This is a genomic window from Methyloceanibacter sp. (genome assembly GCF_035650995.1).
GTDB lineage: Bacteria > Pseudomonadota > Alphaproteobacteria > Rhizobiales > Methyloligellaceae > Methyloceanibacter.
Genome location: NZ_DASRGO010000031.1, coordinates 1 through 55,282 on the forward strand (window position 1 = coordinate 1; position 55,282 = coordinate 55,282).

The 55,282-nt window shown below is 64.7% G+C and carries 56 protein-coding genes (1 of these 56 cut by a window edge); 25 read left to right on the forward strand and 31 right to left on the reverse strand.

The genetic code is table 11. The features are described 5' to 3' along the window. Positions 1–1,126: ABC transporter substrate-binding protein (locus VFB18_RS02080; protein ID WP_324970618.1), on the forward strand; the 1,126-nt coding region annotated here is incomplete at its 5' end. A gap of 8 nt (positions 1,127–1,134) precedes the next feature. After that, positions 1,135–2,109, forward strand: coding sequence for a YVTN family beta-propeller repeat protein (locus tag VFB18_RS02085; RefSeq protein ID WP_324970619.1), 975 nt, complete (start codon positions 1,135–1,137; stop codon positions 2,107–2,109). Between the two features lie 71 nt (positions 2,110–2,180). On the opposite strand, the gene VFB18_RS02090 is transcribed toward VFB18_RS02085, so the two are convergent. The 6 genes from VFB18_RS02090 to VFB18_RS02115 all read right to left on the reverse strand — a co-directional run bounded on the left by VFB18_RS02090 (position 2,181) and on the right by VFB18_RS02115 (position 9,791). Further along, complete coding sequence (locus VFB18_RS02090) at positions 2,181–2,378, reverse strand: hypothetical protein (RefSeq protein ID WP_324970620.1); 198 nt, start codon at positions 2,376–2,378, stop codon at positions 2,181–2,183. Between the two features lie 195 nt (positions 2,379–2,573). Next, a complete protein-coding gene (locus tag VFB18_RS02095) occupies positions 2,574–3,530 on the reverse strand; it encodes an NAD-dependent epimerase/dehydratase family protein (protein WP_324970621.1) in 957 nt (318 codons plus the stop codon). Positions 3,531–3,683: 153 nt separating this feature from the next. Next, a complete protein-coding gene (locus tag VFB18_RS02100; RefSeq protein ID WP_324970622.1) occupies positions 3,684–6,158 on the reverse strand; it encodes an arylsulfatase in 2,475 nt (824 codons plus the stop codon). A 120-nt stretch (positions 6,159–6,278) separates the two neighbouring features. Next, on the reverse strand, positions 6,279–7,691 hold the full coding sequence (locus VFB18_RS02105) for a DUF1254 domain-containing protein (protein ID WP_324970623.1): 1,413 nt from the start codon (positions 7,689–7,691) through the stop codon (positions 6,279–6,281). A gap of 286 nt (positions 7,692–7,977) precedes the next feature. Next, complete coding sequence (locus VFB18_RS02110; RefSeq protein WP_324970624.1) at positions 7,978–8,673, reverse strand: hypothetical protein; 696 nt, start codon at positions 8,671–8,673, stop codon at positions 7,978–7,980. Between the two features lie 131 nt (positions 8,674–8,804). Continuing rightward, positions 8,805–9,791 carry a SphA family protein gene (locus tag VFB18_RS02115; protein WP_324970625.1) on the reverse strand — a complete coding sequence of 329 codons (987 nt, stop codon included), beginning with the start codon at positions 9,789–9,791 and terminating at the stop codon, positions 8,805–8,807. Between the two features lie 393 nt (positions 9,792–10,184). Here VFB18_RS02115 and VFB18_RS02120 point away from each other — a divergent pair, with 393 nt between their 5' ends. The 4 genes from VFB18_RS02120 (at position 10,185) to VFB18_RS02135 (ending at position 14,476) form a co-directional block, all read left to right on the forward strand. After that, positions 10,185–11,855, forward strand: a complete 1,671-nt coding sequence (locus tag VFB18_RS02120; protein ID WP_324970626.1) for an arylsulfatase — start codon at positions 10,185–10,187, stop codon at positions 11,853–11,855. An 87-nt stretch (positions 11,856–11,942) separates the two neighbouring features. Further along, entirely contained in the window at positions 11,943–12,938 is a 996-nt protein-coding gene (locus VFB18_RS02125) for an HAD family hydrolase (protein WP_324970627.1), read from the forward strand. Between the two features lie 121 nt (positions 12,939–13,059). Beyond that, the gene (locus tag VFB18_RS02130; protein WP_324970628.1) at positions 13,060–14,055 is read left to right on the forward strand and encodes a formylglycine-generating enzyme family protein; all 996 of its coding nucleotides are present in this window, start codon (positions 13,060–13,062) and stop codon (positions 14,053–14,055) included. 43 nt (positions 14,056–14,098) lie between these two features. After that, the gene (locus VFB18_RS02135) at positions 14,099–14,476 is read left to right on the forward strand and encodes a hypothetical protein (protein WP_324970629.1); all 378 of its coding nucleotides are present in this window, start codon (positions 14,099–14,101) and stop codon (positions 14,474–14,476) included. 10 nt (positions 14,477–14,486) lie between these two features. On the opposite strand, the gene VFB18_RS02140 is transcribed toward VFB18_RS02135, so the two are convergent. Continuing rightward, positions 14,487–14,681 (reverse strand): hypothetical protein, encoded by a 195-nt coding sequence (locus tag VFB18_RS02140; RefSeq protein ID WP_324970630.1) that lies wholly within the window; start codon positions 14,679–14,681, stop codon positions 14,487–14,489. A 313-nt stretch (positions 14,682–14,994) separates the two neighbouring features. Here VFB18_RS02140 and VFB18_RS02145 point away from each other — a divergent pair, with 313 nt between their 5' ends. After that, positions 14,995–16,197, forward strand: coding sequence for a patatin-like phospholipase family protein (locus VFB18_RS02145; RefSeq protein ID WP_324970631.1), 1,203 nt, complete (start codon positions 14,995–14,997; stop codon positions 16,195–16,197). Positions 16,198–16,278: 81 nt separating this feature from the next. Further along, complete coding sequence (locus tag VFB18_RS02150) at positions 16,279–17,298, forward strand: class I fructose-bisphosphate aldolase (protein WP_324970632.1); 1,020 nt, start codon at positions 16,279–16,281, stop codon at positions 17,296–17,298. Here the strand turns inward: VFB18_RS02150 and VFB18_RS02155 are convergent. Next, positions 17,295–19,292 (reverse strand): transglycosylase domain-containing protein, encoded by a 1,998-nt coding sequence (locus VFB18_RS02155; protein WP_324970633.1) that lies wholly within the window; start codon positions 19,290–19,292, stop codon positions 17,295–17,297. The two genes, VFB18_RS02150 and VFB18_RS02155, sit on opposite strands and share 4 nt — an antisense overlap. A gap of 165 nt (positions 19,293–19,457) precedes the next feature. On the opposite strand from VFB18_RS02155, the gene VFB18_RS02160 reads away from it, so the two are divergent. Next, a complete protein-coding gene (locus VFB18_RS02160) occupies positions 19,458–19,880 on the forward strand; it encodes a DUF3775 domain-containing protein (RefSeq protein ID WP_324970634.1) in 423 nt (140 codons plus the stop codon). Here the strand turns inward: VFB18_RS02160 and VFB18_RS02165 are convergent. After that, entirely contained in the window at positions 19,877–20,335 is a 459-nt protein-coding gene (locus tag VFB18_RS02165) for a hypothetical protein (RefSeq protein ID WP_324970635.1), read from the reverse strand. The two genes, VFB18_RS02160 and VFB18_RS02165, sit on opposite strands and share 4 nt — an antisense overlap. Before the next feature lie 265 nt (positions 20,336–20,600). Here VFB18_RS02165 and VFB18_RS02170 point away from each other — a divergent pair, with 265 nt between their 5' ends. Together VFB18_RS02170 and VFB18_RS02175 are read left to right on the forward strand one after the other, a co-directional pair. Further along, complete coding sequence (locus VFB18_RS02170) at positions 20,601–21,134, forward strand: Hsp20/alpha crystallin family protein (RefSeq protein ID WP_324970636.1); 534 nt, start codon at positions 20,601–20,603, stop codon at positions 21,132–21,134. A 58-nt stretch (positions 21,135–21,192) separates the two neighbouring features. Next, positions 21,193–21,894, forward strand: a complete 702-nt coding sequence (locus tag VFB18_RS02175) for an MBL fold metallo-hydrolase (protein ID WP_324970816.1) — start codon at positions 21,193–21,195, stop codon at positions 21,892–21,894. On the opposite strand, the gene VFB18_RS02180 is transcribed toward VFB18_RS02175, so the two are convergent. The 7 genes from VFB18_RS02180 to VFB18_RS02210 all read right to left on the reverse strand — a co-directional run bounded on the left by VFB18_RS02180 (position 21,852) and on the right by VFB18_RS02210 (position 29,566). Further along, complete coding sequence (locus tag VFB18_RS02180) at positions 21,852–24,557, reverse strand: cation-transporting P-type ATPase (RefSeq protein ID WP_324970637.1); 2,706 nt, start codon at positions 24,555–24,557, stop codon at positions 21,852–21,854. The genes VFB18_RS02175 and VFB18_RS02180 overlap by 43 nt on opposite strands. Positions 24,558–24,627: 70 nt before the next feature. Beyond that, on the reverse strand, positions 24,628–25,188 hold the full coding sequence (locus VFB18_RS02185; protein ID WP_324970638.1) for a nitroreductase: 561 nt from the start codon (positions 25,186–25,188) through the stop codon (positions 24,628–24,630). An 89-nt stretch (positions 25,189–25,277) separates the two neighbouring features. Further along, positions 25,278–26,558, reverse strand: coding sequence for an ABC-type transport auxiliary lipoprotein family protein (locus VFB18_RS02190; protein ID WP_324970639.1), 1,281 nt, complete (start codon positions 26,556–26,558; stop codon positions 25,278–25,280). Positions 26,559–26,577: 19 nt separating this feature from the next. Beyond that, on the reverse strand, positions 26,578–27,354 hold the full coding sequence (locus VFB18_RS02195) for an ABC transporter ATP-binding protein (protein WP_324970640.1): 777 nt from the start codon (positions 27,352–27,354) through the stop codon (positions 26,578–26,580). 5 nt (positions 27,355–27,359) lie between these two features. Then, a complete protein-coding gene (locus VFB18_RS02200) occupies positions 27,360–28,493 on the reverse strand; it encodes an MlaE family lipid ABC transporter permease subunit (protein ID WP_324970641.1) in 1,134 nt (377 codons plus the stop codon). A 55-nt stretch (positions 28,494–28,548) separates the two neighbouring features. After that, on the reverse strand, positions 28,549–29,037 hold the full coding sequence (locus VFB18_RS02205) for a hypothetical protein (protein WP_324970642.1): 489 nt from the start codon (positions 29,035–29,037) through the stop codon (positions 28,549–28,551). A 118-nt stretch (positions 29,038–29,155) separates the two neighbouring features. Then, on the reverse strand, positions 29,156–29,566 hold the full coding sequence (locus tag VFB18_RS02210) for a hypothetical protein (protein WP_324970643.1): 411 nt from the start codon (positions 29,564–29,566) through the stop codon (positions 29,156–29,158). A gap of 155 nt (positions 29,567–29,721) precedes the next feature. Between VFB18_RS02210 and VFB18_RS02215 the strand changes: the two genes are divergently transcribed. From VFB18_RS02215 to VFB18_RS02230, 4 genes are all read left to right on the forward strand, one after another. Further along, on the forward strand, positions 29,722–30,018 hold the full coding sequence (locus VFB18_RS02215; protein WP_324970644.1) for a SelT/SelW/SelH family protein: 297 nt from the start codon (positions 29,722–29,724) through the stop codon (positions 30,016–30,018). A 109-nt stretch (positions 30,019–30,127) separates the two neighbouring features. Further along, positions 30,128–30,709: a hypothetical protein gene (locus VFB18_RS02220; protein WP_324970645.1), complete on the forward strand. Its 582-nt coding sequence runs from the start codon at positions 30,128–30,130 to the stop codon at positions 30,707–30,709. 138 nt (positions 30,710–30,847) lie between these two features. Continuing rightward, entirely contained in the window at positions 30,848–31,177 is a 330-nt protein-coding gene (locus VFB18_RS02225; protein ID WP_324970646.1) for a polyhydroxyalkanoic acid system family protein, read from the forward strand. A 102-nt stretch (positions 31,178–31,279) separates the two neighbouring features. Continuing rightward, a complete protein-coding gene (locus VFB18_RS02230; protein ID WP_324970647.1) occupies positions 31,280–32,101 on the forward strand; it encodes a DUF2189 domain-containing protein in 822 nt (273 codons plus the stop codon). Here VFB18_RS02230 and greA read toward each other — a convergent pair. Next, positions 32,098–32,562, reverse strand: a complete 465-nt coding sequence (gene greA, locus VFB18_RS02235; RefSeq protein ID WP_324970648.1) for a transcription elongation factor GreA — start codon at positions 32,560–32,562, stop codon at positions 32,098–32,100. The two genes, VFB18_RS02230 and greA, sit on opposite strands and share 4 nt — an antisense overlap. Positions 32,563–32,719: 157 nt before the next feature. Between greA and VFB18_RS02240 the strand changes: the two genes are divergently transcribed. Genes VFB18_RS02240 through VFB18_RS02250 form a run of 3 tightly spaced genes read left to right on the forward strand, consistent with a single transcriptional unit; the run spans position 32,720 to position 34,683 of the window. Then, positions 32,720–33,937, forward strand: a complete 1,218-nt coding sequence (locus VFB18_RS02240; RefSeq protein WP_324970649.1) for an ammonium transporter — start codon at positions 32,720–32,722, stop codon at positions 33,935–33,937. A gap of 15 nt (positions 33,938–33,952) precedes the next feature. Next, positions 33,953–34,291, forward strand: a complete 339-nt coding sequence (locus VFB18_RS02245; RefSeq protein ID WP_324970650.1) for a P-II family nitrogen regulator — start codon at positions 33,953–33,955, stop codon at positions 34,289–34,291. A gap of 8 nt (positions 34,292–34,299) precedes the next feature. After that, on the forward strand, positions 34,300–34,683 hold the full coding sequence (locus VFB18_RS02250) for a hypothetical protein (RefSeq protein WP_324970651.1): 384 nt from the start codon (positions 34,300–34,302) through the stop codon (positions 34,681–34,683). Between the two features lie 3 nt (positions 34,684–34,686). On the opposite strand, the gene VFB18_RS02255 is transcribed toward VFB18_RS02250, so the two are convergent. Further along, complete coding sequence (locus VFB18_RS02255) at positions 34,687–35,349, reverse strand: UdgX family uracil-DNA binding protein (RefSeq protein WP_324970652.1); 663 nt, start codon at positions 35,347–35,349, stop codon at positions 34,687–34,689. 185 nt (positions 35,350–35,534) lie between these two features. Here VFB18_RS02255 and VFB18_RS02260 point away from each other — a divergent pair, with 185 nt between their 5' ends. Next, complete coding sequence (locus VFB18_RS02260; RefSeq protein ID WP_324970653.1) at positions 35,535–36,893, forward strand: hypothetical protein; 1,359 nt, start codon at positions 35,535–35,537, stop codon at positions 36,891–36,893. A 364-nt stretch (positions 36,894–37,257) separates the two neighbouring features. Here VFB18_RS02260 and VFB18_RS02265 read toward each other — a convergent pair whose 3' ends face one another. Beyond that, the gene (locus tag VFB18_RS02265) at positions 37,258–37,407 is read right to left on the reverse strand and encodes a hypothetical protein (protein WP_324970654.1); all 150 of its coding nucleotides are present in this window, start codon (positions 37,405–37,407) and stop codon (positions 37,258–37,260) included. Between the two features lie 237 nt (positions 37,408–37,644). On the opposite strand from VFB18_RS02265, the gene VFB18_RS02270 reads away from it, so the two are divergent. Beyond that, a complete protein-coding gene (locus VFB18_RS02270; RefSeq protein WP_324970655.1) occupies positions 37,645–38,205 on the forward strand; it encodes a hypothetical protein in 561 nt (186 codons plus the stop codon). On the opposite strand, the gene VFB18_RS02275 is transcribed toward VFB18_RS02270, so the two are convergent. The 3 genes from VFB18_RS02275 to VFB18_RS02285 are packed head-to-tail and all read right to left on the reverse strand — an operon-like array spanning position 38,192 to position 39,846. Continuing rightward, positions 38,192–39,124, reverse strand: a complete 933-nt coding sequence (locus VFB18_RS02275; RefSeq protein ID WP_324970656.1) for a metallophosphoesterase — start codon at positions 39,122–39,124, stop codon at positions 38,192–38,194. The genes VFB18_RS02270 and VFB18_RS02275 overlap by 14 nt on opposite strands. 57 nt (positions 39,125–39,181) lie before the next feature. Further along, a complete protein-coding gene (locus VFB18_RS02280; RefSeq protein WP_324970657.1) occupies positions 39,182–39,619 on the reverse strand; it encodes a TA system VapC family ribonuclease toxin in 438 nt (145 codons plus the stop codon). Next, entirely contained in the window at positions 39,619–39,846 is a 228-nt protein-coding gene (locus tag VFB18_RS02285; RefSeq protein WP_324970658.1) for a ribbon-helix-helix protein, CopG family, read from the reverse strand. Before VFB18_RS02285 ends, VFB18_RS02280 begins: the two co-directional genes overlap by 1 nt. 268 nt (positions 39,847–40,114) lie before the next feature. Here VFB18_RS02285 and VFB18_RS02290 point away from each other — a divergent pair, with 268 nt between their 5' ends. Next, complete coding sequence (locus VFB18_RS02290) at positions 40,115–40,528, forward strand: NUDIX domain-containing protein (RefSeq protein WP_324970659.1); 414 nt, start codon at positions 40,115–40,117, stop codon at positions 40,526–40,528. Positions 40,529–40,532: 4 nt separating this feature from the next. On the opposite strand, the gene wrbA is transcribed toward VFB18_RS02290, so the two are convergent. Continuing rightward, positions 40,533–41,138: an NAD(P)H:quinone oxidoreductase gene (wrbA, locus tag VFB18_RS02295; protein ID WP_324970818.1), complete on the reverse strand. Its 606-nt coding sequence runs from the start codon at positions 41,136–41,138 to the stop codon at positions 40,533–40,535. A gap of 372 nt (positions 41,139–41,510) precedes the next feature. On the opposite strand from wrbA, the gene VFB18_RS02300 reads away from it, so the two are divergent. Beyond that, a complete protein-coding gene (locus tag VFB18_RS02300; RefSeq protein ID WP_324970660.1) occupies positions 41,511–42,011 on the forward strand; it encodes an N-acetyltransferase in 501 nt (166 codons plus the stop codon). Here the strand turns inward: VFB18_RS02300 and VFB18_RS02305 are convergent. The 4 genes from VFB18_RS02305 to VFB18_RS02320 all read right to left on the reverse strand — a co-directional run bounded on the left by VFB18_RS02305 (position 42,008) and on the right by VFB18_RS02320 (position 48,902). Continuing rightward, positions 42,008–44,092, reverse strand: a complete 2,085-nt coding sequence (locus tag VFB18_RS02305) for a hypothetical protein (protein WP_324970661.1) — start codon at positions 44,090–44,092, stop codon at positions 42,008–42,010. The genes VFB18_RS02300 and VFB18_RS02305 overlap by 4 nt on opposite strands. A 1-nt stretch (position 44,093) precedes the next feature. Continuing rightward, a complete protein-coding gene (locus tag VFB18_RS02310) occupies positions 44,094–46,946 on the reverse strand; it encodes a DUF4159 domain-containing protein (protein WP_324970662.1) in 2,853 nt (950 codons plus the stop codon). Further along, positions 46,943–47,821, reverse strand: coding sequence for a DUF58 domain-containing protein (locus tag VFB18_RS02315; RefSeq protein WP_324970664.1), 879 nt, complete (start codon positions 47,819–47,821; stop codon positions 46,943–46,945). The genes VFB18_RS02310 and VFB18_RS02315 overlap by 4 nt, the downstream gene beginning before the upstream one ends. An 82-nt stretch (positions 47,822–47,903) precedes the next feature. Further along, the gene (locus VFB18_RS02320) at positions 47,904–48,902 is read right to left on the reverse strand and encodes a MoxR family ATPase (RefSeq protein ID WP_324970666.1); all 999 of its coding nucleotides are present in this window, start codon (positions 48,900–48,902) and stop codon (positions 47,904–47,906) included. 154 nt (positions 48,903–49,056) lie between these two features. Here VFB18_RS02320 and VFB18_RS02325 point away from each other — a divergent pair, with 154 nt between their 5' ends. From VFB18_RS02325 to VFB18_RS02335, 3 genes are read left to right on the forward strand one after another with little or no spacing between them, the layout of a single operon-like run. After that, positions 49,057–49,617 carry a DUF1285 domain-containing protein gene (locus VFB18_RS02325; RefSeq protein ID WP_324970668.1) on the forward strand — a complete coding sequence of 187 codons (561 nt, stop codon included), beginning with the start codon at positions 49,057–49,059 and terminating at the stop codon, positions 49,615–49,617. A 35-nt stretch (positions 49,618–49,652) separates the two neighbouring features. Further along, positions 49,653–49,970: a DUF6111 family protein gene (locus VFB18_RS02330; RefSeq protein ID WP_324970670.1), complete on the forward strand. Its 318-nt coding sequence runs from the start codon at positions 49,653–49,655 to the stop codon at positions 49,968–49,970. 7 nt (positions 49,971–49,977) lie between these two features. Next, a complete protein-coding gene (locus VFB18_RS02335; RefSeq protein WP_324970672.1) occupies positions 49,978–51,255 on the forward strand; it encodes a CCA tRNA nucleotidyltransferase in 1,278 nt (425 codons plus the stop codon). Here the strand turns inward: VFB18_RS02335 and VFB18_RS02340 are convergent. The 4 genes from VFB18_RS02340 to groES all read right to left on the reverse strand — a co-directional run. Further along, on the reverse strand, positions 51,224–51,712 hold the full coding sequence (locus VFB18_RS02340) for a hypothetical protein (protein ID WP_324970674.1): 489 nt from the start codon (positions 51,710–51,712) through the stop codon (positions 51,224–51,226). The genes VFB18_RS02335 and VFB18_RS02340 overlap by 32 nt on opposite strands. Positions 51,713–51,820: 108 nt before the next feature. Further along, on the reverse strand, positions 51,821–52,651 hold the full coding sequence (locus VFB18_RS02345) for a DUF72 domain-containing protein (RefSeq protein WP_324970676.1): 831 nt from the start codon (positions 52,649–52,651) through the stop codon (positions 51,821–51,823). A 714-nt stretch (positions 52,652–53,365) separates the two neighbouring features. Then, the gene (groL, locus tag VFB18_RS02350) at positions 53,366–55,000 is read right to left on the reverse strand and encodes a chaperonin GroEL (RefSeq protein WP_324970678.1); all 1,635 of its coding nucleotides are present in this window, start codon (positions 54,998–55,000) and stop codon (positions 53,366–53,368) included. A gap of 28 nt (positions 55,001–55,028) precedes the next feature. Further along, positions 55,029–55,282, reverse strand: partial view of a co-chaperone GroES gene (gene groES / locus VFB18_RS02355; protein WP_324970680.1) — the 3' portion only. It continues 61 nt past the right edge of the window; 254 of the gene's 315 nt are visible here — the last part of the coding sequence; the start codon falls outside the window, past its right edge; the stop codon is at positions 55,029–55,031.

A 55,282-nucleotide genomic window follows, 5' to 3' on the forward strand; every position in this document is an offset into this window, starting at 1 on the left:
TGGGTTCATCACCGTGCCGATCGGCTATCTCGTGCAGGAGGTGAAGCGGCCGCTGCCTATCTCGCGGCTCAACATTCCACCGCAGGACCTCGGTGTCGCTGGCGCCGAGATTGCGCTCAAGGACAACAACACCACCGGGCGCTTCACCAAGCAGCGATTCACCCTCGATGTCGAGCGCGTGCCGGTCGGCGGCGATGCCGTCGCGACGCTCGATAAGCTGATTGCAAGCGGCCATCATTTCGTGCTGGTCGACGCGCCCGCCGCGACGTTGCTCAAACTCGCTGACGTGGCCAAGGGCAAGGATGTGCTCCTGTTCAACGTCAGCGCGCCCGATGTCAGCCTGCGCGAGCGGGATTGCCGCGCCAACGTGCTGCACGTGGCGCCCGACCGCGCCATGCTCGCCGACGCGCTGGCGCAATATCTCGTGTGGAAGAAGTGGACGCGGTGGTTGGTGGTGAAGGGCGTTTTCCCCGAGGATCTCGACTATCTCGCGGCGATCGAGCGCGCGGCCATGCGCTTCGGCGGAAAGATCGTCGAGGAGCGCGAATATAGGGGGACGCTGGAGGCGCGCCGCACCGATTCGGGGCAGCAACAAATCCAGCAGCAGATGCCGGCGCTGACGCAGGGCGCGCCGGACTACGACGTGCTGATCGTCGCCGACGAGAACGAGGTGTTCGGACCGTACCTGCCCTATCGCAGCTACGATCCGAGGCCGGTCGCCGGCACTGCGGGTCTCACGGCCATGAGTTGGCATCCGGCGCACGAACAATGGGGCGCGACCCAGATGCAGAACCGCTTCCAGCGCTTTGCCAATCGCTTCATGCTGCCGCTCGACTATCAGGCCTGGGTCGCGGTGCGCGCGATCGGCGAGGGGGTGACGCGCACGGGCTCGGCAGATCTCGCACCCGTCGCCGCGTATATCAGGAGCGACAAATTCGACCTCGCTGCCTTTAAGGGCCAGAAGGTGACGTTCCGCGCCTGGGATGGGCAACTCAGGCAGCCGATCATCATCGCGGGGCCCGACCTTCCGGTATCGATGTCGCCGCAGGAAGGTTTTCTGCACGAGCACGCCGAAGTCGATACGCTCGGCATCGACGAGCCCGAGACCAAGTGCAAGCTTCAATGAGAGCAGGAATGCACAGAGTCTGTTCCGTCCTGGCGTTCGCGAGCGGCTTGGTCTTCGCCGCGACGCCCGCCGCCGCTTATACGGTCTATGTCTCGAACGAGAAGGGCAATTCGCTGACGGTGATCGACAGCGTCACACTCGAGGTGCAGGCCACCATTCCGGTGGGACAACGGCCGCGCGGCATCATGATGACCAAGGACGGCAAGCAAGTGCTGATCTGCGCGAGTGACGACGACACGGTGCAGATCCTCGACGTGGCGAGCCGGCAAATCGTCGGAGACCTGCCATCGGGTCCCGACCCCGAGCAGCTCAACATCCACCCCTCGGGCAGTCCGGTCTACGTCGCCAACGAGGATGACGCGTTGATGACGGCGATCGACCTCAAGGAGCGGAAGGTGGTGGCCGAGGTTCCCGTCGGCGTCGAGCCGGAGGGCGTCGGCATCAGCCCCGACGGCAAGACGCTGATCGCCACCTCCGAGACGTCGAACATGGCGCATTTCATCGACACCGAAACCTACGAGCTCGTCGACAGCGTGCTGGTCGGATCGCGCCCGCGTTTCGCCGAGTTCACCTCGGACGGGAAGGAGCTTTGGGTTACCTCGGAGGTGGCCGGCACGGTCACGGTGATCGACGCCAAGACGCGGAAGATCATCAAGACCATCGGCTTCGACATTCCCGGCGTGCAGCCCGAGCGCATCCAGCCGGTCGGCGTGCGCATCACCAAGGACGGCACGCGCGCGTTCGTCGCACTCGGTCCGGCCAACCGCGTGGCGGTGATCGATGCGAAGACGCTCGAGGTGGAGAAATATCTCCTCGTCGGGCAGCGCGTGTGGCAGCTCGCCTTCACGCCGGACGACAAGCTGCTGTTCGTCACCAACGGCAATAGCAACGACGTCTCGGTGATCGACGTGCCGAGCCTTACGGTGGTCAAATCAATCGCGGTAGGAGATGCGCCCTGGGGCGTAACCGTCGCGCCTGAATAATTGCCGCACCCAGGCGAAATGCCCTCAAGCGCTGCAAAGGGTCAGCGAACAAGCCCTATTGATATGCCACCTCAGGCAGAGGCGATCCACTGACCGGCCACGAAGCCGAACGCACAAGCATCGGGATTCGCCTTGGCAGCGCGCCGCAGCTTCTCCTCGGCGTTCACGACAAGTCTGCGCCGCTTGGTCGTCTCGTCCCAGACTTCGTCTTTGAAGCCGCTCAGGAGAATGATCTTCCTGCCGCGCAGGACGATTTTCGGGAGTGCCATTCCCACCTCCTCGTGCCCCGCCCGGAAGGTGCGCTCTGATTGTTGTGAGGGGCTCAGAGCCGCGCTTCCAAGGCGATGGCCTTGCTCCAATGGCGACCCCCGTCAGCCATGATGAACTCTAACAAAAGAATGCGACGAAGGTAAGACGCTTCGCTTGCAAAGCACATAAAAGTCGCGGCGTTTTGTGCAGCGCAATTATTGCACTGCATTGTCGCCCAAGAGCGCCGCGAGTCCCGCTTCCGTTTCCACGCATGGCTGCCAATCGAGACGCTGCAGTGCGGAAGGATCGGCGACGAGCGAGCCGAAAAGCGGTGTGTAACTCGCCCTCTTTCCGGTGGCGCGGAGGCTCGCGGCAAGCAGGGGACGGGGGACATAGAACAACCCGGGGCGGCGCCCGAGGCCCTTTCGCATCGCCGCAATCATCGCGCCGATGGTGAGCGGCTTCGGGTCGGCAACGATGAGCGGCCGCTTGAGCGGCGCCGGCGCGATCAAAACCTTGTCGATCGCCTCGACGAGGTTGTCGAGCGCGAGCAAAGAGTGCTCGCCCTTGAGGCCGGCAAGCGGAAGCGGATAGGGGGAGCGCGCAAGCCTGACGAGCTTCGCCATGTTGCCCTGCACGCCCGGGCCGTAGACGAGAGCCAATCTGAGCGCGGCCCAGTCGAGGCCGGTCTCGGCGAGGCCTCTTTCTGCCGCGAGCTTCGAGCGGCCATAGGCGTCGGTCGGGAGAGGCTCGTGCTCCTCGGTGAGGACACGCGCCGCGGTCGGACCCGATTGCGCCCTGATCGAAGAGAGGAACACGAAGCGCTTGACGCGCGCCCGCTCGGCCGCCTTGGCGAAATTGATGGTGGCCTCGGTGTTGAACAGGCGGTAGTCGTCCTCGGGAATGCCGGTCATGGTCTCGGCGAGGCCTGCGGTGTGGATCACGGCGTCCACCTCGGCGAGCGCCTCTGACATATTGTAAGGCTTGGCGAGGTCGCCGATGACAGCGCTCGCGCAGTTCGACGGCAGGGCAGTCGGTCGGCGCAGGAGGACGCGCAACCGGTAGCCGCGCTTCGGCAGCTCTTTCAGCAGATACTGGCCGATGAAGCCCGTTGCGCCGGTGAGCGCGACGAGTGGCTTTCGCCCCTGATTTCCCGTCTTCCCATGCTCCATGTTCAAGCGGTCCCGCTGGGCATGGCCACTATTCGCCTCGCCTTCGCAGGTTCCACTTCACAATCACATTTTGGCCAGAGCAAGCCCTGGCGACGGGCCAGGTTCCTTTGCAGGGCCCGATATGGCGATCGACCTACAGGCCTTTCTGCGGGATCAATCGCGCTTCTGCGCCGCCTCTTGCATCATCATCTTGATCGCCTCCGGCGACACGCTCGACTCGCCGAGATCAATGGCGATCTTGTCGATCGCGCCGGTGAAGGCGAACGGCACCTGGTAGTCCTTGTCGTCCACCGAGGTGCCGGTGTCGGAGCCGACGTCGAACGTTTCGTCCCACGCCCAGATGAGCGGCTGGGTTTTGGGCAAGGATTGCTGTGCGACCTGTTTGCCGTCGACCAAGAGTGTGCCAGTACCGCCGCGCCCGAGCGGTGAGCCCTGCGCCTCCATCTTCCAATCGAAGACAATGGCGTGTTTGCCGGGCGGCAACGCGTCGGCGCTCTGCCACTTCGGACGCTCGACGTCGAGCAGGTCATACGTGAAGGTAGGCTTGCCGTCCTTAAGATAGAGGGCCCAGCCCGAGAACCGGCCGCCCTGGGTGACCAGCATGCCGTTGGCTCCGCCTTCCGGCACCTCGATTTCAGCCGTGATCGTGTACGAGCGATTGAGAATCGAAGGAGCGACGGCGAACTGGGTGGAGGTCATCGGCACCGTGTACTCGAAATGCGTGCGTCCGGCAGCCGGTCCCGGACGCTCCGCCGTAAGGACGGGGAGCTGGGAGTTGTTCAGCGGCAGCACGTCGTTGCGCGCGGCCTCGATCAGCCAGAGCTCCTGCATCGTGCGCAGCCGATCGGGCTCCTTGGCCGCGAGGTCGTTGGTCTGCGTGGGATCGTCGGCGAGGTTGAAAAGCTCCCAATTGTAGCCGTTCATGACATCGACGGGCGGCTTGCCCTTGACGCCTTCCCAGGGTGTCACCGCCGGCACCGTGCATGCCATCCAGCCGTCGTGATAGATCGCGCGGTTGCCGAAGATCTCGAAATACTGGGTGGTGCGGGTCGAGGGCGCGTCGGCATTCGCCTTGTCCCAGGTATAGACCATGCTGACGCCGTCATAGGGACGCTGCGCAATCCCGTTGATCATGGTCGGTTGCGGGATTCCAATCGCGTCCAGGATGGTCGGTGCGATGTCGATGACGTGATGGAACTGGTTGCGGATGCCGCCGTAATCCTTGATACGCTTCGGCCACGTCATCACCATGCCGGTGCGCGTGCCGCCGAGATGCGAGGCGATCTGCTTGGTCCACCGGTAGGGCGTGTCCATCGCGAACGCCCACGGCACGGCAAAATGATTGTAGGTGCGGTCGGTACCCCAGACCGGGATCAAGGGCAGCATCTGATCGACGGTGTAATCGAAGCCGTTGAAGTAGCCGACCTCGTTCGGCGTGCCGTTCATCGACCCTTCGGCGCTCATGCCGTTGTCGCCGCAGATGAAGATGATGAGGGTGTTGTCGAATTCGCCGAGCTTCTCGATCGTCTCGATGATGCGGCCGATCTCGTAATCGGTGTAGGCGAGATAGGCGGCCCACACGTCGATCTGGCGCAGATAGAGCTTCTTCTGGTCGGCTGACAGGGAGTCCCACTTGGGCAGGAAGTCCGGCCAGTCGGGCAGTTTGGCGTTGGCGGGAATGACGCCGAGCCGCTTCTGGTTGTCGAAAATCCGCTCGCGCACTTTCTCCCAGCCATCGTCGAACAGATGCATGGCGCTGATCTTGTCCACCCATTCCTGCGTGGGATGGTGCGGGGCGTGCGTCGCGCCAGGCGCGTAGTGGATGAACCACGGCCGCTTCGGATTGGTCGCCGCATGCACGCTGATGTACTCGATGGCGTCATCGGCCAAGGCGGTATTCAGGTTCCAGCCGGGATGGCCCTCATAGGGATGAACAGGCGTGGTGTTGCGAAACAGATTGCCCGGCTCCCACTGGCTCGTGTCCCCGCCGATAAAGCCGTAGAAATAATCGTAGCCCTCGCCGATCGGCCAGTGGGTGAGGGGCCCGGCGGGGGTTGCCTCCCAAATGGGCACGTTATGATTCTTACCGAACCACGCGGTGGCGTAGCCGTTCTCCCGCAGCACCTCGGCCACGTGCGCGGATTCGGGGCCGGTCACCGTGTTATAGCCGGGATAGCCCACCGCACCTTCGGCGACGTCGCCATAGCCGACGGCGTGGTGATTGCGTCCGGTCAGAAGCGCGGCCCGCGTTGGCGAGCACAGCGCCGTGTTATGCATTTGCGTATAGCGCAAACCTTGGCTCGCCAGCGTGTCGAGTGTTGGGGTGGGCACCACGCCGCCGAATGTCGAGTTGGAGCCGAAACCGGCATCGTCGATCAGAATAAGCAGCACGTTCGGCGCGCCTTCCGGCGGCGAGATGGTCGGCGGCCAGGCCGGCTTGCTGTCGATCAAGTTGGGTTGGATGTCGCCGGTGAAAGGCGGCGTCGGGATCGGCAAGACACGCGAATTGGGAAATTCATGCGCCGTAGGTTCGCCGGGGGTGCCGGTCGTCTCCTGCGCGGCCGCCGCCGAGGTGAGCGCGGTGCCGACGAGCAGGCCCAGAGTCAGAGCAAGCAATTCTTTTCGCATGATACGCTCCTCCCAAGTTTTGGGCCCTCTCGGCGACTGTTCTTAGCACCTCTAAGGGACTGTTCTTATTCTCCATCGAAATGGAGGCGTGGGTCGGCCGAGTGGCCTCCTCCAATTGATCTATTGCGGAAGCGCCGGCGGCGCAGCGGTCTTTGCGACCGGCGGCGGATTCCATCTGCCGGTGAGCGCATCAGACTTCGGCGCGTAGATGCGCATGGTGAGGTTGTATGGACCTTTGGGCGCCGGCAACCAGTTCGCCTCCTTGTCGGCGCCCGGACTCTCGTTTTGGAAATAGAGATCGAGCGAGTCGTCAGGATTGTATTTGAACGGCATCCAGCTCGACACCGCGAAGCGATTAAGCGGATTGGCGACCTGGAAGCCGTCATTGTCGTAAAGCGTGATCGACCAGAAGGCTTGCGCCGGAGGCATCTCTCCCTTGTCGAAATGGATCGTATAGTTGCTGGTGCCGTCGAGCGGCTTGCCTTCGCTGTCGCCGAGATTGAGCGGATAGATCGCGTCCTCGGGCACGTTCGCGCCGAGGCCCTGCTGAGCGATGATGGCGCGCTTCAGATAATAGTTGCCATAGACGCCCATCGTGTCGGTATTCATCGACCAATAATTTTCGACCCGCGCCAGAGTAGCCATTTTCCATTGCATCAGCTTCTGCGCATCGGCAGGCGCGCTTTCCAGGGCATTCTTGACGGCCGGGTCGGCCTTATCCAGGTCGAAGCTTTGTCCTACCTCGAAGCCGATACGCTTAAGGCGGGCAACGATTGGCTGGTCCGTGATGTGTGGCGGCTGCAACTTGATGAGCTCGCTCGCCAAAGCGAAATACTTGTCGGCCGGCATGGTGTCGACCTGAACTTTGGGCGGGGTCTTCATGTCGATGCTTGGATCGATCTTGACGTCGGGAAGCACCTGCTCCTTGCCCCATTGCGACAGCGGCGTGATCTTGTATCCGGCCTGAATCTTGTGAACCGCATCGTAGTCGGCGGGGCCGTCGGTCTTGGTGCGGCCGATGATCCACACATAAGGCGTGGGCGCCGCGATGCGCGTGAAGTGCGGCGGCACGGTCCCGCTCCAACCGGGAGGGGTCACCAGGAAATTGGCGGCAGCGGTTCCCGTCGTGCGCCAGCCGGGCGAGGCGAACACGTCGGTCCACATGTCGAGCATCGGCAGGAGGTAGTAGCGGCCGCCAGTATCCGGCGCCGACACGATCATTGGCTCCTTGGTGAGATCGAGCCAAGCGCTGGAATAGAGCGTGTCGAAGTTCGGTCGGACCACGGCACGCATGTCGGCCGTGGGAAACGCAGGGATGTTGGCGAAACTGTTCATCGGACCGCCGATTGAGCCTTCACCGGGCTCCTGATTGGTGAGCTGCCGGCGCGTGATCTCCATCGTCACGAGCGGATAGAAATAGAGATAGGCTTCGACGCCGATCGCGTGCGCTTCATCCTCGCTGATCGTCGCCGCAGCCGCCGGCCCTGGAAGCAGGAGTGAACCCACCGCCAATGCCAATAGAGCGCTCCTCATGATTTCCTCCCCACGGTTAATCGTGAAGTCACGGACGCACGAACGTACGCCCCGCGGGGCGCAAGCGGCCGCCGAGTTTCGAAAGGCGACAATGGAATGAAAGAATCCGAACCCGCACTCATCGCCAACCTCCGAATGATGCGGGCCCAAAGCCGTTGCTCCCTCGCGATCAGGTGGCCATCACGCTGAGAGGTTGCAAGGAGCGGAAATAAGATTCTCGTCGGAATATGAAATCGGCGGCGGACGAGCCGCCGCCGATTCATGCCGTCACGTCGAACCGTGGATCTCAGTAGCAGGGCGGGTAGGGGTAATAGCCGCACGGACCGCCGTAGTAATAGTTCGGCGCCGCCGCAGCCGCTCCAACGGCGGCCCCGACCGCGGCGCCCGTAGCGAAGGCCGCGCCGGGATGAGCGTACCAGGCGCCGTGCCAGGCCGGTCCGCGTCCGACCACGACCGTGCCGTGGCCCCATCCGCCGCCGCCGTAATGAACGGCGAAGCGGTCGATAAAGAGCGCTGCCGGGCCATCAATTTTCTCAAGATCGCCTTCGAGCACGGAGACATCGAAGGTCAGCTTGTCGCCCTCGAACTTGGGCGACTTCAACACGACGACCGCATCCTTGACCGAGGTGCCGTCTTTGCTGAACACGGAGATGGTGGCATTGGGCGGGGTCTTGGCGAAACTCTCCTGGCCTTCGTCCCATTCCCTGATGAAATGCGAGGTCAAGACATGGCCGGCGGCTCTCACCGGGCGATCGGCGAACACGATGGTGTTGGGCGACACGCCGGTCAGGACGAGCTTGCTGCCCTCGAGGGTTGCGCCGTCGGCGTTGATAACGCCGAGCGAGGCGACCATTTCGCCGCTCGAGGCGCCGATGGTCTTGCTGGCGGGATGGCTGATGGCGTCCTCGGCGAGCGCCTGATAGGACGCGAAGGCGAGGCCTGCCAGCGCGAGTGCAAGGCAGGCGATGCGATTGGTTGTCATGGGGGCGTTTCTCCTGTCGCAGACGATTCGATTCGGAAGCATAGCCCAGATGGGGTCAAAGAACTGCGACGGCCCGCCGACGTGATTATGACTTGTTTATCGCCTCGGCGACGTAGCTCAGGAAATCGCCCCTAGAACTTGAAGCTCGCGGCGACGTCGACGGTATTGCCCTCGAAGGTATTCTTGGCGTCGAACTCGCTGTACCACTTGGCGATGATGGTGAGGGCCTTGGAGGGATCGGCGCTCGTGGTGAAGGTCACGATCGGACCGACGCCATAGACACGCGATTCGAATGAGCCGAGGCGGGCGCCAGATCCGCTGTCTCCGGTGGTCTGAATCATGGCGTAGCTCACCACGCCGACACCGAGAGGTCCGAAATTCTTGGTGATTGCGCCATCGAGATTGAGGATGTTTCCGGTCTCGTAATCGGTCGCGGGGTTCTCCCAGTTCACCGAGTAGATGGCGGCGGCGTCGACCTGCCACCCGGTCTTCGGATCGAACCAGGTGCCGGCAATACGCGTCATCTCCGACCAATGATTGAGGCTCGTGTTGGCGAGGCTCGACTTGTCGTATTTGCCGGTCGGGGCGAAGCCGAACACGGCGAGGTTCCAGTGGAAGTTTCCTGAATTCCATCCGAGGATCAGCGGAGCGAAGGCGGTGTCGCCATGGGCGAATTCGTTGTCGCCAACATTGAAATCGAACGGCCCGAACGTTCGCCCGCGCGGCCCGGTGAAGGCGGGAATCTGAATGCCGATATCGACGTCCATGGCGACCGCGCTCGGCACGACCGCCACCGCGTAGGTACCGCCCAGGATTTTCCACGGCGTTACGTAGCTCAGGGCAAAGAGCGTCGCGGTGTAGTCCTCATCGACGTTGAGAGCGATGCGCCCGTTGAAGATCGTGGTGCCGGCGCTCCCATTGTAATGATAGGCGTCGCCGCGGAAATAGAAGCCGGGCTGGGAGGGGAGCACGCCGCCGAAAATATCGGTGTAGCCTTTCACCCACGGACCGGTGCCGTACTCGGCAGCGCGAACGCTGGAAACGTTCGTGAACACCACGAAAGCGATGGCGACGACATGGGCAAATCCACGCGTGCGACTCCATGATTGCGCGAACATCACTTCCCCCAAGACAGCGGTGGACGCGTCGTCTTGCCGAGATTACGATGCGGTCCTTCGCATGGCTATCCGCGCGAAGTCGAGGAATCGAGATGCGGCTCGGCGGGTGCAGATTTGCCACACTAACCCTCGCCGGTCGTTCGTCGTCCGATTTCCGCAACATAATCCAACATGCTGTCATCCCGTCTCGCGGCAGCGAGCGCTGCTTTATCTCGCTCTCACCTCGAGCGGATATCCCACGGCGTGGTGGAGAAAGCAGATCGCGGCCTGCATCACCGCGGTGAGAACGTAAAGAACAGGGTGCAGCGTTTGCCACAGGAGGAAACGTGGATGCGTACAATTCCGATTTGCTCGATAGAAGAGCAAGGAAGCAAAGCAAAGTCGGCGAGAGCAATGACCGCCTTGGCGGCCGTTCTCGCCGCAGGCTTGACGGCGGCGACGCCAGCCGCTCCGGCGGCGGCGCAGGACCAACGGCCGAATATCATCTTTATCATGGGCGACGATGTCGGCTGGTTCAATATCGGCGCCTACCATCGCGGCATCATGTCTGGCAAGACGCCCAACCTCGACAAGTTGGCGTCGCAGGGCATGATGTTCACCGATTACTATGCCGAGGCGAGCTGCACCGCGGGCCGCGCCAATTTCATCACCGGCGAGTTGCCGATTCGCACTGGATTGACCACGGTCGGTCAGGCCGGCGCTGATGTCGGTCTGCCAGCGCAAGCGCCCACCATCGCTACCGCGCTAAAGGCTATGGGCTACACCACCGGCCAGTTCGGCAAGAACCATCTCGGCGATCTGAACAAATACCTTCCCTGCGTGCACGGCTTCGATGAATTTTTCGGCTACCTGTACCACCTCGATGCCATGTCGGACCCGTACTGGTATTCCTATCCTACCGATCCCGCGATCCGTAATGCGGTAGGCCCGCGCAACCTCGTCCATTGCTGGGCGAGCGACACCGACGATCCCACGGAGCAACCGCGCTGGGGCAAAATTGGCAAGCAAAAGATTGTCGACGAAGGACCGCTCGCTCCCGGACCGAACACGGGGCGCACGCCCTATGGCGGAGAGGGCGAAGGCGTGGGCGACGCCAAGTACGACATGACCACCTTCGACGACGTGCTGGTCAAAGATTCGATCGATTTCATGAAGAGGGCCAAAGAGTCGGGCAAGCCGTTCTTCCTCTGGCACAACACCACGCGCATGCACGTGTGGACCTTCCTCGCCGAGAAGTACAAGGCGATGATGAATCCCGAGACCAATTACGGCATGGAGGAAGCCGGTATGGCGCAACTCGACGACTCCGTCGGTGCGCTCCTCAAGGGTCTGGACGACCTCGGCATCGCCGACAACACGATCGTCGTCTTCTCGACCGACAACGGCGCCGAAGTGTTCACTTGGCCGGACGGCGGCATGACTCCGTTCCGCGCTACCAAGGGCACCGTCTATGAAGGCGGTTTCCGTGTGCCCTGCATCATTCGCTGGCCCGGCAAGGTACCTGCGGGGAAGGTCGAGAACGGTCTCATTTCGGGGCTGGACTGGTTCCCGACTTTCGTCGCGGCGGCGGGAGATCCCAACATCGTCGACGAACTGAAAGCCGGCAAGGATCTCAGCGGGACGACCTACAAGGTGCATCTCGACGGCTATAACCAACTCGACCTGATCACCGGCAAGGGACCGTCAAATCGTCACGAGATCTGGTACTTCGCCGAATCCAATCTCGGCGGCTTGCGTCTCGACGACTTCAAATACCGCTTCATCGATCAGCCGGAGGGCTGGCCGGGGCCGAAGGTTCCCATCAACATGCCGATCCTGGAGAACATCAAGCAGGATCCCTTCGAGCGACTGCCCGTTGCGAACGTTCTGGAAGGATCGCCAGGCTACATGAACGAATTCTTCGCGCGTGAGTTCTGGCGCTTCGTGTACGTGCAGCAGAAGGTCGGCGAGCTGGCGGAAACGGCCATCGAGTTTCCGCCGATGCAGAAGCCGGCGTCGTTCAACCTTCAGGCCGTGAAAGAGCAGGTCCAAGAGGCAATCGCCAAGGGCCATCCCGGCGACTAACATGCATCAAAGCGAAGCGGGCGTCTCATGCGAGGCGCCCGCTCTTTCCCATCATTGCGGCGGGAACATCTCATGATGGCGCATTGGATGCGGCGCCTTGCGTTAGCGTCCGCGCTGCTTGCGCTCTTTACGCTGGGCGCCGAAGCCGGCGCCGATCCGCTGCCGTCATGGAACGACGGCCCGACTAAGCAGGCGATCATCGATTACGTGACGCGGATCGCCAAGGAGGGCGGGCCGGACTACGTCGCGCCCAAGGATCGGCTCGCCACCTTCGACAATGACGGCACGCTGTGGGTCGAGCAGCCGATGTACACGCAATTCGTCTTCGCCGTCGACGAGGTGAAGACGCAGGCGAACCAGCATCCCGAGTGGAAGACCAAGGACCCCTTCAAGTCGGTGCTCGCGGGCGACATGAAGGCGGTCGCCGCGATGGGCGAGAAGGGCATGGTCGAGATCGTTGCCGCGACCCACTCGGGCATGACCACGGCGGATTTCGATCAGACGGTGCGGCAATGGCTCGCGACCGCCAAGCACCCGCGCTTCAAGGTCCTCTATACCGACCTGGTCTATCAGCCGATGATCGAGCTGCTCGACTATCTTCGCGCCAACGGCTTCAAGACGTTCATCGTGTCGGGTGGCGGGGTGGAGTTCATGCGCGGCTTTGCCGACAAGACCTACGGCATCCCGCCCGAGCAGGTGATCGGCTCATCAGGCGTCACACAATACGGTACATGGGACGAGAAGCCGGTGCTGATCAAGGTGCCCAAGGTCCTGTTCGTCGATGACGGACCCGGCAAGCCGGAGGGCATCGAGCATTTCATTGGGCGGCAGCCGATCTTCGCCTTCGGCAATTCCGACGGCGACAAGGAGATGTTGGAATGGACCGCGGCCTGCGAGCACTTGTGCTTCATGGGGCTCGTGCATCACACCGACGCGGCGCGCGAATATGCCTATGATCGCAATTCCGACGTCGGCAAACTGGACAAGGCGCTCGACGAGGCCCTCACCAAGGGCTGGACCGTGGTCGACATGAAGAACGACTGGAAGACCATCTTCCCGCCGGCGAAAAGTGGTTCAAAGTGAAGGCAATTCCCTTTGATGTCGTTGCCGGGCTTGACCCGGCAATCCAGGGCCTCACACTCAGAGCCAATAGCCCCTGGATCACTGAATCAAGGCCGGGCATGAGGATTGGCGGAGCCATTCGATGAGCATCGCACGCAAAGCGAGGCGTTCGGGCGCGATCAAGGCGAGGCTCAAGCCCGAGATGATCTACGTGCCCGGTGGCGAGTTCACCATGGGCTCTGACCACCACTATGTAGAGGAGAAGCCGGCCCATCGCGTGAAGGTCAATGGCTTCTGGATCGACAAGACCCCGGTCACGAATGCCGAGTTCAAGCGCTTCGTCAAAGAGACGGGCCACGTGACCTTCGCCGAGATCGCGCCCGACCCCAAGGACTATCCGGGCGCGCTCCCGCATATGCTTCGCGCCGGCTCGCTCGTGTTCAAGAAGACGCAAGGGCCGGTCGATCTCACCAACTGGTCGAACTGGTGGAGCTTCACCTTCGGCGCCGACTGGCGGCACCCTTACGGGCCGGGGAGCTCGATCAAGGGTCTCGACGATCATCCCGTCGTACACATCGCGTATCGCGACGCCGAGGCCTACGCCAAGTGGGCTGGCAAGGAGTTGCCGACCGAGGCCGAGTGGGAATATGCCGCGCGCGGCGGGCTCGACGGCAGGGAATTCGCCTGGGGCGACGAGCTGGAACCCGGCGGGAAATGCGTCGCCAATACCTGGCAGGGCGAATTCCCGTGGCAGAACCTGATGAAGGACGGCTTCGAGGGCACCTCTCCGGTCGGCATCTATCCGCCGAACGGCTATGGGCTCTACGACATGATCGGCAACGTGTGGGAGTGGACCACGGATTGGTATGCGTCGAGCCACAAGCAGCAGCAATCGTGCTGCATGCCGGTCAATCCGCGGGGGCCGCGCGCCGAGGACAGCTACGATCCGTGCCAGCCCAACATCAAGATTCCACGCAAGGTCATCAAAGGCGGTTCGCATCTCTGCGCGCCGAATTATTGCCGGCGCTACCGGCCGGCGGCGCGTCACGCCGAACCGATCGACACCTCGACCTGCCATCTCGGCTTCCGCTGCATCAAACGGGAAAGGTCCGGCGAGATCGGCAAGGTCTCAGGGTAAGGGGCGGCGGGAGAATCCCGCGAGCTCGCGAGAGGAGGGAGCGATGCTGCGGTGGCTGATGATCGTGTCGGGCAGCTTCGAGGCGCTGTTCGGCCTTTTTGCCCTGCTTGCCACTGTCGCGCTCGTCGCTGGGCTCGGGGTCGGAGCCGACGCCTCGGCCGTCTTTTTGGCGCGCATCCTTGGCGCGGCGACATTGGGCCTCGGCGTCGCGGCGATCTTGGCGAGGAACGAGCTTGCAAGCGCTGGCGGGGTCGCCGCGGCCTACGGGCTTGCGCTCTACAACGTGATCGCGGCCTGCCTCATTCTCTGGACGACGGCCACAACGGGGCTCGGCGGAACGGCGCTATGGGGCGCGGGCCTCGTGCACGCCGTCTTCGCTGTGCTGTTCGTCTATGCGCTCGCGGTGCGGCGCGGCAGGTGATGCGGGCCGGCTAGTTCGCCTGCACGCATTTGTTGTCGTCGGCGTTCCACTTGCAGCCGATCGAGACATCCTGCTCGCAGATCGTCTTGTCGCCATGCGCCCCGCACGGGTCGACGCGTTCGGCCGCGCCCTCGTAGCACCCCCGCTTCTCGTAGTCCCAATGGCAGCTCGGATCCTGGGCGCAGACGGCCGAATCGCCGGTCATGCAATGGTCTTCGGCCATAGCTCCGGCGGGGGCTACGCCCAAGGCAGGTGTGAGCGCAACCAGTGCAACGATCATGCTTCGCAAAGGAACCTCCCCAAACGTGCGGCGGGAACGGCACTTATGCAGGCCCCGAAGGCTGCCGTCGATGCGAGACTTTAGCGCAAATCGCGGAATCCTTGTGGCAGTTCGGAAAATGTGCATCCGCCAACAGCCCAAAAAATCGCCAAGCCTCTCAGTTTTGCGCTAGGGTATTGGTGGCAAAAGGGAATTCCTGACCTAGATCAGACGTCCGCGGACGGGGGAAAGCGTCGTGATGCGTTGGGCGTTGGCACGCGTGTCGTGCCTGATTGTGCTCGTGCTAACGGTTGCCGGCTGCGCCGCGGCGATTGCGCGCAATCCCGTCCCGCCGACACTCGAGGATGACGCCCAGGTCGTCGGCATGGCGACGCCCGTCCGCTTCTGGGGCGACGAACTGCCGCCCAATGCCGATGCCATCGTCAGGGAGAAATGGGCACAAGTCCGCTCCAGCCGGCCCGACTTGCTGGCCAAGGGGCGCCGTCCCGTCATCAACTTCCTCGCGCTGTCGGGCGGTGGCAGCGATGGCGCCTTCGGGGCGGGGGTGCTCGGCGGCTGGACGGCCGCCGGCACGCGGCCCGAGTTCGATGTCGTCACCGGCGTGTCGACCGGTGCGCTCACGGCGCCGTTTGCCTTTCTCGGCCCGAAGTACGATGCCGCGCTGAAAGAGGTATTCACGACCTCCGACACCGAGGACATCGCCATAGCGCGGCCCGTGCGGGGCCTCATCGGCGGGGACTCGCTCGCCAGCAACGCGCCGCTCGCCAAGGTCGTCGCCCATTACGTGACGCCGGAATTTCTCGCCGAGATCGCCGCGGAGCACCGCAAAGGGCGCCGCCTTCTCATCGGCACGACGAATCTCGACGCCGAGCGCCCGGTGATCTGGGACATGGGCGCGATCGCGACGAGCGGAAGCCCCGAAGCGCTCGAGCTATTCCGCACCGTGCTCTTGTCGTCGGCGGCGATCCCAGCCGTGTTTCCACCCGGCTTCATCAAGGTTGCCGCCGGCGGCGAAACCTACGAGGAGATGCATGTCGACGGCGGGGCGACGCGCGAGGTGTTTCTCGTGCCCACGCAATTCATGGCGAGCAAGATCGATGGACGGCTCGGCATCAACCCCGTGCGGCGCGCCTATATTATCCGCAACGGCCATGTCGCGCCCGAGTACAAGGCGGTGAAGGCGCGCACGCTGTCGATCGCGGGCCGCGCCGTGTCGAGCCTGATCAAGAGCCAGGGCGTCGGCGATCTCTACGAGCTCTACGTCTTCGCCAGGAAGAACAACATCGACTACAACCTCGCCTACATCCCTGGCGACTTCATCGACACGAGCACTGCGGCCTTCGACCCGGTCTATATGTCGAAGCTCTACGATCTCGGGTACCAGATGGCGGCGGCGGGCTATCCCTGGAAGAAGACTCCGCCGCGCATGGCGGGGCATTGAACCGGGAACCATAGCCGCCGCTTGAGCCTTGCTCTGTCCTTTCGTACATAGTCGCCGAACGGGTTTTTGGGAGTGAGACACATGGATTTGGCCGAATTGAACCGCGTTGCGAACGCCATGGTGGCGCCGGGACGCGGGGTTCTGGCCGCCGATGAATCGGCGGGCACCGTCAAGAAGCGTTTCGAGGCGATCGGGGTCGAAAGCACCGAGGAGAACCGCCGCGATTACCGCGAGCTTCTGTTCCGCTCGAAGGGCATGGCAAACATCTCGGGCGTTATTCTGTTTGACGAAACCATCCGGCAGAACGCCAAGGACGGCACGCCGCTTGCCCGCATCATCGAGCAGGCCGGCTCGCTCCCGGGCATAAAGGTGGATAAGGGCACCAAGCCCTTACCGTTCCACCCGGGTGAGGTCATCACCGAAGGCCTCGACGGCTTGCGCGAGCGGCTCGTCGAATATCGCGGTCTCGGCGCCAAGTTCTGCAAGTGGCGCGCGGTGATCGACATCGGTCCCGCCATCCCGACCTACTACTGCATCAGAGCCAATGCCGCCGCGCTCGCGCGCTATGCGGCGCTTTGCCAGGACGAGGGGCTGGTGCCGATCGTGGAGCCTGAGGTGCTGATGGACGGCGATCACGATATCGACCGCTGTTTCGCGGTCACCGAGAAAACCTTGAAGACGGTGTTCCAGGAACTCTACCTCGCCCGCGTTGCGCTCGAGGGCATGGTGCTCAAGCCCAACATGGTGGTGCCAGGGAAGAAGTCCCCGAAGCAGGCCCCGGTCGGCGAGGTCGCCGAGAAGACCTTGCGCGTGCTGAAGGAATGCGTGCCGGCGGCGGTGCCGGGGATCGCGTTCCTTTCGGGCGGTCAGTCCGATCTCGACGCGACGGCGCGGCTCGACGCCATGAACCGCCTGGGCGGAGGCCCGTGGAAGATCACCTTCTCCTATAGCCGCGCGCTTCAGGCCGCGCCGCAAAAGGCATGGTCGGGCAAGGCCGAGAACGTGGCCAAGGCGCAAGCCGCCTTCACCCATCGCGCGGCGATGAACGGGCTCGCCTCGATGGGCAAATGGTCGGCCGATCTCGAGAAACAGGCCGCCTAGGTCTCGGCGGACGGAAGCGGGGTCTCGGCGAGTTCAGCCTCCGGTGCCGTTGCTTGAGGCGCCGGGAGGAGGAGCGGCGGTGCGGGCAGGGCGGCTCCCGCCTTGAGCCTCCGCTCGGGCTGCGTCGTGTTGAGCAGCGCAACTGCGAATGCAAAGAAGGCGAAGGTGCCGACGAGCACCGACAGCTTCTCGACCACGTTCAAGCCGGCAACCCACTGCCGCGCGAGGCTCGGCGCCGGGGGCGTCCTGCTCTCGAGAAGCCGCTCGCGCGCGAGCCTGAGATAGTAGACATCGGTGAGCTTGCCGAAAGCCTTGGCCGGGGCGCCCCCGCCGTAAACGCCGGGCATCGGGGCGGGCTTATCGTAGCCCACCCACAGAGTGCCGACGAAATCCTGGGTGAGACCGACGAAGAGCGCGTCCATGTTGCTAGAGGACGTTCCGGTCTTGCCGTAAACGAGGGCGTGCAGGGAATTGGCGGCGCGCGCCGTCCCTCGCTTCACCGGCCCGCGCAGGTCGCGAAGCACGGCCGCCGCGGTTTCGGGTGACATGGCCTCAGGCTCAGGCCGCCTGGCCGGAAGCCCCAAGACATTTCCCTTCGCTCCGATCGCGGCGAGCAGGAAGCGCACTTGCGGCAGCCTGCCGCCGTTTTCGAGCGAGGCGTAGGCCCGGGCGAGCCGCATCGGCGACGTATGCAGGCCCCCGATCGGCACGAGGGCGGGCGACGGCGCGTCGAGATCGAAGCGTTTGACGATCCGCGTCAGCTTCTCGCCGAGGCGCAACGCAACCTCGGTCCAGGGCCGGTTGCAGGATTGCTCGAGCGCGAAGTCGAGGCTGACCGTCCGCGACGCGCGGCACCGCGCATTCGGCTCGGCCGGCCAGTTGGGCTGCCGCACCGGACCGGTCGCGATCCGCTCCTTCAGGCTGAACGACGCTTCGTGGACGCCGATGAGCGGGAATAGCTTGCCGGTCGAGCCGATCGAGCGCTCGATGTCGGCGGCGCGGTTCCACTCGCCCGTATAAACGCACGAGCCTGATACGGCGAGCACCTCTCCGGAGGGCCGCATGAAGATCCCGGCGGCTTGATGCTGGCCGGTGAGCGAGCAGATCTCGCCGGCGAGTTCCTCCTGGAACTCGGGGTCGATGAAGAGGAAGAGGCGGTACTCGGCGGGAAGGGCGATCCCGTTCGCTTTCGCCTCCCTGCGGGCGAGGTCGCGATAAGAGCGATAATCCGGGCGCACGTAACTTGCGGTCCCGCGGCGGAGATGGCGCGAGGCAATACGGTGTCGCAGTTCCTCCTCGGCGTCGGCCGCCTGATCGGCGGTGATCTTGCCCTGCGCGGACATCTTGGCGAGCACGACATGCGCGCTCGCCAGTGCGGGGCCCGGATCCTTCAGCGGGTCGCGATTGTTGGGCTCGGGCAGCATGCCGGCAAGAAGTGCCGCCTCGGCGAGATCGAGGTCCTCGACGCCGACGCCGAAGTAAAAGCGCGCCGGCGCATCGAAGCCGTACATATTGCGCGCATGCGGCACGACGTTCATGTAGCGTGTGAGGATCTCGGGCTTGGAGAGGATCGCAGCGATCCTGACGGCGAGCACGGCCTCGCGCAGCTTACGCTCGAACGTGTCCTCCTTCTTGAGAAACAGGGTGCGGGCGAGCTGCTGGGTGATCGTGCTGCCGCCTTGGCGATGGCCGCGCAGCGAGCGCAACGCGGCGCGGGCGCTTGCGGCATAGTCGATCGGACCGTGGCCAAAGAAATCCGCATCTTCGCTCGCGATCACCGCGTCCCGGAGAACGCGCGGGAAGGACCGTTCAGGCAGGCGGATCGGGCAGAGCATTTGCTCGGCGGCGTCGTCGCCGTTGAGGAAGTGTTCGACCTGGCAGGCATCGAGGGCCGACTTGAGCAGCTTACCGCCCGGCAAGTCCCAGCCGCCGGCATGCGCGCCGATGGCCACGGCCGCAACCAGCAGGGCGCGCACCCACGCATAGAAAACCATGAGATAACTCAAGGGGTTGAGGCCCTCACGCCCGTCCGCGCCATCATTGAGATTTTGGCTGGCGAAACGGCTAATTGATGGCAGCCCTACGGTTAATCGGTGGCCCTCGGCGCTCCGTTGAGCCAAGTCAATGCCCGGCGTCAAGCTCAAGGGTAAGGGTTGCGCATGGAATCGAACGACGCTTCAGACCAGCTGACCATCTCGCCCGAGACGGCGTTCTACGTCATCGTCAAGGCGCGCGAATTCGACGAGCAGGTCGAGCCGACCGACCCCGATTCAGGGTCAAATCCGTCAGATGACAGGGAGGTCGACGTGCTCGAGGAGGAGGGCGACGATCCGGTCGAGCAGGAGCTCGAGGCGGCGCTTTCGGGCCTCAACATCGACGAGCAGCTGGATCTGATCGCGCTAATGTGGCTCGGCCGCGGCGACTTCGCCTCTTTCGCCGAGGCGCGCGCGCAGGCTGAAGATATGCCCGTCAAGCACATCCCGAGCTATCTGATCGGCACGCCTAAGCTCGGCGACTTCATCGAGGAAGGGCTCGCCCAGCTTGGCGTTTCGCTCGAGGATTACGAGGTCAACCGGCTCTAATTATTCGGCTTGTGGCTGTTGGTTACGATCGCCTCGATGAGACGTCCGAGCTCGCCGTCTGCGGCGCGATCCTGGGCCTCGGCGCTCACTTCAACGTATCCCCGGTCGGCCACGATGAACTCTTCGTTGAAGGTTTCGAGATCGATCTCCTCGTCCTCAGTTGGGACAGGTTCGTCGTCGGGCATGCGGGGGCCGATGTCGTCGATCACACGAATACGCAAGATCCAGCGGCTGGGCTCCTTGCGCGGCATGACCTCAAGCAGCCCGACCTCGTTAATCTCGCTGAGCTCCTGTCTTTCTTCATCGCCCATTTGCCCTTCTTCGGCGGCGCTGAGCTCGGTGGGCTCGAACGATCGGGTCACGTTCAGCAGAAGGTCGAAGGTCTTGGTGCGTTGCTCGGCCAGGAGCCAGCGCACGATCTGCCTTGCCTCGACATCGACCGGAACGTGTTCCACCGGCAGCTCCTAACTCACGGCATGACCTTGAGCTCGTTGATCACATCGTCGCGCTTCTAGCTGCGGATCGCCGCTAGCGCCTTGTCACGCAGTTCCTTGGCCTTGGCATCCTGCGTCGTCACGGCCTCTCAACGATGCATGGCCTTTCACTACATTTCCGTACACTAAACGCGCGCGCCGCGAATTTGACCCCCGTCAATGACGCATAAGCGAATTTGCGCTGCCTTAACGGCATCCCCGACCAATCCGTGAAGGAGGCATCGCAATGGCTGAGCCAGCTACCAAACTCCCGAGCAAGACAGAGGCCGAGACGGGCGGGAGAGGCGGCGAGTGGCCCCCGCTTGCCAATCTCCGACGCGAGATCGACCGCTTGTTCGAGGATTTCGGCTTCGGCGGGGGCCGCCGTGCGCTCGGACGCAGCGTGTTCGATATCGAGCCGTTCTGGCGCGGTGAGCTTACCTTCGGCAAGACGCCGGCCGTCGATATCGTCGAGAAGGACAAGGAATACGAGATCACGGCCGAGCTGCCTGGCCTCGACGAGAAGAATGTCGAGGTGAAGTTCGCCGACGGCTTCCTCACCATCAGGGGCGAGAAGCGCGAGGAGAAGGAAGAAAAGAAGAAGGACTATTACCTCTCGGAGCGTCGCTTCGGGTCCTTCCAGCGCTCGTTCCAGGTGCCGGAGAGCGTCGATCCCGACAAGATCGCGGCAAGCTTCAAGAATGGCGTGCTCACGGTGACCTTGCCGAAGTCGTCCGAGGCGCAAAAGAAAGAGAAGAAGATCGCGATCAGCAAGGCGTGATCTAGAAGCGCAAGGAGCGCGAACGATCGAGCTCGTTTTTCTCGGCACGCGCGGCGAGATCAAGGCACGATCTCGCCGCCACCGCCGCCACAGCGCGCTTCTCGTCAGGCGCGGACGCGCCCGCATTATGATCGACTGCGGAACCGATTGGCTGAAGGTGCGCGCCGGGGTCGCGCCGACCGCCATCGTCCTTACCCACGCCCATAACGATCACGCTGCGGGGCTCGCGTCCGGCACGTCATGCCCGGTCTATGCCACCGAGGAGACGTTTGACGGCATTGCCCGCTTTCCGATCGAGGATCGACGCGTCGTGGAGCCGCGCGCGCCGTTCCACGTCGGCGGCGTGAGCTTCGAGGCCTTCAAGGTCGAGCATTCCCTGCGTGCGCCAGCGGTCGGTTATCGCATCGGATCGGGCGGCGCGTCCGTCTTCTATGTCCCCGATGTCGCCGCCATCCGCGAGCCCCGTGCCGCCCTTCACGGCGTGTCGCTCTATATCGGGGACGGCGCCACTGTCGTGCGCTCGATGGTGCGCGAGCGCGACCACGCCCTGATCGGGCACGCGCCGATCACCGCCCAGCTCGGCTGGTGTGAGAAGGAGGGCGTGGACCAGGCGATCTTCACCCATTGCGGAAGCGGGATCGTGACGAGCGATGCGCGGAAAGTTGCCGCCCGCATCGCCGCTCTCGGCGCGGCGCGCGGTGTCGCGGCGAGCATCGCCTATGACGGGCTCACGCTCTCCTTTCCCCGCCGGAGCAAGTGACCGATCGCGCCCATCATCGTACCTAAGAGGAGAGGGGCGATGCTTGCCAGGAGCACGAGCGTCCAGCCGTCGCGATCGGGCACGCCGAGGCGCAACGCTTCGGCGAGCGGCGGCGCGTAGACCGCGAGCAGGAGCAGACCGGCACAGATCGCGACGGCGAGCCAGACATAAGGATTGCGCGTGACGGCGTTGACGAGGAGCCCCGATCGCCGCCCGCGCATATTGAACACGTGGAAGAGCTGTCCGAAGGCGAGCGTCAGGAAGGATACTGTCACCAAGGCGTCACCGTGCAGCCCAAGCCAATAGTGTCCGATCAGGAGAACGCCCAGCGTGGACGCCGTCAGCAGCGCGCCATAGAGGGCGACGAATGACCACTGTGCGACACCCAGCAGCGGTTCGCGCGGGTTGCGCGGGGGCTGGCGCAGGACGTCGTCCTCGCCTTCGCCGGTGGCGAGCGCAAAGGCGGGCAGGACGTCGGTGACGAGGTTGAGGAACAAGATCTGCAACGGAAGCAGGGGAAGCGGCAGGCCCGTCACGACGGCGAGCGCGACCACCATCACCTCGCTGATGTTGCAGGATAGGAGATAGACGAGGAACCGCCTGAGATTCGAGAAGATGACGCGGCCCTCGCGGACGGCCGCGACGATGCTGCCGAAGGCGTCGTCGCGGAGCACGATGTCGGCCGCCTCGCGCGCGACTTCTGTGCCGCGCAAGCCCATGGCGACGCCGATATCGGCCTTTTGCAGCGCCGGCGCGTCGTTGACGCCGTCTCCGGTCATGGCCACGATCTCGCCAGCCGACTGATAGAGTCTGACGAGCTCGAGCTTCTGCGCCGGGGTAACGCGGGCGAAGACTTGCGCCGCAAGCACGCGCTCGCGCTCCCGCTCGCCGAGCGCGCCAAGTGCCTCAAGCTCGCGGCCTTCGACCACGATCGCGGCGCCGGGCGCGGCAAGTCCGAGCATCTCGGCGATGACGCGCGCGGTCGAAGCGTGGTCGCCGGTGACCATGACCACACGGATGCCCGCCGCCCGGCACTCGGCGATCGCCTCCTTGACATCGATGCGCGGCGGGTCGCGGAAGCCTGCCAGCCCCAGGAAATTCAGCGCTTCGTATGCAGGGGCGGCGTCGGCTGGGAGGGTGCTCTCGGCGAGCGCAAGAACGCGCAATCCCTCGGCGGCCAGGGCTGAGGCGCGCCGCAGCCATTCATCGCGGTCCTCGCCTGTCAGCGGAGCCTCGCTCTCGCCAAACGTGGTCGAGGCCGCAAGCACCTCCTCTGGGGCTCCTTTTACCGCGACGAGGAGCCGCCCGTCGCGGGCGTGCGCCGTCGCCATCATCTTGGTCTCGGTGTCGAAGGCGATTTCATGCACTTTCGGCCAAGCGGCGAGCAGGGAAGCGCGCTCGAGGCCGGCGAGCCCGGCAAGCCTCTGTAGCGCAAGCTCCATCGGGTCGCCCACGCCCCCATCGCCGGAAGCGGACAGCACCGCCGTGCCGCACAGCGAGCCCACTTCGAGGGCGCGGCGGAGCGGGGCATCGAACGCCGCCTCGTTGCCGGCCGCATTGAGCAGCCGGTTCCGCGCATGATCGAGCCGGTAATCCCCCGACGGCAACCAAAGCCGCTCGGCGGTCATGCGATTCTCAGTCAGCGTGCCGGTCTTGTCGGTGCAGATGACGGTGGTGGCGCCGAGGGTCTCCACGGCGGCCAGGCGCTCGACCACGACGTTCCGCCGCGCCATGCGCCACATGCCGCGCGCGAGCGCCATGGTGGCGACGATCGGCAGGCCTTCGGGGATGGCGGCAACGGCGAGCGCGATCGCCGCCTCGATCATCAGCATGAGGTCTCGGCCCGACGCCATGCCGGCCGCGGCAATGAGCGCGGTAACGATGAGAATGGCGACGACCAGCTGGCGCGTCAGTTCGCTGAGCTTCCGTTCCAGAGGCGAGATCTCGCTTTCCGCCTCGATCACGAGCCGTGTGGTGAGGCCGAGCTCGGTGGCCATGCCGGTCGCCACCGCCACGCCCTCGCCGGTGCCGCGCGTGATGGCGGTGCCCTTGTGCAGCATCGAGGCGCGTTCGGCGAGGATGGCATCGGGCGATACGGGGCGAACCGACTTCTCGACGGGAACCGACTCGCCGGTCAGGGTCGATTCGTCGCAGAACAGATTGTGCGCCTCGACGAGGCGGATATCGGCCGTCACCACGTCGCCGCTCTCGACGATGACGATGTCGCCGGGAACGAGGTCCTCGGCCGGAATGGTTCTTGGCTTGCCATCGCGGCGCACGCGGCAGGACCGGGTGGCGAGCTTGCGCAGCGCCTCCATGGAGCGCACGGCGCGCAGCTCGGTGAAGAAGCCGATCATCGTGTTGATGACGAGCACGATGGCGATGGCCGCGGCCTCCTTCCATTCGCCGAAGGCGGCGGCGAGCGCGGCCGCAGCGGAGAGCAACCCCACAACGGGGCTTCTGAGCTGATCGACCAGAATGCCGATCGCGCTCCGCGGCGCGTGAGCGAGGAGAGCGTTGGGCCCGAAACGCCCGAGCCGCAAGGCGGCCTCGGCTTCCGAGAGCCCGCGCGATCGGCTGACCGCCGCTTGCTTCAGCACCGCCTCGGCGGGGAGAGCGTAAGCGGGCGCCTTGGCTTGCTGGATGATCTGCTCCAAGGTCACAAAGCCGTTTCCTGGCTGGTTGCGCGGTACATAGCACGGCGCCGCCAGCTTGCCGGAAGTAGCCTCGAGCCTAGGCTTCGATCCACTTGATGTTCGGAGCCTTGTGCGGAACCGAAGCTGGCTTCCGCCGCGGATGGCCGATGATGATCGGCGCCACGGGGAAGCACGATGCCGACAGGCCGAGCGCCGCCTTCCCCTCGGGGGTGCTAAGCCAGTGCTGGGCGAAGCCGATCCAGCACGTGCCGAGCCCCGCTTCGTGGGCTGCCAGCATCAGGTTCTGCGCGGCGAGTGCGCAGTCTTCGACGGCCCAATCAGTCGGCTGCTCGGTTCCGATCACGACCAGCACGGGCGCATGGTAAAGAACATCGAACTTGGGGTCGTTGAACATGTCGCGGAAGGGATGCGCCGGCGCGGTAAGTGAGGCCTTGCGCATGTAGGCCTTCGCCTTTTCGGAGATTTCCGCGAGCAGCTCCGGCTTCTTCACGACGACGAAACACCACGGCTGCTGATTGATGGCGCTTGGCGCCTGGACCGCCGCATCGATCAAGCTGCGGAGGAGCGCGTCGTCGACGGGCTCGGGGGAGTATTCTCGCACCGAGCGGCGCTCCTTGATGGCATGCAAAAGCTCCATTGTCGCGGACCAGGTTCCATCGCAAAAGCGCGCGAGAGTTGAGTGACCTCCAACATCGCGCCTCACGGCCTGTGCGGCGTTGAGCCAGATCAAGGATTGAGGGTGGGGGAGGGAGGTTCGCCTTCCGGAGCGGCGTCGGGCGCGGGTTCGGGCGCGGGCGATTCGGGCATCGGCGGCTCGGCTTGTTGCGCCGGTGGCGAAGAGGGCTCGGCTGGCGCTGGCGGCGCGGGAGGCGGTGCTGCGGCAATCGCCTTGGTGCTCCAGTCGACCAAATCGACGAGCAATCTACCCAGCGCATCATTGAAGGCGTTCACATAGGCCTTGGCATCGCTTTCCGAGGCGGGCGCGGTCGCCCCGAACTCCCGGGCGGCAAGAATCTTGCCGTCCTGATCGAGCAGCTTCGCCACGAAGTCGATATCGGCCTCGGGCGCCGCGGCGGTCGAGATATGGAAGCGCCTGATGTCGATCAGGAGCTGGAAATTGCCGGTCACGCCCTCGCGCGTGCGGCTCACCTCTTTCGAGTAGCCTGCATTCTCGAAGCTCTGGACGATTTTCGCCTGGAGCAGGACGGGGAGATTGTCGCCCCAACGGGCATTGGCAAGCGGCACGCTCTCGCCGCTCGCGGGCTGGAGCAGAATTTTGTCGGTGTTGAAGCCCATCAGCGTCGAAGGTTCAGGCACCACCAAGAGCCAGCTCGGCGCCTCTGCCGGGGGAGGCGGGAAGACGGTCGCCGCCACGAGATCGAAGGTCGGAACCTCGGACGAGCCGGCGCCGCCGCCCGTCATGCGCTCGAGTCCGGCAAGGACGCTGTCGACCTTGTCGGAGTTCCGGGCAAGGGCGGCCGAGAACGTGTCGATATTCTTGAGGGCGCTATGCAAAGACTCGGAATTCTCCGAGAGGATGGCATCGACGTGCTGGAAAGCGTCGCGCGCCGCCGCGGTCCAGTCCTGGCTCGCTTGCGGCGGGGCGACGAGAGTAGGCGGAGCCCCGCCGTCCCCCGACACGAGAGGCGAGCCTGAGGCGCCGCCGCGAAGCGTCACGGCGGCGCCTCCGGTCAGCCCTTGCGTCTCGAGCCCCACTTGAGTGTCGGTCATGATCGGGGTGTTGGGATCGACGCCGATCGTGGCGATCACCTGGTCGGGGGCATCGGCCGAGAGCGTAAGGTTGGTGACCTCGCCGACCCTCATGCCGTTGAACAGGACCGCCGAGCCGACCAAGAGGCCCGACACGGGGCCCTGGAAGCGGATCAGATAGGTCTCGCGCTGGCTGAACCCGCCCTTGTTCTCGAGCCAATAGACGAAGGCGAAGCTGGCGGCGATCACGGCGAGCATGAACAGTCCGATCAGGGCGTAGCGGGCACGGGTTTCCATCGTTCCTTGGTCCTTTCGCTTACGCGCTCACGCGCCGGTCGGCCAAAAGCCCGCCGCGCTTTCCCTGGAAGTAGGTTCTAACCCAAGGATGAGCGCTGGCGAGCATGTCCTCGATCGATCCCTCTGCCACGACCTTGCCGTCGGCGAGGACGGCGATGCGGTCGCAGGCCGTGTACAGGCTTTCGAGGTCGTGGGTCACCATGAACACGGTGATCTCGAGCGTCTGCTGGAGAGTGCGGATCAGCTCGTCGAAATCGCCGGCGGAGATTGGATCGAGCCCCGAGGTCGGTTCATCGAGAAACACGATCTCGGGGTCGAGCGCGAGCGCTCGTGCGAGCGCCACGCGCTTGGTCATGCCGCCCGAGAGTTCGGCCGGAAGCTTGTTGGCGTCCTGGGGTGTGAGCCCCACCATTTCCAGCTTGGCGAGGGCCATTTCGTCCATCAGCCGCTGCGAGATGGCGAGGTTCTCGCGCATGGGAAACTGCACGTTCTCGCGCACGGAGAGCGAGGAGAACAGCGCCCCCTGCTGGAACAGGATGCCCCAGCGGCGCTCGAGCGCGCGGCGCTCGGCCTCGCTTGCCTTGTCGATGTCGACGCCGAGCACTTCGATCGAACCATGGCGCCGCGGCAAGAGGCCGATGATGGAGCGCAGCAGGACCGATTTGCCGGCGCCCGAGGCGCCGACCACGCCGAGGATCTCTCCGCCGCGGACGTCGAGATTGAGATGGTCGAGCACGGTCTGGTTGCCGAAGCCGACCACGAGATCGCGCACCTTGATGACGGGCTCTTGCGTCATTCCGCCTACATCCCGATCGAAGCGAAGAACATGGCGAACAAGCCGTCGAGCACGATAACGAGGAAGATCGACTCGACCACCGAGGCCGTGGTCTTGAGCCCAAGCGACTCGGCGCTGCCCTTTACCTGAAGTCCTTCGGCGCAGGCGATGACGCCGATCGCGAGCCCCATGAACGGCGCCTTCAGCATGCCGACCTTGAAATGGGTGAGCGAGATCGCCTCGGTCAGGCGCGACATGAAGATTTCGGGGCTCATGCCGCCATAGAGGAAGGCCACGAGGCCGCCGCCGAACAGCGCCGCCATCGAGCCGATGAAAGTCAGCACGGGAAGCGCGATCACGAGCACGAGGATGCGCGGCAGGATCAGCACCTCGACCGGATCGAAGCCCATGGTGCGGAGCGCGTCGATCTCCTCGCGCATCTTCATCGAGCCGAGCTCGGCAGTGTAGGAGCTCCCCGAGCGGCCGGCCACCATGATGGCAACGATGAGCACGCCGATCTCGCGCAGGACGAGGATGCCGACGAGGTCGACCGAGTAAAGCTCGGCGCCGAACTTGCGGAAATGGAAAATGCCCTGCTGCGAGATGATGCCGCCGATCAGGAAGGTGATGAGCAAGATGATCGGCACCGCCTGCAAGACGACGCGGTCGAGCTGGTTGACGGTCGAGGTCAGCCTGAAGTCGCGCGGGCGGGCGATGACGCGTGCGGCGGCGACGCCGACCGCTCCCAGCATGGCGGCGCATTGCATGAGGCCCTCGCCGAGAGCGGCGCCTCCGCTGCCCATCGTCGCCAGAGCTTCGATGATCCGATTCTCCTTCCTTGGCGGAGACTGGGGCGCGCGGTTGACCTCGTGCATCTCCTCGAGCAGAGCACGGTCATGCGCCGGCATGCCGACGATGATGGTCTCGCGTCCCGCCGACTGGCCGTCGCGGGTGAGCCGTTCGAGCAGCCAGGCGCCGAACGTGTCGAGCTCGCGCACGCCCTTCATGTCGATCGAAACGTTCTTGGCCTTGGAGACCTCGCTCGAGACGCCCTCGACCAGCGTCTCAAGCTCGCCCGCATGCGGGGCGGTCCACGAGCCGAAGGCGAAGAGCTCGAGCCGCTCTCCCTTCAGCTCGCTCTTGAGCAGGATTTCGCCCATGGCATTGCTCCTTCTGAGCTGTCGCGGAGCCGATCTTAAGGAGGAGCGAGGCGGACTAGCTGCGCGACAGATCGATGCTCACGCTTTTCAGCGCAATCCCTTGCGTCGTGATCGACACACTTTGCCGCGAGGAGGTGTAGGAGACGAGCATGGTGCCGGTCACCCCGCCGGAGACGGCGATGCTGATCTTGCCGCCGCTGACTTGGCCCGAGGCCGTGCCGGAGGCATTGAAGGTGCGCTCCTCCCAGGTTCCGCTGATGCGGCCGCCGCTTTCGCTCAGCTTGCTCCTGATCTCGACGCTGGAACTTTCGCTCTGGCAGCGTATGGCCATGCCGAGCTGGGAGCCGCCGCCAGTGTAATAGGCGTTGCACTTGAGGCGCTCCCTGCGCCCTTTGTCGAGCTCGATCTGGCCGCTTCCGCGCCAGGAGCCGAGCAGCGTGTCGAAGGGGGTGCCGGCCTTGGCGGCGGGTGTCGGGGAGATAAGCAGCGCTGCCGCGGCGAGCGCGAGGGTCAAGCGCAAGAGGGGGCGAATCGCGGGTGTCATGGGGTCTCACTTTCGGCATTTTGCGCCCCTGGACAAGCCAGGATTGCTATGACGAAATGATGACCCCGCGGGCGTTCTCCACCCCCGCTGCGACCACTTTCCGCTCGAAAGACGGTGTTCAGGCGGCGTTTAGGCGTCCCGAATCGGCCCTAACGCCCGGTTCGGGCGTGGGTTTTTCGAGCTGCTTCGCCCAAAGCCGGGGGCCAAGGACGAGACCGATCGAGGAAAGATCGACGAAGGCAAGCGAAAAACCGGTGGCGGCGAGGCGTCCCCATTCCTCGGCATAATCCGCGCGCATGTCGCTAAGCCATGCGCGGCAGCAGTCGCCGGCGTGCCCGGCCTCAACGCAATGGCCAAGCGCCTTGGCCAGCTCGAGATCGGCGCGCAAACGCTTGGCGACAAAATCGGCTCCCTCGACCTGGAAGGCCTGCCAAGCCTTGAGCTGCGCTTCGAGGCCCGCGACGGTCAGGTCGAGGAGGGGATTGGAAAGTCGGGCACCAGTCCGATCAATCTTTACGGTCTCTTGCATGTTCGGCCTCCCTTCCCAGAATCGCGGCCTTTGAACTGCGGCCTTCGGCAAAGTTGACGTCGTTTTGACGAGACACGCCTTGATCGATCTCAACAAACCGAGGTCTTGTTTTTGAGGGCACTTGGCCGTTTAAAGGTCGCAAGGAGGCCTGTTTCATGGCGCCGAGGCCCAATATCGAGATCACCTATTGCCGGCTGTGCAATTGGCTGCTTCGGGCCGGCTGGACCGCGCAGGAGCTGCTTTCGACCTTTGCCGAGGAGCTCGGCTCGGTCACTCTCATCCCGGACCATACCGGCGGGGTGTTCGAAGTGAGGCTCGACGGCAAGCTGCTCTGGTCGCGCAAGGAGCACGGCCGCTTCCCCGAGATGAAGGAATTGAAGCAGCTCGTGCGTGACGAGGTCGCGCCCGAGCGCGATCTCGGCCATGTCGACTCCAAAGGCCACCAATCCTGAGCGCGATCTTTGTGAGGGGGTTCACAAAGCCGCGCCGCCCGGCGCCCTATCTCCCTTGCGATCCGGGGGGCAATCCCGCCTTCGGAACCGCGCGAAAGGATCGTCACTCATGAGCCTAAGACTCTCTCTCGGCGCGGGCCTCGCCGGGCTGGCCCTGTTTGCCTTCGCGGCAATCGGACATGCCGGCGACGGCGCCCAGGCGGCCGCGATCAAGGCTTGTACGGGAGCAAACGCTCATCAGCCGGCGACGCTTGTCACCGCGATCGACGACGGACGCGGCGGAAGCCTCGTGTGGCTGACCGACAACGACGCCAATCTCTGGTTCTGCAGCGCCGACGCCGAGGGCAAGATCTACGCCTATGTCATCATGTCGAAAGATCTCCTGGACGGGGCGGGGGCCTTTCTCGTGCCCGAGGAGTCTTTCATCGACACCGAGTATGGCATGCCGCTGCCCGATCCGAACCCGCTCGACATCGCCGAGCTCGCTTGCAAGGCCTATTTTCCCGGCAAGGACCCGACCACGGTGATCGGACGAGGTCTCGACGGTCTTACCGAACACTTCGTACCCGGGTACTTCGTGTTCATGCAAAGCGGCGGACATACCTATCTTTGCGATGCGACCGGGGATGCCCAGGTGTGGGCTTTCACCGAGATCGGCGAGCCGCTCTCCTTCACCGATCCCGTGGGCTGATGGGTTTCGAGCCGTCAGGCTTGCGCGAGGGCCGCTCGCGCGAGCTTGGCGAGCCGAGCAAGGCCCTGGAAGATCGCGCTTGCCTCTCCCACATGAGGCTTAGAACCGCGCGGTTCTCCAGGAGGTTAGACGCAGTCCATGAGCAAGCCCGTCGTCGTCACCATTCCACACCGGCTCGGCAAGCAGGAGGCGATCAGGCGCTTGCAGACCGGCTTCAGGACCGTGCGTTCGACATTCGGCGAGACGTTCGTCGTGCTGACCGATGAGTGGGCGGGCGACCATCTCGATTTCCGTGCGAGCCTGCTCGGTCAGGCGACGACCGGGACGGTCGATGTGGCCGAGGATCACGTCAGACTCGAAGTCGAACTTCCCTGGATGCTTTCGCTCCTCGCCAACAAGGCGAAGGAGCTGGTGAAGAAACAAGGCCAGCTTCTGCTCGATAAACCGTCCGACCCCGCGAAGCGCTAACGCTCCCGAAGCCGATTAGTAAGGCCGGTCGACTTCGCGCTATAATCAGGCGTGCCAGACAAAGGGCATCGCTGCTAAGAGGATTCCGCGAGGAGGGAGCACATGACGGCTGCAACGGCACGGTCAGAACTCGAGACGCGGCACGACGGGAGCCCGCTTCAGGCCTCCGATTACGTCATCCGCCAAGTCGCCATCGATGCGCCCTATAACTGGCTCGCGGCCGGCTGGCGCGACATGTGGCGCGTGCCGCGCATCAGCCTCGCTTACGGCGCGATCTTCGCTGGCGCGGGCCTTCTCTTGGCTGCGGGGCTGACGCGGATCGGACTGCTTTCGCTGATCCTCGTGCTTGCGGCCGGGTTCGTTCTGATCGGACCCATGCTCGCGGCCGGCCTCTACGAGACGAGCCGGCGCCTGGAGAGGAACGAGCCGGTGAGCTTTGCCGGCACGTTGCGAGCGGGCTTCGGCGCGGGACACCAGCTTGCCTTTATGGGCCTCGTCTTGGTGCTGATCTATCTCGCGTGGGTCGAGATTGCCTTGCTTCTCTTCATGCTGTTCTTCGGTCCGCAGCCGATGCCCACTCTCGATGTGTTCCTTGCGAACCTGTTGTTGACGCCGCGGGGATTGGGGCTGCTGATCGTCGGCAGCCTGGTCGGCGTGGCGCTGGCGGCTTCAGTGTTCGTGATTTCGGCGGTCTCGGTGCCGCTGCTGACTATTGAGCGCGTCGACGTGGTGACGGCAGCGAAGATGAGCATCGCGGCCTGCCGCAAGAATCCGGAGGCCATGGCGCTGTGGGCGGTGCTTATTGGCAGCGCGATGCTGCTCGGCTTCGTGATGCTGTTCGTCGGCCTCGTCGTCACGTTCCCGCTGATCGGTCATGCCACCTGGCATGCCTTCCGCGATGTGCTGGCGCGACGGGAGGCTTAGGATATCGCCACAATCTCGGCCTCGGCGGTGCCGGCGCGCACCACGTCGCCCACCTCCTTGCCCATGAGCTCCTGGGCGACCGGCGAGGCATAGGACAGGGTGCCGAGCGCGGGATCGGCCTCGTCCTCACCGACAATCCGATAGGTCAGCCGGCGCCCATCCTCGCGCAGGATGGTGACCGTCGATCCGAACTGCACCTCTTTGGCGTTGACGGGCGGCTCGACCACCTGGGCCGTCGCCCGGCGCGAGGTCCAATAGCGGAGGTCGCGGTTGATCTTGGCGAGCAACGCCTTGTCGTCGGACTCCTGGGCTGCAGCGTGCTCCTCGTGCAGGCGCGCAAGCTCGGCCTCGATCATTTCGAGGCCCCTCGGGGTCACAAGGTTGTGCGGCGAGACCGGGCGGTCGGGAAGATCATCATAGACGTCCCCACCCTCGGCCTCCTTGGTAAAGGCCTTGCTCATGGTCCGACTATAACACGCCACGCGCCTCGATTGTGGCGAACTCCGAGGCTGAATTTGCCCCTCTTGTTGGCAATTGCCGGTTTTTTGAGCCGATACGCGACGCACGCGGCCAGCCCTGCTAAGATTTTAGGCAAGATGTTCATTCGGGGGGACGCCAATGATCGATACTGGGAACACAGCTTGGCTGATCACGGCCACGGCCTTGGTCCTGTTCATGACTCTACCGGGGCTTGCGCTGTTCTATGGAGGCCTCGTCCGTGCCGAGAACCTGCTCTCGGTCCTGATGCAATGCTTTGCCATCGCCTGCCTCGTCTCGGTGCTGTGGCTTGGCTTTGCCTATAGCCTCACATTCAGCGGCGGAGGCGCGTATCTCGGCGATCTCAGCAGGATCATGCTCAAGGGCGTCGCGCGCGATGCAGTCTTCCCCAACACCAGCATTCCCGAAACCGTTTTCTTCATGTTTCAGATGACGTTTGCCATCATCACGCCGGCGCTGATCGTCGGCGCCTTCGTCGAGCGCATGCGGTTCGGGGCCGTCCTCTTGTTCACGCTGCTCTGGCTCAGCCTCGTCTACGTGCCGGTCGCCCACTGGGTGTGGGGCGGCGGCTGGCTCGCACAGCGCGGCGTGCTCGACTTCGCCGGCGGCCTCGTGGTGCACCTGACGGCAGGCGTCTCGGCGGTCGTGCTTGCTGTACAGCTTGGGCCTCGCACCGGTTTCCCCAATGATACCAAGCCGCCACATGCGCCGTGGATGACGATGGCGGGGGGCTGCATGCTGTGGTTCGGGTGGTTCGGGTTCAACGCCGGAAGCGCGCTGAAGGCGGGCGGCGACGCGGGCATGGCCATGGCAGTCACCCATATTTCGGCAGCGACCGCGGCGCTCGTGTGGATCGCAATCGAGGCCATGAAGTTCGGAAAGCCGAGCATGGTCGGTGCCGTTACCGGCGCGGTCGCGGGACTTGCCTCGATCACCCCCGCCTCTGGCTATGTCGGGCCGGTTGCGGCCGTCGTGATCGGGCTGACCGGCGGCGTCATCTGCTATTTCATGGTCGGCCTGGTGAAGCGGCGATTGCTGATCGATGATTCACTCGACGTCTTCGCGGTTCACGGCGTGGGCGGGGCTATCGGCGTGGTTCTTACCGCCATTTTCGTCGATGCCGCGCTCGGGGGCGCGGGCCTCGCGGAAGGGCGAAGCATAAGCGGGCAACTTGCAATTCAACTCACCGGGGTCGCCGCCACTTTGCTATGGTCGGCGCTGGTCAGCTTCGTTATCGCCAAAGTCCTCCAAGCGGTCACAGGGCTCCGCGTGAACGCCGAGACCGAGGAGCAGGGCCTTGATCTCAGACTTCACGGCGAGCGCGGCTACAACATGTGATCGGGAACGAGCGCGATGAAATACATCATTGCAGTGATCCAGCCGCACCGGCTCGACGCCGTGCGCGAGGCCCTTTCAGCCATCGGCGTGCAAGGCATGACGGTGACCGAGGTGCGCGGCTTCGGCCGGCAGAAGGGGCAGACCGAGATCTACCGCGGCGCCGAATACACCGTGCAGTACGTGCCCAAAGTGAAGATCGAGATCGCCGTCGATGCCCCGATTGCCGATTCGGTGGTCGATGCGATCGGCGGCGCAGCTCGCACCGGGCATATCGGCGACGGCAAGGTATTCGTGCTTCCGCTCGAAGGGGCGATGCGCGTGCGCACCGGCGAGATGGGCGCCGACGCCTTGTGATGTAACCCGTGGACTTCGCGCTCTACCGCAAGCAGCTGCTCGAGCGCCGCGAAGGCGAGATCGCGGCAGCCCAGCTCGTGCGCAATTTCTCGCAATGGTTCTTCGACCTCTTGCGCAATTTCGTCCTGGTCGGCGGCCTGAAATATTTCTACGAGAAGTCCGGCAGCACCGTGCTGTTTTATCTGCACGAACTCGCGCTGGTCGTGATCTTCTTCTACTGCCTGTCCTACGCCGACCAGTGGTACCTCAACCTGTTCAGCGTTATCGACGACAAGCGCCTCGCCCATTGGCTCAACCGCGCCGTCAACTTCGCCGTCGCCGTTCTTCTGTTCCTTTTGATCCGCTGGGGCGCGAAGATCATCGTCGCCGAGATTTCTCACGCGCAGGTGTGAGGTTCAGCTTCTTGCCCGGCTCGCCGCTTCGCGGGCGATGCCGAGGTCTCTGACGAGGAGATCGAACTCGCGCCGCTTGTCGCGCTCCTCCTCGATCCGCAACAGATAAGACGGGTGCACGGTGATGAGCCCGCGGCCGCCGCCGGGGAGGGCGATGATCCGCCCGCGGTTGGCATTGATGGCGAGCGATTTGCGCATGATCCCGCGCGCGGCCGTTGCTCCAAGCGCCACGACGATGCGCGGCCGCACGATCGCGATCTCGTTGTCGAGCCAGAAGCGGCAGATGTCGATCTCGCTCGTGTCGGGCTTCTTGTGCAGGCGCCGCTTGCCGCGCGGCTCGTTCTTGAAATGCTTTACGGCGTTGGTGATGTAGACGCCGCTGCGCTCGATCCGCGCCGCTTCGAGAGCGGCGTCGAGGACCCTACCGGCGGGCCCGACGAAGGGACGCCCAGCCAAATCCTCCTGGTCCCCCGGCTGCTCGCCGACAAGCATCATGCGGGCATCCACCGGTCCCTCGCCGAACACGGTCTGGGTTGCGTTCTTGTACAGGTCGCAGCGGGTGCAGCCTTGCGCCTCCGTGGCGAGGAGCTTCAGCGCCGCCTCGGGATCGTTGGCGCGCTTCTCGGCAAAGAGCGGAAGTTCGGGCTCCGACCCTCGTGCTGCCATTTTGCTCTCCTCGAATGGATAACCGGGAGGTCATGCAAGCCGTTCCGCGCAAGCGGGACCCGCGGAACCGGCGATTGGTCTCTGAAACCTAGGAAAACCGGTACGCACGTCTTACAAGCCAAGCCGCCAAAGCTTATATCCGTCCAAGCTTGACCGGCCAGATTACCTTTAGGGTGTCGAAAGACATGGACGACATGCCCCAACGCCAAGGCTCTGCCCTCGTCGCCCAGGGGCCGAGCGATATCGCTGCCATCGTCGATAATGACCGCCGCCCGCGTCGCGCCAGGCGCCTCCGTGGCTCACGCGCGGTAAGAGAAAAAGTGGTGCGGCCGAGCGCGCTCGGCATGCTGCTCAAGCCCATCGGCATCGCCGTCGGCTCCGTGCTCGTCGCTTATGCGCTCGTCTCGCTCGGCACCACGTTCTACCGCAGCTACCAAAACCATCTCGAGCACACGGCCGCCGTCCATCCCGACAGGAGTGTGCTCGACATTTTTCTCGGCGACCGCAGCCTCCCGCCCGATGCCGTCGATCTGATCGTCAAGGACGTCGACGGCAAGCTGCACAAGGTGGTGGCGAGCAAGTCGGAGACCGACAAGTTCGTCAACGATACCATCCTCATGCTCGACGACGAGCGTGCGCGCATCAAGAAGGCGGCGCACGAGGATCTCGACCGCACCTTCGCGCTCGCCTTCCAGGATCGCGAGCAGGCGATTTCCGCCTACGCCGACTGGTTCTTCGAGTGGAAGCGCTCCTATGTCGTGCTCAAGGAGACGGTCAGCTCGGCCATCGCCCGCGCCTTCGAGACCGGCAAGTACCAGTCGTTGAACGAGGCGGTTGAGGCCGACGTCAAGGATTACTTCCTGCGCAATTACAAGGAGCAGGTGCTGAAGCCGGAGCTGCGCGACGAGGTCATTACCAAGGGCGTCGAGCAGGCGGTCCGCCACGCGCATGAGAGCTACCGCCGCGTGATCGCCAACGGCGACATGCGGCTGCAACTGTTTCTCGCCCAGCACACCGATCATCTCGAGGACGTGCCCCCGTCGACGCCCATGACCGAGGTCAGGCTCGATTGGGACGCGCAGAAATGGAAGGCGCCGACCTATCTCATGGAGGATCGCGCCTTCGACGGGATCGCCGGGCTCGGCGCCGCTGCCGCGGGCGGAACGGTGGGCGCACTTGCCCTCGGCCCCGCCTTCAACGGCGTGCTGGCGCAGAGCTTCACGCAATTGTCGCGCCGGGTTGCGACCTCGCTCGGGACCAGGCTCACGCTCGCCGAGGGCGGCGCGGTGGCCGGCACCGCGGTGCAGCCGGTCGGCGGGCAGGTGGTCGGCGCGGCGCTCGGCGTGTTGATCGGGGCCGCGGTCGATTATCTTTCGAACGCGGCGAACGAGGTGATCAATCGCGACGGTTTTGTCGCGGCCAACGAAGAGGCGCTCGACGCCACCATCGTTACCTGGAAGTCGAGTCTCGAGGCCAATATCGACACGGCCATCGACAAGTGGTTCGACGACGCCCGCGCCTCGGTCGTGCTCGCCACTAAGTAGCTGATACCGGCAGGCTCCGCTCCTCCGCCTGTGCGATGCCCTGGCGGGTGGCTTGACGTTATCGACAACCCGCGCTCGCAGTTGACGAACACCAAATAGCGAAAAAGCCCCCACCGAAATGAAGGGGGCTCCTTACGCAGAACGCTCAGCTGAGACCGGTTGCCAGAGTACCGCCAGGGAAGGAATACGTGGCATGTACCGATCCGTAGGAGCACCCTAGCACGTTTATCCGCCCAATTAAGGCGGACAGTCGCGCAGAGGAGCCAGCGGCACTGCCATATTCAAACTGGCCCCCTCCGCCCCCTTGGCGTGTGCTGCAATCCCGCGTCGCGGTGTCGTTTGAGGGTCCTTATCGACCGTGGCTCTATGAATTGTTCGGCTTCTTAAAAATTGCCAGCCATTGCTTCTCAAATATCCGCAGGCAGGCAGAGAGTTGGGCCAGCGTGCGCTCGGCTTCAGTAGCGTCCACGCCCCTTTGCTTCAGCTCGGCAATAATCTCCTTTTGTCGAGCCATCAGACGCGCCCCGCTGGCCACGTGGTCGCGTATTAGGTGCACTGTGCTTTTCATTTTCCATTATACCACGGATGGCCGTGAATCAGGCCTGCCATACAATCAAAGTTGCCGACGACCCAATTCCGGGGTTCGCGGAAGCAAATTTCGGTGGCATTTCCGTCGCTTGGAGCGATATGCTTAACCCAGGACCAACCGCAAAGCGGGGCCAAAGCCCGACGAGATCCAGGGGCTACGGGGATGGATGAGACGGCCAAGATGATGGCGCGGCCGGCCGCCAGCCGGTCGCTGAAGGAGGCGATCCGCAAAGCCCGGCTCGACGAGGCCGAGCAGCTCGACCGCGCCGCGGATTCGCGCGACGGCGAGATCGCGAGGCTCGAACTGCTCAAGGCCGAGCTCGAGAGCGTGTTCGCCGAGCTTCCCGCCCATGACGATCGCTTTACGCTCGCGCTCGTGCCGAGCCGGCCGGCGCGGCTGTGGATCGATCTCTTCACCTATGCCACGATCGACGAAGCCTCGGGCGCCTATCTTTTCGTGCGCAACAGCGATAACGGGCGGCGGACGCTGTTCAGCTCGACCAATGTCGCCGACGTAGTCGACCGCATCACGGCTTACGTGGCGCGCGAAGTGGTGCGGCGCGAGCGGCTCGAGGCGGCGCTCATCGATTCGGCGCGCAGCGGCTCGTTTGCCGGAGAGCGAAGGCCGCGCGCGGGCACCGGGATCGTCATCGCGGCCTTCGTAATCGGTCTCCTGACCGGCGCCGTCGGATTGTTCGCGGCGGTCTTTCTCACCGCTCCCTGAGCAGGCGGCGCTCGCTTTCCCACACATGCTCGGGACTCGCCGCCACCGAGCGGCCGATCATCTCCACGCGCCAGCCGTCGTTCTTCCGCGCAATGCGATATTCGTTGTAGCGGGCAGCCGGTAGGCGCCCTTCGACCGCCTCGGAGGCCGACGGCACGCCGATCACGTAGGCGGTGCCGCTCACGGTCTCGATCTTGTTGAGCGTCTGCTCGTGATTGTGACCGTGCAGCACGAGCTCGGCGCCGTGTTGCCTGATGACGCGCGTCGTGCGCCCGGCATCGCGCAAGCCGCGCGCCCAGTTCGACTGGCCCGGCAGCGGCGGGTGATGCACGAGCACGACGCGGAACAGGCCCTTGCCCCCGAGCCGGGCAAGCGCCTCGCCGAGCAGCTTCCGCTGGAGCGAACCCACCTTGCCCGCAGCGATGAACGGGGCGGTCGGGATCGCCGATGACAGCGCCACGATGGCAATGTCGTCGAACCGCCGCACGAAGGGAAACAGCGAGGGTGGCGTCGGCACAATGACCTCGCCCGCCTCGTTCGATTGCATGTAAGGCTTCCAGTGCCCGGTGCCGGCCTCGGGATGGAGCCGCACATAGGCGTCGTGGTTGCCCGGGATCGCGGTCACGTCAGACGGCGGTCCGAGATGGTGCAACCATTCGGCGGCGCGCAGGAATTCCTCGGGCAGGCCGAGATTGACGAGATCGCCGGTCACGGCGATGTGGTCCGGCTTCCGCTCGATGATGTCGCGGGTGACGAGATCGAGCACCTCGCGCCGGTGCACGTATTTGCGGCCGCGATGCCAATTCACGTAGCCCAGGATGCGCTTCGACATGAGGTCGCTGCGGCGCGCCCGCGGCAGCGGGCTCAGATGGATGTCCGAGAGATGGGCGAGGGTGAACACGATTCGGGCCGGGCTCAAGTCGTCAGTCTGAAACTCAGGATATCCGGAAAAATGACCGGCTCGATGGCCGCGATGCTAGGCGCGGGCGGGATCAATGACCTCGAGAAACGCAAAACGGTTGAAGTCCGTATCACGCGTGCAAATGCGCCCGATTCCGTGTTCGCGCAAAAGGATGGCCGTGTGCGCGTCATGAAACAGATTCCCGGCAAGGTGGGGATATTCGGCGATGACCTCTTCGGCGACCTCGGCATGGCGCTCTGTGGGGACCAGTACCTCAAGACTAGGGGAGGCGAGTAGGGAAATGACAAAATCCCAGGCAGACCCGGCGGTCCAAGGCCGTCGCATGACGCGAGGATGCGTGGTTATACGCAGGAATTCGTACACGATCGGCCACGTCGTGTACCAGGCATTCGGACGTCTACGCTGGCGTTCCAGCCAGTCGCGGCAAGTCTCGTGAAGGGGCGAATCCGCGTCAGCCGCGTAGACGAGCACGTTGGTGTCCACCGCCAGCACTAACGGCCTTCCATCGCCTGATATAGGGCATCGCGGTCGGCGATATCGACGAGCGCTCCGCCGCTATGGAACGCCGGCAGTTCGGGCAGCTCTTCGCGCTCGCGCGGCTCGCGCAGCATGAGACGGAGCGCGGTCTCGACCATCTCGGACATGGTGCGCCCCTGGCGTGCGGCTTCGCGTTTAAGCCGCGCCATGACGGTCGCGTCGATGTTCAGCGTCGTCTTCATCGTTTGTATGGATTACCATACAGGCCATATTGCGATATGGCTAGCTGCAGGACGCATCGAAATGGCTTTTTGGCGCGGGGCTCTGCGCCGACGCGCTGTTTTTCGCGGCCTGGCGGTACGGCCATGCTATGGCTAGCCGGCTGGCGCCGAGGTCTGCTGGCTTTTGCGACGCGACCCCCAAATTGAGGAGGCAGGACTGAAACCGGATCGCCCCCGCAGCAATCGCGCTACTCGTATCGTCACCGCCATGGCGCGGCCGATCTGGCGCATGCGCCGCGGCCTGACGCTCGGCGCGCAGGGCGCCGTGATCGATGCCGAGGGCCGCGTGCTTCTCGTGCGCCACGGTTACCGGCCGGGCTGGTGGTTTCCGGGCGGCGGGGTCGAATGGGGCGAGACCATCGAGACGGCGCTCGCCCGCGAGCTCGAGGAGGAGGTGGGGGTCACGCTCACCGGCCGGCCCGCGCTGCACGGCGTCTTCTCCAACAATGCGAGCTTTCCCGGCGACCATATCGCCGTGTTCCTGGTGCGCGAGTTCGAGCGGCGCGGGAACTATGTCAAGCGCGGCGAGATCGCCGAGGCCGGCATGTTCGCGCTGCACGATCTACCCGAGCAGATCGATCCCGGCACGCGCGCGCGCATTGCCGAGATCTTCGACGGCGCGCCGCTCAACCCGCTGTGGTGATCGGCTAGGGGCATTGCACGAGGCGCTTGACGATCTTCGCCACGTGATGACCCTGAAAGCTCGCGAGGTTGAGCTCCTTCTGCGAGGGAAGCCGCGAGCCGTCGGGCGCCGCGATCGTGCCGGCGCCGTAGGGCGAGCCGCCCTTGAGCTCGCTGATATCGGTGAGGTCCGGCGCAGAGTAGGGGAGGCCGACCACGATCATACCGTGATGCAGCAAGGTAAAGTGCACAGAGATGATGGTGGTCTCGTTGCCGCCGCCGGTCGAGGTCGAGGTGAACACGCTGCCGACCTTGCCGATCAAGGCGCCTGCCACCCAAAGCGGGCCGGTCTGGTCGAGGAAGTTCCGCATCTGCGAGGTCATGTTGCCGAAGCGAGTCGGCGTGCCGAAGATGATGCCGTCGTAGTCGGCGAGCTCTTGCGGGTCGGCGATCGGCGCCGGCTGATCGACCTTCATCCCGGCCTGGCGCATCACATCCTCGGGAATCAGCTCGGGCACGCGCTTGACGCTGACATGCACGCCTTCTACCGCGCGCACGCCGTGCGCGACGGCATAAGCGAGCGTTTCGATATGCCCGTAGGAGGAGTGATAAAGAACGAGCACGCGTGCGATATCAGCCATGTGATGATGCCCCCGCTTCCGTCAAAGGGGTGTCCGGATCGATCCGCCCCCTCGCCGCCTGGCCATAAGTTTAGCAGCAGTTTCAAAGTTTTGGCGAGAGCCGATAACAGCGTGCGGAGATTTGGGCAACTGTGCCATATTGAGCGGTTTTCCCGGGCTTCACGCTGGACCCGCGGCGGCTGGCGTGATATTGCACCGCCCCCATGAAGACGAGGCTCACCCTTTCGCTTCCGCGACGACGAGGCCGCGCGCTCACCGCGCTCGCCTGCTAGCCCCTCGTCGCCGGCCGTCACCTTTACGTCAGGTCTGGTGCAAAAGCTGCGGCTGAGGGAGGTTCCTTCCATCAGCCTGTCCGGACCATCCATGTCAAACTTCGAAATTCGCCTTGAAACCGACGGCGAGACGGAAATTCTCTCGCAACTCTCGGCCGAAGCTTTCGGCCCCGGCCGCTTCGCGAGGAGCGCCTATCGCGTGCGTGAGGGCATCCCTCCGGTCGGCAGGCTGTCGCTCGTCGCCTGGCGCGACGGCCAGGTGGTCGGGGGCATCCGCTTTACAGCGATCAGGATCGGAGAGGAGACGGACGCCCTTCTGCTCGGCCCGCTCGTGGTCGATCCGGCCGAGAAGGGCAAGGGCTTCGGCCGCGCGCTCGTCGAGGAGGGGCTCGCCCGTGCGAGGAATGAGGGCTTTACCCTCGTTCTGCTCGTCGGCGACATGCCTTATTACGGCCGTTTCGGTTTTGTGCCGGTGAGGCCGGGGCAGATCACCATGCCGGGCCCGGTCGATCCCGCGCGGCTGCTTGCGCTCGAGCTTGTCCCCGGAGCGCTTGCCCGGGCGCGTGGCGAGGTCAAAGGTTATGCCCGCTAGTGACCTTCGCGGTACCAGGTCATGGCGAGCAGGCCGAGCAGGAGGCCGAGCGCGAGGAAGCCGGTGAAGAGCGGGAAGAGCCTGACGCCCTTGACGTGGTAGGCGTCGCGCTTATGCAGGCCGAGCCAATCCTCGCCATGCATCACGTGGCCGCCACGCATCATGACGAGCCGCGGCAGGCTTGCCGCGTCCGCCTTGCTGCGGCCGAGCCAGAAGGCTCCGCCGCCCGTCGCATCGAGGATCGGCTCGAGCGGCTTGTCGGTCGCGACCACGGCCGAGAGCTCGCGCGCATTGGCGTTGCCGACGGTGACGACATTGGCGAGCTTGTCCGAGGTGACGCGATAGACGCCCTGCTCGGTCACGTTGAGCGTTTTCCGCCATTTGCCGTGCTCGCCCTTGTCGAGGGTGATCGTCTCCTCCTTGCCTGATGGCGAGGTGAGCGTCACCGGGTCGATCGTGTCCTTGATCGAGCCGCGCTCGATGGTGAGCGTCTGGCCGTGGGCGGTGGCCTTGAGCGTCTCCTCCTCGAGATCGGGCTCTTTCATCAGCCAGTGCGCGAGCCGGCGCAGGAGGTCGGTGTAGGGCCCTCCGCCTTCATAGCCGCGCGCCCAGAGCCACGTGTGGTCGGAGAGGAGCAGCGCCACGCGGCCCTCTCCGCGCTCGCCGATGACGAGAAGCGGCTTATCCTGCGCGCCCTTCATCAGCACCTCGGCATCGCGCGGATCGGCATCGACCACGCGGAACCAGCGGCCCCAAGAGGGCTCCGGGCCGGCCGACCCAGGTAGATCGTTGGTCACGGGATGCTTCTCGCCGAGCTCGGTGAGCTTCGGCTTGAACGGCTCCTCGACCACGCGGCCGGTCGGAACGGCGGGAAGAATCTGGCCGAGCGGCGTGCGGTACAGGCTGAGCGGCGAGGCGTAGTCGTCGCCGGCCGACACGAGCACGGCGCCGCCGCGCTCGACGTAGTGGGCGACGTTCTCGAGATAGAGCAGAGGCAGCACGCCGCGCCGCTGATAGCGGTCGAAAATGATCAGGTCGAACTGATCGAGCTTCTCCTGGAACAGCTCGCGCGTGGGGAAGGCGATCAGTGACAACTGGTTGATCGGGGTGCCGTCCTGCTTTTCGGGCGGGCGCAAAATGGTGAAATGCACGAGATCGACCGAGGCGTCGGATTTCAGCATGTTGCGCCAAGTGCGCTCGCCGGCGTGAGGCTCGCCGGAGACGAGCAGCACGCGCAGGTTCTCGCGCACGCCTTCGACCGTCAGCACCGCGCGGTTGTTGACGGTAGTGAGCTCGCCGGGTGCCGCTTCCGCCTCGATCTCGACGATATTCGGCCCGGCGTGATCGATGGCGACCGGGATTTTCACTTTCTCGCCGATCTGCACCGTCTTTACGGCAGGCGCCTCTCCTTGATGGGAGATGGTGAGCTTGACCGGCGCGGGACTGGCCTGCGGCGTCGTCTCGGTCACCTTGACCTCGATGCTCTGAGAGCTGCCGACGATGCCGAAGCGCGGAGCGGTCATCACTTGGAGCCTGCGATCGTATTCATCGGGTTTGCCGGTGAGAAGCGCGTGCACCGGTGCATCGAAGCCGAGCGCCGCGGCGGAAGCCGGGACGTCGTGCACCTCGCCGTCGGTGATCATGATCACGCCGGCGAGACGATCGGGCGGCACGTCGGACAAGGCTTGGCCGAGATCGGTGAACAACATGGTGCCGTCGCGCTCGCTGTCGGCGGAGGTCGAAGCCGAGTGGATCCAGCGCACGTCGAGATTGGGGACCGACTTGAGTTTGTCCTCGAGGTCCTTGCGGATTTGCTCGGTGCGCGCCGTGCGTCCGGCGATCGCCTGGCTCTGGCTGTCGTCGACGACGACGGCGAGCACGTCGTTGAGGGGTTCGCGGTCTTCTCGCTTCAGGTGCGGGTTGGCGAGCGCAAGGAGGAGAAGCGCGAAGCTCAACAGGCGCAAAACGGCACCGCGCCGCGCGCGCCAGAACAAGAGAACGAGCAAGAGGGCGCCGATGCCGGCGATGGTCCACAGGACGGGCCACGGCACGAAGGGCAGGAACTCGACCGACCAGTTCATGTCATTGCCCCAGCCGCTCGAGCAGGGCAGGGACGTGCACCTGATCGGCCTTGTAGTTGCCGGTGAGCGCGTACATCACGATGTTGACGCCGGCGCGGAACGCCATCTCGCGCTGCACTTCGCCACCCGGGACGGTCGGATAGATCGGCCGGTTGGCGTCGTCGAGCGCCCAGGCCGAGGCGAGGTCGTTCGAGGTGATGACGATCGAGCTTACTCCGTCGGTGCGGCGCGAGCGCTCGCTCCGCTCGGCTTCGTCATCGGGCTCGGCCTCGACCCACAGCGCGCCGCCGTCATAGCGGCCGGGGAAGCTCCGCATCAGATAGAACGACTTGGTCAGAACGTGGTTCTCGGGCACCGGCTCAAGCGGGGGTATGTCGAGTTGACCGATGAGGCGGGTCAGGGCCTTGTTCTGCGCGCCGCTGTCGGTAAGGGAGACGCCCTGGTCGCGGGTGTCGAAGATGATCAGCCCGCCCTGCTTCATATAGGCGTCGATCTTGGCGAGCGTCGCGTCGGAGAGCGGCTGCGCGTCGTCGCGCACCGGCCAATAGAGGATGGGGAAGAAGGACAGCTCGTCCTTGTCGATGTCCACGCCGAGCGGGTCGGCGGGCTCGAGCGCGGTCCGCGCGCGAAGCACCTTGCTCAGGCCTGACAACCCTTCTTCGCTGGTGCGGTCGATGTCGGGATCGCCTGTGACGACATAGGCGAGGTGGGTCTGAAGCGTGGCGTTGAGGGCGAAGTCGTCGGCCGGGTTGCCGGTCTTGGGCGGCGCCTGCTCGGCCTCGGCCGCGCGCGCCAGATTGGGCAGAACGAGAAGCGCGAGCAAGACGACGGCGGACGTCGCGGCGATGCGGCGGCGCAATCTGAGCCCGGTGCTCAGCATGAGCACCGCGAGCACGTCGATGCCGAAGATGGCGATGGCAGCAGGATAAAGCCACGGCTCGAGCGCCCGGGGTTTTTTCATGGTGTAGCCGGTGACCGCGCCCTCGATGGCCTTGAGCGGCCGGAGCGTGGTCTTGGCGGTGACGATGTTCAAGGCGCGCGCGGCGCCTGACGGGCCGTAATAGCCCGGCGGATGGTCGGGTCCCGGCACTGTCGTATCGAATTTGTCGGCGGCGATCGGTGCGGCGCGGAGCGGCGGCGAAGTGAGTTGGCCGAAACCGTCGAGCGTCTGGATCGGGGAAAGCGCGGCCGAGGAGGTCTGGACGTTTACGGTTTGCGCGGGAGCTTCGGGGCTTGCGCTCTTATCGTCGGACGCGAGCCTCACCTGGCTCGGGCCGAGCGTCACCACGCGGCGGAGCATCTCGACGAACAGGCCCGAGAGCGGGAGATTCGACCAGTCGGAGTTGGCCGTCACGTGGAACAGAACGATATAGCCTTGCCCCTGCTTGGCGGCGGTGACGAGCGGGGTGCCGTCGGCGAGCGTCGCCCATACCTCGGCGTCCGAGGCCATGGTTGGATCGGCCAAGACCTGGCGGTTGACCTTGACGTCGTCGGGGACGGCGAGCCCGCGGAAGGGGCTCTTCTCATCGAAGGGCGCGAGCGGCTGCGGCGTGCTCCAGGACAGCGAGCCGCCGAGCGAGCGTCCGCCGCGGCGCAAAGGCGAGGGAAGCAGCTCGTCGCCGCCTTGCTCGAGCCGCGGTCCGGCGAAGCGGATGAGGATCCCGCCGGCCTTGAGCCAGTTGGTCAACTCCTCCTGGGTGCCGGGCACGAGCTTGCCGATATCGGCGAGCACGATGGTCGAGACCTTCTGCTGGTCGATCAATTCGTGAATCGCGTTCGCGGCGTTGCCCTCTCCGGGCGTGACGACGTCGGCATAGGGCGCGAGCGCGCGCTGCACATAATAGAGCGGCGAGAGCAGCGGCTGCGCCGCTTCGCGCGATTCGCCCGAGACGATGCCGACGCGATGCCACTGCGAACGCGCGTCCATGAGATAGACGGCGCCGGCCGAGCGTTCGCCGGCGATCTCGAGACGCGCCACTTGGTTTCTGATCTCGAGCGGAAGGTCGAAGGTCGCTGCCGCTTCCGTGGTGCCGTCGGCGATCGAGAATTGCGCATCGCCAAGCGGCTCGCCGCGCGCCGTTACGGCCTTCACCACGCCGACATGCGCCCCTTCGCCGGTCGAAAGCACCCTGGCAGCGAGGCCTGCGCCTTCCCCGGCCGCCTGGCCGAGAGCGATGGCAGAATCGTCCTTGCCCGGCCGCAGCATGGCGAAGCTTCCGGTCTGACCCCGGAGCTTTGCGATCGCGTCGGTGAGCGCCTCGCCCTCGCCGTAGTCGAGTCCGTCGGAGAGCCACAACACGCTGTAGTCCGTCTTGCCGGCGAGATTACGTTCGAGCGTGGCGGCAAGCGCCGCGCGGTCGGGCGCGTAAGGCTGAGGGGTGAGGCCGGCGAGGCGTTCGCGTGCCTCGTCCGGACTGAGAGGATCGCTGACCGGCTGGCCCGGGGCGGTCGGCGCGAACACGATGGTGCGCCCGTCGCGGCCGGCCCGGTCGATCGCCGCCTCGATCGCCTCGCGCCGCTCGGGCCATTCGGCCGCCGACGCCCAGCCATTGTCGACGATGAGGACGAGGGGCCCGGTGCCGGCAAAGGCTTGACGGTCGGGATTCAATACCGGCCGCGCGAGCGCAAGGATGAGGAGAGCCGCGAGCAGCATCCTGAGTGCGGTGAGCCACCACGGGCTGTGCGCCGGTTCCTCCTCGGTTGTCTTCAAGTCCTTGAGCAGCCGCGTCGGAGGAAAGACCACGACATGCGGGCTCGGTGGGGTGAAGCGCAACAGCCACCAGATGGCGGGAAGTGCCGCGAGCGCCGCCAAGATCCAGGGCTGCATGAAGCCGATCGAGCCGATGGTGATCATGGCGCGCGGCTCGCAGCTGTCACGCTCCCGGCGAGCGCCTTGGGCGGCCGGTAGCGGTAGTCGCGCTCAAGCCCGGCAAGCCGGTTGTGCAAGGTGAGCACGACCTCCTCGGGAGGGCGGTCGGTGTGATGCACGATGAAGGACCAGCCGAGCCTCTCGGCCATGGCGGCGAGGTCCTTGCGGTGCTTCTTCAGCCGCTCCTGATAGCGCTCGCGTAAGGTCTCGGCGCGGCCCGCGATCATGCGCTCCCTGCCTTCGCTGGCGGCAAACTCCGTACGTCCGGAATAGGGCAGCGTCTCTTCGGCGGGATCGAGCACCTCGACGAGATGTCCGCGCACGCCTTGCGCCGCGATCTCCTCGAGCCGTGCGCTCGTCTCGGCCACGGGCTCGAGAAAATCGCTGAACAGAAGACATTCGGAGAAGCGGCTGAGCCGCGCGCTGGGCGGAAAGCTCTCCTCGCCGCTCTCGCCCATGAGGATCTCGGCGACGCGGCGCGCGGCGTTGCGTCCCCGATAGGGGCGCCCGCCGATCAGGCCGACGCGCTCGCCGCCGCGGGCGAGCAGCTCGGTCATGGCGAGCGCGAGCACCACGGCGCGGCTCTCCTTGGAAGTCTTGGCAAGCTGCGAGCGGAAGCGCATCGAGGGGGAAAGATCGATCCACAGCCAGGCGGTATGGGCCGCCTCCCATTCGCGCTCCCGCACGAAGAGACGGTCTGAGCTTGCCGAGCGGCGCCAGTCGATGCCGGTCGCAGGGTCGTTACGGTCATAGAGGCGAAACTGCCAGAAGGTCTCTCCCGGTCCGGCGCGGCGGCGGCCATGGGTGCCGTGGGCGACGGTATGGGCTACGCGTTGCGCCTCGATGAGGAGCGCAGGCATGCGCGCCGCCAATCCGTGGGCCTCGAACTCCTCGGCCGGAAACGGCTGAGACTTTCTTTCCCGGGCGTCCGCCAAGCTCACATCACCCCAGCGGCGCGACGAGGCGCGCGACCATGTCGCTCATATCGATCCCCTCGGCGCGGGCGGCGAAGGTGAGCGCCATGCGGTGTTTGAGCACGGGCTCGGCGAGGTCGATCACGTCGTCGACCGAAGGTGCGAGCCGGCCCTCGATCATGGCCTTGGCGCGGACGGCGAGCATCAGCGCCTGGCTCGCGCGGGGGCCCGGCCCCCAGGCGATCATGTCGTCGAGCTCCTGGTCGATGCCGGTGCCGGGGCGCGCCGAGCGGACGAGCTTCAGGATGGCGTCGACCACCTTGTCGCCGACGGGCAGCTGGCGCACGAGGCGCTGCCCCACCATCAGCTCCTCGGCGGAGAGGATGGTCTTCAGCGAGCGGTCCTCGACGCCGGTCGTGGCAAACAGCATGCGCCGCTCCGCGGCGGCGTCGGGATAGGTGACGTCGATCTGGAGCAGGAAGCGGTCGAGCTGCGCCTCAGGCAGCGGATAGGTGCCCTCCTGTTCGAGCGGGTTCTGGGTGGCGAGCACATGGAAGGGACGCGGAACGTCGTGGCGTACGCCGGCGACGGTCACATGATGCTCCTGCATGGCCTGGAGCAAGGCCGACTGGGTCTTGGGGCTCGCGCGGTTGATCTCGTCGGCCATCAGGAGCTGGGTGAAGATCGGGCCCTTGACGAAACGGAAGCTGCGGCGGCCGCCGGCATCCTCTTCGAGCACCTCGGAGCCCACGATGTCGGACGGCATCAGGTCGGGCGTGAATTGGATGCGTTTGTTCTCGAGCCCGAGCACGGCGCCGAGCGTCTCGACCAGGCTCGTTTTGGCGAGGCCCGGAACGCCGATCAAAAGTGCGTGACCGCCCGACAAGAGGGTGATGAGCGCGAGGTCGATGACGCGATCCTGGCCGAAAATGATCGAGGCGGTGGTGTCGCGCACTTTCTGGATCTTGGCGCCGACTTCCTCGATACGATCGACGAGTTGGCTCTCGGTGGAAGCGACTGTTGTCATGGCTTTCGTTTCGCTCAATCCTGGTCTGTAGAGAACTATATGGTCAAAGCGCGGGTTAGGCTGAAGCACTCGACGCAAGGATCGGGTCAAATAAAGTCGATTCCGGGCCCACTCCTGCTCTCGTGCAACGTGCTCGGTCGAAGGCGAAACAGGGATGCCTGACCAGAACGAAAGAGACATTCTCGTAGCACTTGGCAAGGTCCGCGGCAAACCGCCTTCGCGGACCTTGCCAAAGCTTAATGTTTGCCCGGATATCGGGCTCAAGATCGCCCGCGATGGGACCTGGTCCTATCAGGGGAGCCCGATCGGCCGGAAGCCTCTCGTCAAGCTGTTCGCATCGGTGCTTTGCAAGGACGACGGCGGCTATTTTCTCGTGACTCCGGTCGAGAAGGTGCCGATTACGGTGGAGGGCACGCCGTTCGTCGCCGTGGAGATGCGGCGCGAGGGAGAGGGCAGGGCGCAGCGCATCTCCTTCCGCACCAATGTCGATGATCTCGTGCTGGCCGATCGCGACCATCCGCTCGGCTTCGAGCGCGACGAGAGGGGAAGCTTCGTACCGTACATCCTGGTGCGCGACGGGCTCACCGCAAGGCTCGCGCGTCCCGTCTATTACGAACTCGCCGCGCTCGCGCTGGCGTCCGGTGGAAAAGAGGGACCAGGCGTGTGGAGCGGAGGCTCGTTCTTCCGGTTCCCCGCCGAGGTTGGGGACCGCTGAGCCCCAGCCACTCGCTTTATGGCCCGGGCGTCGCTATGTTTCGGGGCGCGCGCGCCATCTCGGGCGCGCCGGTTAATGACGTGGCCCCCTCGATGTTGCGCATCGCGCTGATCGACATCTTCCTCTTCTCGCTGCCGTTTCTGCTTTACGGGGCCTATATGGTTTCGGTGAAGGGCGTGTCGCCGGCAAGCGTGTGGCAGGGCGCACCGCTGTTCTGGCTGCTCGCCGCAGGATGCGGCATGCTGCTCGTCGTCATGGCCACGCTCATTCAGTTCTCGGGCGGGAAGCCGGGCGGTGTCTATCACCCGCCGACGGTTCAGGACGGCGTCATCAAGCCGGGCGAGATCGACTGAGGGCGCTATGGCGGAGCCTTCCTCAGAGCGCGCGCCCGCGCCTTCATCGCTCAAGAATGCTGACTGGCTCAAGCGGCCGCAAGTCGTCAGGGTCTTCCAGGCCCTGAGCAAGAATGGAGTGGCGACCCGCGCCGTGGGAGGCGCGGTGCGCAACAGTCTGCTCGGGCTGCCGGTGACCGAGATCGACTTCGCCACAACGGCGTTGCCGGAGCGGGTCATGGCGCTGGCGCGGGCCGCAGACCTGAAGGCGGTGCCGACCGGAATCGAGCACGGCACAGTGACCGTGGTCGCCGACGGCACGCCGTTCGAGGTCACCACTCTGAGGCGCGACGTCGAAACTTACGGGCGGCACGCCAAGATCGCCTTCACCGAGGATTGGGAGGAGGACGCGCACCGGCGCGACTTCACGCTGAATGCGCTCTATGCCGACCGCCACGGCACGGTGTTCGATCCGCTCGGCGGCTACGCCGATCTCGTGGCGGGGCGCGTGCGGTTCATCGGCAAGGCGGAAGACCGCATCAAGGAGGACTACCTGCGCATCCTCCGCTTCTTCCGCTTCAACGCCTATTACGGCAAGGGTCCGCTCGAGCCGGAGGGTGTTGCGGCTTGTGTGAGGCTCCGTACCGGACTCGCGCAACTTTCGGCCGAGCGCATCGCGGGCGAACTGAGACGCATCCTCATCGCGCCCAAGGCCGCGCGCGCGGTCGAGGCCCTGTTCGATCACGGGCTCCTCACCGACCTGCTCGGCGGCGTGCCCCGCATGGTTCGGTTCGAGCGGCTGGTCGCGGTGGAGGAGGCGCTTGGACTTGCGCCCGATCCCGCCCTCAGGCTTGCGGCGCTTGCCGTGTTCGTGGCCGAGGACGCCGAACGGCTCGCCGCGCGGCTCAAGCTTTCCAACGCCGAGCTTTCGGTGCTCCTGCTCGGCGCCAACGATCACGAGCGGGCCGAGCTTCCCGGCGAGGTTGCGGCGCGGCGCTCTCTTTACGAGCTCGGTCCGTGCAAATTCGAGGCGCACCTTCTGCTCGCCGCCGCCGACGAGGGCGCGGCACCAGGGGACGAGCGCTGGCGTCGGGCACTCCGTCTCGCCGACCGCTGGCAGGTGCCCGAATTCCCGGTGCGCGGCTCCGACATCACCGCGCTCGGCGATGTCAGAGGCCCCGAGATCGGGGCCGCTCTGCAACGGCTCGAGGCGGAATGGATCGCCTCGGACTTCACGCTCGACCGCGCGGCGCTGCTCGTGCGAGCGGTCGAGCTTATCCGAACAGCACCCAAGCAAGACCGATAAACGTCGCGGCGAAGGCGAGCGCCACGGGGATGAGGGCGACTTCGAGCAGGACGTCGGCGCCGCTCATCGTGCCGTTGCCGATTCCAATGTCGCTCGTGAGGAACTCGTGAAAGCTCGTGTCGCGCACCGGCCAGCGAGGGTCATGCAGCGAATACGAAGCGAGGAGCAGGAACAGCACAAAGAAGAAGCCGAAAAACAGCGTCACGATGACGAGCAGATAGTCGATCTCAGGACCCCAGGCGAAACTGAGCCAGGTCACGAGAAGGAACCAGAGCGCTGCGCCGAGCGCGATCCTCACGACCATGGGATGAACTCCGGCTTCGCCCGCTTCCATGGAGATGGCGCTGCTTGCTTCGGGTTCGCCCGTTGGCATCGGGGTGCTCTTGGGCGGCGTCTCCGGTTGATGATCGATGATAAGGATGCCGTGCCGCTCACCTGTCGTAGCGCGGTCTGGCATGGCGGGCCTCCAACGATAAGGCCTCCGCGTCGGCCTACGGTTACAATAAGTGGAGCGCAGGATGGTTCCGGAATAGACCGTTTGCCGCGGGTGCGGCGCAAGGGATCCTCACCCGAGGCGCTCGATCAGGGCCATCGCTGCCGCGGGCGCCCTAAGCTTCCCCTCGTGAATGAAGTAGATGAACACGTTGCGGGGCTTCGCCGCGGGCTGATGTGCGGCGTCGACGAGCGGAAGATCGTCAGGAGAGGTGCCCGCGGCCCAAAGACGCGCACGCGCCGCCCAGCGGTCCAATTCGGCGGGCGGGTAGGCTGCGGGAAGCGTGTCGTCTCCTCGTTGCAGGCGCGCATAGACGACATCGCTCGTTATGTCGGCGATGGAGGGGAAGTCCTCGGCCTCGGTGAACACGGCGCCGACACCGCAATCGCGTAACAGCCTGACGAACTCCGGTGTGGCAAAACTCGCGTGCCTTGGTTCGACGACGTGATGCAGCGCCTGCCCGTCGAGCTCGCGTGGCAGATGATCGAGGAATCGCGCGAAATCGTCCTTGTCGAATTTCTTGAACGGCGCGAACTGCCAGAGCACGGGACCAAGCTTATCGCCGAGCTCGGCAAGCCCGGAAGCGAGGAAGCGCTTGATGAAGGCGCCGGTCTCGGCGAGCACCTTTTGCTGTGTCACGAGGCGCGGGCCCTTTACCGAGAATTTGAAGCCGTCAGGCGCGGCGGCCGCCCATTTGCGGAAGCTCGCCGGGGATTGCAGGCGGTAGTGGGTGGCGTTGATCTCGATCGAGGTCAGCCGGCTCGCGGCGTAGGCAAGCTCATCGGCCTGCTTCAGTCCCTTGGGATAGAAGGTGCCGCGCCAAGGCGCATAGATCCATCCCCCGATCCCGACGCGGATCTTGCCTGATGAGGTGTTTGTCTTCGCTTGCGTGTATTCGGCCATCGTCGAAGGTCATGAAGTCCCGGTATAGATGGTTCCCAAATGCTACTTAGCCGGGCGGACTATTTTTGCTCCCAACCCCTTGTTCAAATTTCGAAAAAAATGCTCGTGGCGGCGAACCTAGCTTGCCCCGAGTCGTTGACCCTATGGCTGGGCGTTGTGGCACGACGAACTTGCTAAGGGAGTGTGTTCTATGAAGAGAAATCTAGCCACCCTGGCAGGAGCCGGCGCAATTGCGTTAATTGCGCTAGCGTCGGTGACCACCACTGCATCAGCGAATCTACGCCATTGGGGCTGGGGCCCTGACGTGACAATCGGCGTCGGGCCAGGACCGTATGCATACGACTATTATGGTCCGTATGCCTATTACGACTATGGTCCTGCCATACGATTCCACCGTCATCACGTGTGGTACGGGTACTAATCCAGCCGACCAAGCGGTGTCTTGGAATGGCCCCGAAAGGGGCCATTCTTTTGCTCGGGGGAGTTCATTAGGGGACGTTGAACCGGCAATGTCAGCTTACGGCCGTCAAACGTCGCACGTCGCGGTCACGCCCGGCAATGAAATCAAGAATGGTGCTCGCCACCTCCTCGGGCGCTTCGCGCTGAGGGAAGTGCCCCACGGCAAAGAACTGTCGACGCGAAAAAAGAGCCGCGCCGTGAAGGCGCGGCTCGATTCAGGCGATTCGTTTGAGACGCTTACGCGACTTGACGCGACTAGAAGTCCATGTCGCCCATGCCGGCGCCCGCAGGCATGGCGGGGGCCTTCTTCTTCGGCTTCTCGGCCACCATCGCCTCGGTGGTGATCAGCAGGCCGGCGACCGAGGCGGCATCCTGGAGCGCGGTGCGCACCACCTTGGCCGGGTCGATCACGCCCTGCTTGACGAGGTTGCCGTACTCGCCGGTCGCTGCGTTGTAGCCGTAGGAGTAGTCGTCCTTGTCGACGATCTTGCCCACGACCACGGCACCGTCCTCGCCGGCATTCTCGGCGATCTGGCGGGCAGGCGCCTGGAGGGCGCGGCGCACGATGTTGATGCCGACCTTCTGGTCCTCGTTATCGACCTTGAGCTTATCGAGCGCGATCTGGCTGCGGATGAGGGCCACACCGCCGCCGGGCAAAATGCCCTCCTCGACAGCCGCGCGGGTCGCGTTCAACGCATCGTCGACGCGGTCCTTCTTCTCCTTCACCTCGACCTCGGTCGCGCCGCCGACCTTGATCACGGCAACGCCGCCGGCGAGCTTCGCCAGCCGCTCCTGCAGCTTCTCGCGATCGTAGTCGGAGGTCGTGTCCTCGATCTGCTGCTTGATCTGCGCCACGCGCGCCTCGATGTCGGCCTTCTCGCCGGCGCCGTCGACGATCGTGGTGTCGTCCTTGGTGATGACCACCTTCTTGGCGTGGCCGAGCATGTCGAGCGTGACGTTCTCAAGCTTGATGCCGAGATCCTCGGAGATCACCTGACCACCGGTCAAAACGGCGATGTCCTGGAGCATGGCCTTGCGGCGGTCGCCGAAGCCGGGCGCCTTGACGGCGGCGACCTTGAGCCCGCCGCGGAGCTTGTTGACCACAAGCGTGGCGAGCGCCTCACCCTCGACGTCCTCGGCGATCACCAGCAAAGGCTTGCCCGACTGAACCACCGCTTCGAGCAGCGGCAGGATCGACTGGAGGTTCGACAGCTTCTTCTCGTTGATGAGGATGTAGGGGTTCTCGAGCTCGACGCGCATCTTGTCGGCGTCGGTGATGAAATAGGGCGAGATGGAGCCGCGGTCGAACTGCATGCCTTCGACCACTTCGAGCTCGGTGTCGAGGGCCTTCGCTTCCTCGACGGTGATCACGCCGTCATTGCCGACCTTCTCCATGGCCTTGGCGATCATGTTGCCGATGTCATGGTCGCCGTTGGCGGAGATGGTGCCGACCTGGGCGATCTCCTCGCTCGAGGTGATCTTCTTCGCCTTGCCGCCGAGTTCGGCGACCACGGCGTTGACGGCGAGATCGATGCCGCGCTTCAGGTCCATCGGATTGGCGCCGGCGGCGACCGACTTCGCGCCCTCCTTTACGATGGCATGGGCGAGAACGGTCGCGGTGGTGGTGCCGTCGCCGGCGGTGTCCGAGGTCTTGGAGGCGACCTCGCGGACCATCTGCGCGCCCATGTTCTCGAACTTGTCCTCGAGCTCGATCTCCTTCGCCACGGTCACGCCGTCCTTGGTGATGCGCGGCGCGCCGAAGGATTTCTCGAGCACGACGTTGCGGCCCTTGGGCCCGAGCGTCACCTTGACCGCATTGGCCAGGACATCGACGCCATGCAGCATGCGCTCGCGCGCATCCTGCGCAAACTTCACTTCCTTGGCAGACATTGTTGTCGCTCCGGATTCTCGTATTCGCTTAAGCGGCTTTCCTCTTGGCCTCGACACCCTCGAGCACGCCGAGAATGTCGCTCTCCTTCATGATGAGAAGCTCCTCGCCGTCGAGCTTGACCTCGGTGCCCGACCACTTGCCGAACAACACGCGGTCGCCAGGCTTCACGTCGAGAGGCTGCAGCTCGCCCTTCTCGTTGAGGGCGCCCGGGCCGGTCGCGACGACCTCGCCCTGCTGCGGCTTCTCCTTGGCGGTATCGGGAATAATGATTCCGCCCTTGG

Bases quoted from the DNA above. Each gene is read 5' to 3' on its own strand.
- VFB18_RS02085 (WP_324970619.1), top strand. From the start codon at position 1,135: ATGCACAGAGTCTGTTCCGTCCTGGCGTTCGCGAGCGGCTTGGTCTTC.
- VFB18_RS02090 (WP_324970620.1), bottom strand. From the start codon at position 2,378: ATGGCACTCCCGAAAATCGTCCTGCGCGGCAGGAAGATCATTCTCCTG.
- VFB18_RS02095 (WP_324970621.1), bottom strand. From the start codon at position 3,530: ATGGAGCATGGGAAGACGGGAAATCAGGGGCGAAAGCCACTCGTCGCG.
- VFB18_RS02100 (WP_324970622.1), bottom strand. From the start codon at position 6,158: ATGCGAAAAGAATTGCTTGCTCTGACTCTGGGCCTGCTCGTCGGCACC.
- VFB18_RS02105 (WP_324970623.1), bottom strand. From the start codon at position 7,691: ATGAGGAGCGCTCTATTGGCATTGGCGGTGGGTTCACTCCTGCTTCCA.
- VFB18_RS02110 (WP_324970624.1), bottom strand. From the start codon at position 8,673: ATGACAACCAATCGCATCGCCTGCCTTGCACTCGCGCTGGCAGGCCTC.
- VFB18_RS02115 (WP_324970625.1), bottom strand. From the start codon at position 9,791: ATGTTCGCGCAATCATGGAGTCGCACGCGTGGATTTGCCCATGTCGTC.
- VFB18_RS02120 (WP_324970626.1), top strand. From the start codon at position 10,185: ATGACCGCCTTGGCGGCCGTTCTCGCCGCAGGCTTGACGGCGGCGACG.
- VFB18_RS02125 (WP_324970627.1), top strand. From the start codon at position 11,943: ATGCGGCGCCTTGCGTTAGCGTCCGCGCTGCTTGCGCTCTTTACGCTG.
- VFB18_RS02130 (WP_324970628.1), top strand. From the start codon at position 13,060: ATGAGCATCGCACGCAAAGCGAGGCGTTCGGGCGCGATCAAGGCGAGG.
- VFB18_RS02135 (WP_324970629.1), top strand. From the start codon at position 14,099: ATGCTGCGGTGGCTGATGATCGTGTCGGGCAGCTTCGAGGCGCTGTTC.
- VFB18_RS02140 (WP_324970630.1), bottom strand. From the start codon at position 14,681: ATGACCGGCGATTCGGCCGTCTGCGCCCAGGATCCGAGCTGCCATTGG.
- VFB18_RS02145 (WP_324970631.1), top strand. From the start codon at position 14,995: ATGCGTTGGGCGTTGGCACGCGTGTCGTGCCTGATTGTGCTCGTGCTA.
- VFB18_RS02150 (WP_324970632.1), top strand. From the start codon at position 16,279: ATGGATTTGGCCGAATTGAACCGCGTTGCGAACGCCATGGTGGCGCCG.
- VFB18_RS02155 (WP_324970633.1), bottom strand. From the start codon at position 19,292: ATGGTTTTCTATGCGTGGGTGCGCGCCCTGCTGGTTGCGGCCGTGGCC.
- VFB18_RS02160 (WP_324970634.1), top strand. From the start codon at position 19,458: ATGGAATCGAACGACGCTTCAGACCAGCTGACCATCTCGCCCGAGACG.
- VFB18_RS02170 (WP_324970636.1), top strand. From the start codon at position 20,601: ATGGCTGAGCCAGCTACCAAACTCCCGAGCAAGACAGAGGCCGAGACG.
- VFB18_RS02185 (WP_324970638.1), bottom strand. From the start codon at position 25,188: ATGGAGCTTTTGCATGCCATCAAGGAGCGCCGCTCGGTGCGAGAATAC.
- VFB18_RS02190 (WP_324970639.1), bottom strand. From the start codon at position 26,558: ATGGAAACCCGTGCCCGCTACGCCCTGATCGGACTGTTCATGCTCGCC.
- VFB18_RS02195 (WP_324970640.1), bottom strand. From the start codon at position 27,354: ATGACGCAAGAGCCCGTCATCAAGGTGCGCGATCTCGTGGTCGGCTTC.
- VFB18_RS02200 (WP_324970641.1), bottom strand. From the start codon at position 28,493: ATGGGCGAAATCCTGCTCAAGAGCGAGCTGAAGGGAGAGCGGCTCGAG.
- VFB18_RS02205 (WP_324970642.1), bottom strand. From the start codon at position 29,037: ATGACACCCGCGATTCGCCCCCTCTTGCGCTTGACCCTCGCGCTCGCC.
- VFB18_RS02210 (WP_324970643.1), bottom strand. From the start codon at position 29,566: ATGCAAGAGACCGTAAAGATTGATCGGACTGGTGCCCGACTTTCCAAT.
- VFB18_RS02215 (WP_324970644.1), top strand. From the start codon at position 29,722: ATGGCGCCGAGGCCCAATATCGAGATCACCTATTGCCGGCTGTGCAAT.
- VFB18_RS02220 (WP_324970645.1), top strand. From the start codon at position 30,128: ATGAGCCTAAGACTCTCTCTCGGCGCGGGCCTCGCCGGGCTGGCCCTG.
- VFB18_RS02225 (WP_324970646.1), top strand. From the start codon at position 30,848: ATGAGCAAGCCCGTCGTCGTCACCATTCCACACCGGCTCGGCAAGCAG.
- VFB18_RS02230 (WP_324970647.1), top strand. From the start codon at position 31,280: ATGACGGCTGCAACGGCACGGTCAGAACTCGAGACGCGGCACGACGGG.
- greA (WP_324970648.1), bottom strand. From the start codon at position 32,562: ATGAGCAAGGCCTTTACCAAGGAGGCCGAGGGTGGGGACGTCTATGAT.
- VFB18_RS02240 (WP_324970649.1), top strand. From the start codon at position 32,720: ATGATCGATACTGGGAACACAGCTTGGCTGATCACGGCCACGGCCTTG.
- VFB18_RS02245 (WP_324970650.1), top strand. From the start codon at position 33,953: ATGAAATACATCATTGCAGTGATCCAGCCGCACCGGCTCGACGCCGTG.
- VFB18_RS02255 (WP_324970652.1), bottom strand. From the start codon at position 35,349: ATGGCAGCACGAGGGTCGGAGCCCGAACTTCCGCTCTTTGCCGAGAAG.
- VFB18_RS02260 (WP_324970653.1), top strand. From the start codon at position 35,535: ATGGACGACATGCCCCAACGCCAAGGCTCTGCCCTCGTCGCCCAGGGG.
- VFB18_RS02265 (WP_324970654.1), bottom strand. From the start codon at position 37,407: ATGGCTCGACAAAAGGAGATTATTGCCGAGCTGAAGCAAAGGGGCGTG.
- VFB18_RS02270 (WP_324970655.1), top strand. From the start codon at position 37,645: ATGGATGAGACGGCCAAGATGATGGCGCGGCCGGCCGCCAGCCGGTCG.
- VFB18_RS02285 (WP_324970658.1), bottom strand. From the start codon at position 39,846: ATGAAGACGACGCTGAACATCGACGCGACCGTCATGGCGCGGCTTAAA.
- VFB18_RS02290 (WP_324970659.1), top strand. From the start codon at position 40,115: ATGCGCCGCGGCCTGACGCTCGGCGCGCAGGGCGCCGTGATCGATGCC.
- VFB18_RS02300 (WP_324970660.1), top strand. From the start codon at position 41,511: ATGTCAAACTTCGAAATTCGCCTTGAAACCGACGGCGAGACGGAAATT.
- VFB18_RS02305 (WP_324970661.1), bottom strand. From the start codon at position 44,092: ATGAACTGGTCGGTCGAGTTCCTGCCCTTCGTGCCGTGGCCCGTCCTG.
- VFB18_RS02310 (WP_324970662.1), bottom strand. From the start codon at position 46,946: ATGATCACCATCGGCTCGATCGGCTTCATGCAGCCCTGGATCTTGGCG.
- VFB18_RS02315 (WP_324970664.1), bottom strand. From the start codon at position 47,821: ATGCCTGCGCTCCTCATCGAGGCGCAACGCGTAGCCCATACCGTCGCC.
- VFB18_RS02320 (WP_324970666.1), bottom strand. From the start codon at position 48,902: ATGACAACAGTCGCTTCCACCGAGAGCCAACTCGTCGATCGTATCGAG.
- VFB18_RS02325 (WP_324970668.1), top strand. From the start codon at position 49,057: ATGCCTGACCAGAACGAAAGAGACATTCTCGTAGCACTTGGCAAGGTC.
- VFB18_RS02330 (WP_324970670.1), top strand. From the start codon at position 49,653: ATGTTTCGGGGCGCGCGCGCCATCTCGGGCGCGCCGGTTAATGACGTG.
- VFB18_RS02335 (WP_324970672.1), top strand. From the start codon at position 49,978: ATGGCGGAGCCTTCCTCAGAGCGCGCGCCCGCGCCTTCATCGCTCAAG.
- VFB18_RS02340 (WP_324970674.1), bottom strand. From the start codon at position 51,712: ATGCCAGACCGCGCTACGACAGGTGAGCGGCACGGCATCCTTATCATC.
- VFB18_RS02345 (WP_324970676.1), bottom strand. From the start codon at position 52,651: ATGGCCGAATACACGCAAGCGAAGACAAACACCTCATCAGGCAAGATC.
- groL (WP_324970678.1), bottom strand. From the start codon at position 55,000: ATGTCTGCCAAGGAAGTGAAGTTTGCGCAGGATGCGCGCGAGCGCATG.